Origin of the sequence: Pseudoxanthomonas sp. OG2 (assembly GCF_014192765.1) — a bacterium.
GTDB lineage: Bacteria > Pseudomonadota > Gammaproteobacteria > Xanthomonadales > Xanthomonadaceae > Pseudoxanthomonas_A > Pseudoxanthomonas_A beigongshangi.
Genome location: NZ_JACHYM010000001.1, coordinates 57672 through 113999, shown reverse-complemented (window position 1 = coordinate 113999; position 56328 = coordinate 57672). Strand labels below are relative to the sequence as shown.

Annotated in this window: 52 protein-coding genes and 1 pseudogene (2 of these 53 running past the window's edge); 26 read left to right on the top strand and 27 right to left on the bottom strand. The window is 63.2% G+C overall.

Features of this window, described 5'->3' with window-relative positions; all coding sequences use genetic code 11:
- Both FHW78_RS00485 and FHW78_RS00480 read right to left on the bottom strand, forming a co-directional pair.
- Window positions 1–100, bottom strand: partial view of a VOC family protein gene (locus tag FHW78_RS00485; protein WP_218533726.1) — the 5' end (the start) only. The gene continues 428 nt to the left of window position 1, outside the view; the window shows 100 of its 528 coding nt (coding positions 1–100); it begins with the start codon at window positions 98–100; the stop codon falls past the left edge of the window.
- 74 nt (window positions 101–174) lie between these two features.
- Window positions 175–1407, bottom strand: coding sequence for a glycosyltransferase (locus tag FHW78_RS00480; protein ID WP_183636334.1), 1233 nt, complete (start codon window positions 1405–1407; stop codon window positions 175–177).
- Between the two features lie 100 nt (window positions 1408–1507).
- Between FHW78_RS00480 and FHW78_RS20115 the strand changes: the two genes are divergently transcribed.
- The gene (locus tag FHW78_RS20115; RefSeq protein WP_183636331.1) at window positions 1508–2119 is read left to right on the top strand and encodes a TetR/AcrR family transcriptional regulator; all 612 of its coding nucleotides are present in this window, start codon (window positions 1508–1510) and stop codon (window positions 2117–2119) included.
- Window positions 2120–2140: 21 nt separating this feature from the next.
- Here the strand turns inward: FHW78_RS20115 and FHW78_RS00470 are convergent, their stop codons facing one another.
- A complete protein-coding gene (locus tag FHW78_RS00470) occupies window positions 2141–4027 on the bottom strand; it encodes a sigma-54-dependent Fis family transcriptional regulator (RefSeq protein ID WP_183636328.1) in 1887 nt (628 codons plus the stop codon).
- A gap of 236 nt (window positions 4028–4263) precedes the next feature.
- On the opposite strand from FHW78_RS00470, the gene adh reads away from it, so the two are divergent.
- From adh to FHW78_RS00445, 5 genes are all read left to right on the top strand, one after another.
- Window positions 4264–5793 (top strand): aldehyde dehydrogenase, encoded by a 1530-nt coding sequence (adh, locus tag FHW78_RS00465; RefSeq protein ID WP_183636326.1) that lies wholly within the window; start codon window positions 4264–4266, stop codon window positions 5791–5793.
- Window positions 5794–5914: 121 nt separating this feature from the next.
- Entirely contained in the window at window positions 5915–6943 is a 1029-nt protein-coding gene (adhP, locus tag FHW78_RS00460; RefSeq protein WP_183636324.1) for an alcohol dehydrogenase AdhP, read from the top strand.
- Window positions 6944–7012: 69 nt separating this feature from the next.
- A complete protein-coding gene (locus FHW78_RS00455) occupies window positions 7013–7366 on the top strand; it encodes a DUF779 domain-containing protein (RefSeq protein ID WP_183641027.1) in 354 nt (117 codons plus the stop codon).
- 140 nt (window positions 7367–7506) lie between these two features.
- Window positions 7507–7788: a hypothetical protein gene (locus tag FHW78_RS00450; protein ID WP_255443121.1), complete on the top strand. Its 282-nt coding sequence runs from the start codon at window positions 7507–7509 to the stop codon at window positions 7786–7788.
- A gap of 160 nt (window positions 7789–7948) precedes the next feature.
- Entirely contained in the window at window positions 7949–9256 is a 1308-nt protein-coding gene (locus tag FHW78_RS00445; RefSeq protein ID WP_221188906.1) for a hypothetical protein, read from the top strand.
- Between the two features lie 15 nt (window positions 9257–9271).
- Here FHW78_RS00445 and arsH read toward each other — a convergent pair whose 3' ends face one another.
- Window positions 9272–9988 carry an arsenical resistance protein ArsH gene (gene arsH, locus FHW78_RS00440; RefSeq protein WP_183636322.1) on the bottom strand — a complete coding sequence of 239 codons (717 nt, stop codon included), beginning with the start codon at window positions 9986–9988 and terminating at the stop codon, window positions 9272–9274.
- Between the two features lie 23 nt (window positions 9989–10011).
- Between arsH and FHW78_RS00435 the strand changes: the two genes are divergently transcribed.
- From FHW78_RS00435 to arsN2, 4 genes are read left to right on the top strand one after another with little or no spacing between them, the layout of a single operon-like run.
- Window positions 10012–10338, top strand: coding sequence for a metalloregulator ArsR/SmtB family transcription factor (locus tag FHW78_RS00435; RefSeq protein WP_141452838.1), 327 nt, complete (start codon window positions 10012–10014; stop codon window positions 10336–10338).
- Window positions 10339–10351: 13 nt separating this feature from the next.
- Window positions 10352–10870, top strand: coding sequence for an arsenate reductase ArsC (locus tag FHW78_RS00430; protein ID WP_183636320.1), 519 nt, complete (start codon window positions 10352–10354; stop codon window positions 10868–10870).
- Entirely contained in the window at window positions 10863–11930 is a 1068-nt protein-coding gene (gene arsB, locus FHW78_RS00425; protein WP_218533719.1) for an ACR3 family arsenite efflux transporter, read from the top strand. The genes FHW78_RS00430 and arsB overlap by 8 nt, the downstream gene beginning before the upstream one ends.
- A 1-nt stretch (window position 11931) precedes the next feature.
- Window positions 11932–12369, top strand: coding sequence for an arsenic resistance N-acetyltransferase ArsN2 (gene arsN2 / locus FHW78_RS00420; protein ID WP_183636318.1), 438 nt, complete (start codon window positions 11932–11934; stop codon window positions 12367–12369).
- A 24-nt stretch (window positions 12370–12393) separates the two neighbouring features.
- Here arsN2 and FHW78_RS00415 read toward each other — a convergent pair whose 3' ends face one another.
- Window positions 12394–13065, bottom strand: coding sequence for a DUF2306 domain-containing protein (locus FHW78_RS00415; protein WP_218533716.1), 672 nt, complete (start codon window positions 13063–13065; stop codon window positions 12394–12396).
- A 262-nt stretch (window positions 13066–13327) separates the two neighbouring features.
- Between FHW78_RS00415 and FHW78_RS00410 the strand changes: the two genes are divergently transcribed.
- Window positions 13328–13528: a hypothetical protein gene (locus FHW78_RS00410; protein ID WP_183636316.1), complete on the top strand. Its 201-nt coding sequence runs from the start codon at window positions 13328–13330 to the stop codon at window positions 13526–13528.
- Between the two features lie 75 nt (window positions 13529–13603).
- A complete protein-coding gene (locus FHW78_RS00405) occupies window positions 13604–14020 on the top strand; it encodes a hypothetical protein (RefSeq protein WP_255443120.1) in 417 nt (138 codons plus the stop codon).
- Window positions 14021–14536: 516 nt separating this feature from the next.
- Here the strand turns inward: FHW78_RS00405 and FHW78_RS00400 are convergent.
- From FHW78_RS00400 to FHW78_RS00385, 4 genes are all read right to left on the bottom strand, one after another.
- A complete protein-coding gene (locus tag FHW78_RS00400; RefSeq protein ID WP_183636314.1) occupies window positions 14537–15286 on the bottom strand; it encodes an ATP-binding protein in 750 nt (249 codons plus the stop codon).
- 102 nt (window positions 15287–15388) lie between these two features.
- The gene (locus FHW78_RS00395; RefSeq protein ID WP_183636312.1) at window positions 15389–15946 is read right to left on the bottom strand and encodes a hypothetical protein; all 558 of its coding nucleotides are present in this window, start codon (window positions 15944–15946) and stop codon (window positions 15389–15391) included.
- The gene (locus FHW78_RS00390) at window positions 15921–16379 is read right to left on the bottom strand and encodes a helix-turn-helix transcriptional regulator (protein ID WP_218533715.1); all 459 of its coding nucleotides are present in this window, start codon (window positions 16377–16379) and stop codon (window positions 15921–15923) included. Before FHW78_RS00390 ends, FHW78_RS00395 begins: the two co-directional genes overlap by 26 nt.
- Before the next feature lie 14 nt (window positions 16380–16393).
- Entirely contained in the window at window positions 16394–16810 is a 417-nt protein-coding gene (locus FHW78_RS00385; protein ID WP_183636310.1) for a type II toxin-antitoxin system RelE/ParE family toxin, read from the bottom strand.
- 626 nt (window positions 16811–17436) lie between these two features.
- Here FHW78_RS00385 and FHW78_RS00380 point away from each other — a divergent pair.
- A pseudogene (locus tag FHW78_RS00380) lies at window positions 17437–18174 on the top strand (site-specific integrase); the annotation flags it as partial.
- A gap of 73 nt (window positions 18175–18247) precedes the next feature.
- On the opposite strand, the gene avs1c reads toward FHW78_RS00380, so the two are convergent.
- The 12 genes from avs1c to FHW78_RS00320 all read right to left on the bottom strand — a co-directional run bounded on the left by avs1c (window position 18248) and on the right by FHW78_RS00320 (window position 37794).
- Window positions 18248–18505, bottom strand: coding sequence for an AVAST type 1 anti-phage system protein Avs1c (gene avs1c, locus FHW78_RS00375; protein WP_183636308.1), 258 nt, complete (start codon window positions 18503–18505; stop codon window positions 18248–18250).
- Between the two features lie 38 nt (window positions 18506–18543).
- Window positions 18544–24393 carry an AVAST type 1 anti-phage system protease Avs1b gene (gene avs1b, locus FHW78_RS00370; RefSeq protein ID WP_183636306.1) on the bottom strand — a complete coding sequence of 1950 codons (5850 nt, stop codon included), beginning with the start codon at window positions 24391–24393 and terminating at the stop codon, window positions 18544–18546.
- Window positions 24390–25553, bottom strand: a complete 1164-nt coding sequence (gene avs1a, locus FHW78_RS00365) for an AVAST type 1 anti-phage system MBL fold metallo-hydrolase Avs1a (RefSeq protein WP_183636304.1) — start codon at window positions 25551–25553, stop codon at window positions 24390–24392. Before avs1a ends, avs1b begins: the two co-directional genes overlap by 4 nt.
- A 611-nt stretch (window positions 25554–26164) precedes the next feature.
- The gene (locus tag FHW78_RS00360; protein ID WP_183636303.1) at window positions 26165–26569 is read right to left on the bottom strand and encodes a hypothetical protein; all 405 of its coding nucleotides are present in this window, start codon (window positions 26567–26569) and stop codon (window positions 26165–26167) included.
- A 680-nt stretch (window positions 26570–27249) separates the two neighbouring features.
- Window positions 27250–27678 carry a hypothetical protein gene (locus tag FHW78_RS00355; RefSeq protein ID WP_183636301.1) on the bottom strand — a complete coding sequence of 143 codons (429 nt, stop codon included), beginning with the start codon at window positions 27676–27678 and terminating at the stop codon, window positions 27250–27252.
- Window positions 27675–32210, bottom strand: a complete 4536-nt coding sequence (locus FHW78_RS00350; RefSeq protein WP_183636299.1) for an RHS repeat protein — start codon at window positions 32208–32210, stop codon at window positions 27675–27677. Before FHW78_RS00350 ends, FHW78_RS00355 begins: the two co-directional genes overlap by 4 nt.
- Window positions 32211–32583: 373 nt before the next feature.
- On the bottom strand, window positions 32584–34989 hold the full coding sequence (locus FHW78_RS00345; RefSeq protein WP_183636297.1) for a TonB-dependent receptor: 2406 nt from the start codon (window positions 34987–34989) through the stop codon (window positions 32584–32586).
- On the bottom strand, window positions 34904–35332 hold the full coding sequence (locus tag FHW78_RS00340; RefSeq protein WP_183636295.1) for a TonB-dependent receptor plug domain-containing protein: 429 nt from the start codon (window positions 35330–35332) through the stop codon (window positions 34904–34906). Before FHW78_RS00340 ends, FHW78_RS00345 begins: the two co-directional genes overlap by 86 nt.
- Window positions 35333–35693: 361 nt before the next feature.
- A complete protein-coding gene (locus tag FHW78_RS00335) occupies window positions 35694–35999 on the bottom strand; it encodes a hypothetical protein (RefSeq protein WP_141452850.1) in 306 nt (101 codons plus the stop codon).
- Between the two features lie 373 nt (window positions 36000–36372).
- The gene (locus tag FHW78_RS00330; protein ID WP_183636293.1) at window positions 36373–36534 is read right to left on the bottom strand and encodes a hypothetical protein; all 162 of its coding nucleotides are present in this window, start codon (window positions 36532–36534) and stop codon (window positions 36373–36375) included.
- A gap of 213 nt (window positions 36535–36747) precedes the next feature.
- Window positions 36748–36903 (bottom strand): hypothetical protein, encoded by a 156-nt coding sequence (locus tag FHW78_RS00325; RefSeq protein ID WP_183636291.1) that lies wholly within the window; start codon window positions 36901–36903, stop codon window positions 36748–36750.
- Window positions 36904–37443: 540 nt separating this feature from the next.
- Window positions 37444–37794: a hypothetical protein gene (locus FHW78_RS00320; RefSeq protein ID WP_183636289.1), complete on the bottom strand. Its 351-nt coding sequence runs from the start codon at window positions 37792–37794 to the stop codon at window positions 37444–37446.
- A 591-nt stretch (window positions 37795–38385) separates the two neighbouring features.
- Between FHW78_RS00320 and FHW78_RS00315 the strand changes: the two genes are divergently transcribed.
- The gene (locus FHW78_RS00315) at window positions 38386–38838 is read left to right on the top strand and encodes a fasciclin domain-containing protein (protein WP_183636288.1); all 453 of its coding nucleotides are present in this window, start codon (window positions 38386–38388) and stop codon (window positions 38836–38838) included.
- A 1012-nt stretch (window positions 38839–39850) separates the two neighbouring features.
- Entirely contained in the window at window positions 39851–40234 is a 384-nt protein-coding gene (locus tag FHW78_RS00310) for a nuclear transport factor 2 family protein (protein ID WP_183636287.1), read from the top strand.
- 334 nt (window positions 40235–40568) lie between these two features.
- On the opposite strand, the gene FHW78_RS00305 is transcribed toward FHW78_RS00310, so the two are convergent.
- From FHW78_RS00305 to FHW78_RS00295, 3 genes are all read right to left on the bottom strand, one after another.
- The gene (locus FHW78_RS00305) at window positions 40569–41108 is read right to left on the bottom strand and encodes an SMI1/KNR4 family protein (protein WP_183636286.1); all 540 of its coding nucleotides are present in this window, start codon (window positions 41106–41108) and stop codon (window positions 40569–40571) included.
- Window positions 41109–41201: 93 nt separating this feature from the next.
- Complete coding sequence (locus FHW78_RS00300; protein ID WP_183636285.1) at window positions 41202–41735, bottom strand: Gar/GrdA family gentamicin resistance ATP-binding protein; 534 nt, start codon at window positions 41733–41735, stop codon at window positions 41202–41204.
- A gap of 25 nt (window positions 41736–41760) precedes the next feature.
- Complete coding sequence (locus FHW78_RS00295; protein ID WP_183636284.1) at window positions 41761–42690, bottom strand: S41 family peptidase; 930 nt, start codon at window positions 42688–42690, stop codon at window positions 41761–41763.
- Between the two features lie 93 nt (window positions 42691–42783).
- Here FHW78_RS00295 and FHW78_RS00290 point away from each other — a divergent pair, with 93 nt between their 5' ends.
- Genes FHW78_RS00290 through FHW78_RS00280 form a run of 3 tightly spaced genes read left to right on the top strand, consistent with a single transcriptional unit; the run spans window position 42784 to window position 44901 of the window.
- Window positions 42784–43224 carry a MarR family transcriptional regulator gene (locus FHW78_RS00290; protein WP_343205520.1) on the top strand — a complete coding sequence of 147 codons (441 nt, stop codon included), beginning with the start codon at window positions 42784–42786 and terminating at the stop codon, window positions 43222–43224.
- 48 nt (window positions 43225–43272) lie between these two features.
- Entirely contained in the window at window positions 43273–44151 is an 879-nt protein-coding gene (locus FHW78_RS00285) for an alpha/beta hydrolase (protein WP_183636280.1), read from the top strand.
- Window positions 44152–44178: 27 nt separating this feature from the next.
- Window positions 44179–44901, top strand: a complete 723-nt coding sequence (locus FHW78_RS00280; RefSeq protein WP_183636279.1) for a glutathione S-transferase N-terminal domain-containing protein — start codon at window positions 44179–44181, stop codon at window positions 44899–44901.
- A gap of 76 nt (window positions 44902–44977) precedes the next feature.
- Here FHW78_RS00280 and FHW78_RS00275 read toward each other — a convergent pair whose 3' ends face one another.
- Both FHW78_RS00275 and FHW78_RS00270 read right to left on the bottom strand, forming a co-directional pair.
- Window positions 44978–45265 carry an EF-hand domain-containing protein gene (locus tag FHW78_RS00275; RefSeq protein WP_183636277.1) on the bottom strand — a complete coding sequence of 96 codons (288 nt, stop codon included), beginning with the start codon at window positions 45263–45265 and terminating at the stop codon, window positions 44978–44980.
- Window positions 45266–45311: 46 nt separating this feature from the next.
- Window positions 45312–45737 carry a hypothetical protein gene (locus FHW78_RS00270; protein ID WP_183636275.1) on the bottom strand — a complete coding sequence of 142 codons (426 nt, stop codon included), beginning with the start codon at window positions 45735–45737 and terminating at the stop codon, window positions 45312–45314.
- Between the two features lie 276 nt (window positions 45738–46013).
- Here FHW78_RS00270 and ompR point away from each other — a divergent pair, with 276 nt between their 5' ends.
- Genes ompR through FHW78_RS00250 form a run of 4 tightly spaced genes read left to right on the top strand, consistent with a single transcriptional unit; the run spans window position 46014 to window position 50229 of the window.
- Complete coding sequence (gene ompR / locus FHW78_RS00265) at window positions 46014–46736, top strand: two-component system response regulator OmpR (RefSeq protein WP_183636272.1); 723 nt, start codon at window positions 46014–46016, stop codon at window positions 46734–46736.
- On the top strand, window positions 46733–48037 hold the full coding sequence (locus tag FHW78_RS00260) for an ATP-binding protein (protein WP_183636264.1): 1305 nt from the start codon (window positions 46733–46735) through the stop codon (window positions 48035–48037). The genes ompR and FHW78_RS00260 overlap by 4 nt, the downstream gene beginning before the upstream one ends.
- A 2-nt stretch (window positions 48038–48039) precedes the next feature.
- Window positions 48040–48903: an alpha/beta hydrolase gene (locus FHW78_RS00255; RefSeq protein WP_183636262.1), complete on the top strand. Its 864-nt coding sequence runs from the start codon at window positions 48040–48042 to the stop codon at window positions 48901–48903.
- A gap of 60 nt (window positions 48904–48963) precedes the next feature.
- Window positions 48964–50229 (top strand): PQQ-binding-like beta-propeller repeat protein, encoded by a 1266-nt coding sequence (locus FHW78_RS00250; RefSeq protein ID WP_225562424.1) that lies wholly within the window; start codon window positions 48964–48966, stop codon window positions 50227–50229.
- A 110-nt stretch (window positions 50230–50339) separates the two neighbouring features.
- Here the strand turns inward: FHW78_RS00250 and FHW78_RS00245 are convergent, their stop codons facing one another.
- Window positions 50340–52265: a glycoside hydrolase family 9 protein gene (locus FHW78_RS00245; RefSeq protein WP_183636258.1), complete on the bottom strand. Its 1926-nt coding sequence runs from the start codon at window positions 52263–52265 to the stop codon at window positions 50340–50342.
- Between the two features lie 133 nt (window positions 52266–52398).
- Here FHW78_RS00245 and FHW78_RS00240 point away from each other — a divergent pair, with 133 nt between their 5' ends.
- The 4 genes from FHW78_RS00240 to FHW78_RS00225 all read left to right on the top strand — a co-directional run.
- Window positions 52399–53649 (top strand): ROK family transcriptional regulator, encoded by a 1251-nt coding sequence (locus FHW78_RS00240; RefSeq protein ID WP_183636256.1) that lies wholly within the window; start codon window positions 52399–52401, stop codon window positions 53647–53649.
- A gap of 61 nt (window positions 53650–53710) precedes the next feature.
- Window positions 53711–54658: a carbohydrate kinase family protein gene (locus FHW78_RS00235; RefSeq protein ID WP_183636254.1), complete on the top strand. Its 948-nt coding sequence runs from the start codon at window positions 53711–53713 to the stop codon at window positions 54656–54658.
- Between the two features lie 16 nt (window positions 54659–54674).
- Window positions 54675–55892: an MFS transporter gene (locus tag FHW78_RS00230; RefSeq protein ID WP_183636252.1), complete on the top strand. Its 1218-nt coding sequence runs from the start codon at window positions 54675–54677 to the stop codon at window positions 55890–55892.
- Window positions 55893–55959: 67 nt separating this feature from the next.
- Window positions 55960–56328: the 5' end (the start) of a TonB-dependent receptor gene (locus FHW78_RS00225; protein ID WP_183636250.1), read on the top strand. The gene runs 2301 nt beyond the window's last position; only the first 369 of its 2670 coding nucleotides appear in the window; its start codon is at window positions 55960–55962; its stop codon lies beyond the right edge, outside the window.

The window sequence follows — 56328 nt, the reverse complement described above, 5'->3', positions numbered from 1 at the left end:
GCACCGTGGAAGGCGGGGTGTCCGGTGGCTCGGGCGCCGTCGCGGCGCCTGGCAGCGGAAGCGCGCCGGCCAGCAGCAGGATGGGAAGGACTCGGGACATTGGCATCGGGCGTTCCTCGGTGGAAGGGAAGAAAGCCGACGCGTTCCGTCGCCGGCTCCGCCACGATGCACGGCTCAGATTGACAGCAGTTGCTCGATTGCGCGCACCGCGACCCGCGCGCCATCCTCCGCCCGCATGCGCTGGCCGAGTTCGGCCGCGCGCGCACGGGTATCCGTCCGGTCGGCGAACGCGATCACCCGCGCCAGCGCGGAGGCCTCCAGTCGTTTTCCGTTCACCGCCGGACCGGCCACGCCCAGGCGGCGCAGCCGATCCGCCCAGAACGGCTGATCGCCGGCGAACGGCACCACCACCGAAGGCACGCCGGCGCGGGTGGCCGAATGACTGGTGCCCGAGCCACCGTGATGGACCACCAGCGAGGTGCGCGGGAACAACCAGTCGTGCGGCGTCTCGTCGACGATGAAGAAGTTGTCCGGCAGCGCGTCGCGCGCCACGCCGCTCCAGCCCGGATGGAACAACGCGCGCCGGCCCGCGACGGCGTCGACCATCGCCCGGACCAGCCGGGGGCGGTCGAAACCGGCCATGCTGCCGAAGCCCAGGTAGATCGGCGGTTCGCCCGCGTCGAGCCAGCGCTCCAGCGCGGGCGGTGGTGTCCACGCCGGCGCCGGCAGCGTCCATTGGCCACAGACCCGCGCATTGTCCGGCCAATCCGCCGGTTGCGGCAGCAGGGTGGGGGACACGCCATACAGCATGGGATGTTCGGTCCACAGCCGCTTTCTCGCCGGCAACGCCAACACACGCGCGCGCGCCTCGTTGGTGCTGCTGCGGAAAGCGCGCCAGAGCAGGCCGTTGACGAATCGATGGCTGAACGCGTTCAACGCGTGCGGAACGGGAGCGGATGCCAGGAAAGGCGAGACGAAATCGCGGGTGGGCGTGATCGGAATCAGGCCCGCACCGATGGCCGGAATGTCCAGCGCCTCGGCAACCGAAAGCCCGGCGAACGCCGCCAGCCCGGAGACGATCAGCGCATCGCATCCCGTCGCCGCATCCCGGATCTCGCCCATCCAGCGCATGACGTTGGCGTTGGCGATATCGGCCAGCGCCCGGGCGGTGCGGTTGAAGCCGCCCTTGCGGTCGACCGCCGTCGCCAGCGCCTGTCCGGGCGAAAGCGCGCCGCGGATGTCGCCGGACAACGGGGTTGCCGCCAGGCCGGCGGCATGGGCGGAGCCGAGCGTGGCCGCGTCGGCGAGCAGCCGGGTGTCGTGGCCGGCGGCATTCAGCGCCAGGCACAGCGCGGCCAGGGGACGGGTATCGCCTTCGGTACCATAGGTTGCAACCGCGAACTTCATGGGAGTCTCCGGACGCCGGACGACCCGGCGGATGGACAGAAATAAATGTGCACGACGTATACTAATTTACATCGTATACCCGATGTAAGAGGCAGGCCCCATGGATGAAACCGCGGAACCCGGGCGCCGGGCGCGCAAGCGCGCGCGGATGCTGGACCTGTTGACCGGCACCGCCGCCCGCCTGTTCGAGCAACAGGGCTACGAGGCGGTGACCATGGAACAGATCGCGGCCGAAGCCGACGTCGCCAAGCGCACGCTGTACAACCACTTCCCGACCAAGGAAGCGCTGCTGGCGCGCTGGCTGGATACCGAACTGGAGAAGGATCTGGCGCACCTGGCCGACAGCATCGCCCGCCGCCGGAGCTTCGCCTCGCGGGCGGCCTGCATCCTCGACGCCTCAGCGGCGTGGTGCAGCGCGCATCCGGAACACCTGATGGCCTATCTGCGCTACCGCTTCACCAGCCTCGGCAACGAGGCGGAGCAGGCGGACATCGGCGATGGCGGCATCGTCGCGCTGTGGCAGCGCCTGATCGCCGCGGCGCAGGAGAGCGGCGAACTGGGCGACAGGTTCCCGCCCGCGCAACTGGCGACCTGGTTCCACCACCTGTACCTGGCCGCGCTGCTGCGCTGGCTGACCGTGCCGGGACTTTCGCTGCAACGCGAGTTTGCCGACGCCGCGCGCCTGTTCGTGGACGGCGCGGCGGCACGCTGAACGGCGCGCCGCCCGTGCGCGTCAGTGCCGCTGGCGCGGATCCCGGCCCAATTGGCGATACAGGGTGCTGCGGCTGATGCCCAGTTGGCGCGCCGCGCGGGCGACGTTGCCGTCGCAGGCTTCCACCGCCGCGCGCATGGCCGCGCGGGTCATCGAATCCAGCGGCGCGGATGCGGGCGGCGCGACAACGGCGGGCGTATCCATGCGCGCCTGCAGGTAGGCGGGCAGGGCATCGGCGCCGATCAGGCTGCCGGGTTCGCTCAGGGCGGCGAGGGTGCGCAGGCTCGCCACCAGTTGGCGCAGGTTGCCGGGCCAGGCATAGCGCGCGAGCCGTTCGACCGCCTCGTCGGAAAGCCGGCGCCCCTGGCCGATGCGCTGCCACAGTGAATGCACCAGCCCTTCGCGTCCGGGCTGTTCGCGCAGCGGCGCCAGTTCGACCAGATGATGGGAAATGCGGTAGTAGAGATCGGCCCGGAAGCGGCCTTCGGCCACCGCGTCTTCCAGTCGCCGGTGGGTCGCGCAGACCAGGGCGAAATCCAGTTTGACCGGCTTGCCGCCGCCCAGCGGCGACAGTTCGCGATCCTGCAGGACGCGCAGCAGGCGCGGTTGCAACGCCAGCGGCATGTCGCCGATTTCGTCCAGGAACAGGATCCCGCCGTCGGCCTGCCGCAGCAGGCCGATGCTGCCGTCCTTGCGCGCGCCGGTGAAGGCACCGCTCTCGTAGCCGAACAGTTCGGCCTCGATCAGCCCCTCCGGCAGCGCGGCGCAATTGACCGCCACGAAGGGTTTGCCGGCGCGGGCGCTGCGCCGGTGCAGTTCGCGCGAGAACACTTCCTTGCCGGTGCCGGTCTCGCCCAGCACCAGCACCGGAATGCCGGCATCGAGCACGCGGCAGGCGCGTCCCAGTTCGGCTTCCAGTTTCGCGTCGAACAGCGGTGCGCCGGCTTCGGTTCCCGAACCGGACGCCGACACCGTGATTGGCGATGCCGCGCGGGCGCGCCGCGAGTGGGTCGGCCCATCGACGTGTCCGTGCAGCAGGCGGCCGCTGCGGTCCTGTAGGACGCCGTCGTCGCGCAGGCGTGACAGCGCGCCGTCGAACATCGCCTCGTAGGAGGCGCGCCCGAGATCGGCCCGCTCCAGTCCGAACAGCGCCAGCCCGGCCCGGTTGGCCGCCACCAGCCGCCCGTTGCGGAACGCCAGCAGACCCTCGCGCGCACTGCCCAGCAGCGCCGGGTTGGCATGCACGCGCAGCAGGTCGGCGTCGGTGATGCCTTCGTCGAAGTAGCGGTGTTCGATGTTGGCGACCGCCAACTGCGCCAGACCGAGTGCGTGCATGGGCGCGACCATCGCGTCGCCGGAGATGTCCAGCACGCCGACCATGCGCCCAAACGGATCGAACACCGGCGCGGCCGAGCAGTTGAGGATGCGGTGCGGCGCCGCGTAGTGCTCGGCGCCGCGCACTTCGACCGCGCGGGCGTCGGCGATCGCGGTGCCGATCGCGTTCGTGCCCACCCGCGCTTCGTTCCAGCACGCGCCCGGCATCAGTGCGACCCGGCCGGCCTTGTCGAGGAATTCGGCGTTGCCCTCGGCGTCGAGGATCCAGCCTTCGGCATCGGTGAGGATGACGATGCTGCCAGTATTGGCGGCGTCGGCGGCGAGCATTTCGACCTCGGCGCGCGCCAGTCGCCAGAGCTGTTCGTGCTGCTCGCGCAGGGTACGCAGGCGGGGCGCGTCGATCGGTTCGATCGCCGGGCGCGCATTCGCCGCCAGTCCCAGGCCCAGGCAGCGCCGCCACGATTGCAGGATGGCCGGCGGTACCTGGCCCACCGGCGTGCGCCCGGCCTCGAAGAAGGCGCGCCGGGCCTGCGCGATGCGTTGCTCGTCGGGTGGAGCGGATGGTCGGGACATGCCGGAAGTCCTCGCCGGGCGATGTGTCGCATTTTGCGACAGGAAAACCGCCCGCTGTCCCGATACACAGCACACCCGCGGACACTCCGCAAGCGACACGCTTGTTGCGTTGCCGCAGCGGCGACGCGGTTTCCTTGCGGAATGGCGGCGTAGCGGCGTGGCGCGGCGCAGCAACAAAAGCTGGCACGCGGCCTGCGTTGGACGGGAACCCCAACCGAACAAGCCAGGAGATTCCGATGAACGCAGTCGCCGCCCCCCGTCCACAGGCCGTGGACCCGTCCGCCATCTTCAAGCAGCGCTACGCCAACTTCATCGGCGGGCGCTGGGTGGAACCTCGTTCGGGGCAGTATTTCGACAACACCAGTCCGGTCAACGGCAAGGTGTTCACCCAGGTGCCGCGTTCCAACGCCGACGACATCGAGGCCGCGCTGGACGCCGCGCACGCCGCGCGCGAGGCGTGGGGCAAGGCTTCGGTGACCGAGCGTGCGAACGTGCTGCTGCGGATTGCCGATCGCATCGAGCAGAACCTGGAACTGCTGGCGCACGCCGAGACCTGGGACAACGGCAAGCCGATCCGGGAAACCCTCAATGCCGACATTCCGCTGTGCGCGGATCATTTCCGCTACTTCGCCGGCGCCATCCGCGCGCAGGAAGGCGGCATCAGCGAAATCGATCACGACACCATCGCCTATCACTTCCACGAGCCGCTGGGGGTGGTGGGGCAGATCATCCCCTGGAACTTCCCGCTGCTGATGGCCTGCTGGAAGCTCGCGCCCGCGCTGGCCGCCGGCAACTGCGTGGTGCTCAAGCCGGCCGAACAGACCCCGGCCAGCATCCTGGTGCTGATGGAGATCATCGGCGATCTGCTGCCGGCGGGCGTGCTCAACGTGATCAATGGCTTCGGCCTGGAAGCCGGCAAGCCGCTGGCCAGCAGCCCGCGCATCGCCAAGATCGCCTTCACCGGCGAGACCACGACCGGCCGGCTGATCATGCAGTACGCCAGCCAGAACCTGATCCCGGTGACCCTGGAACTGGGCGGCAAGTCGCCCAACATTTTCTTCGCCGACGTCATGGCCGAGGACGACGATTTCCTGGACAAGGCGATCGAGGGCTTCGTGCTGTTCGCCTTCAACCAGGGCGAGGTCTGTACCTGTCCGTCGCGGGCGCTGATCCAGGAATCGATCTACGAAAAGTTCATGGAGCGCGCGCTCAAGCGCGTCGCCGCGATCAAGCAGGGCAATCCGCTGGATCCCAACACGATGGTCGGCGCGCAGGCGTCCAGCGAACAATTGGAGAAGATCCTGTCGTACATCGACATCGGCCGGCAGGAAGGCGCCGAAGTGTTGATCGGCGGTGCCCGCAACGAGCAGGGCGGTGATCTGGCCGGCGGCTATTACGTGCAGCCGACGGTGTTCAAGGGCCATAACCGGATGCGCATCTTCCAGGAAGAGATCTTCGGCCCGGTGGTCTCGGTCACCACCTTCAAGGACGAGGCCGAAGCGCTGGCGATCGCCAACGACACCCTGTACGGGCTGGGCGCCGGCGTCTGGAGCCGCGACGCGGCGCGGTTGTACCGGATGGGCCGTGGCATCCAGGCCGGACGGGTGTGGACCAACTGCTACCACGCCTATCCCGCGCACGCGGCCTTCGGCGGCTACAAGCAATCCGGCATCGGCCGCGAGAACCACCGGATGATGCTGGACCACTACCAGCAAACCAAGAACCTGCTGGTCAGCTATTCGCCCAAGGCACTGGGTTTCTTCTGAGCCGTCGCGCGGGCGCCTTCCGACCGACGGCGCCCGCGCGTGTTTCCCGATTGATTGGAATCAACGAGCCGGGGAGGCCACCGCGCTACGGTGGTCCCGGCGCAACCAACAGGAGAAATGCGTGGACAAGACAATGAAAGCCGCCGTGGTTCGCGAGTTCGGCAAGCCGCTGGTCATCGAAGAGGTGACCGTGCCACGTCCCGCCGCCGGCGACTTGCTGGTGAAGATCGAAGCCTGCGGCGTCTGCCATACCGATCTGCACGCGGCCGAAGGCGACTGGCCGGTCAAGCCGAACCCACCATTCATTCCGGGCCACGAGGGCGTGGGCCACGTGGTGGCCGTGGGTGCCGGCGTCACCCATGTGAAGGAGGGCGATCGGGTCGGCATTCCCTGGCTGTATTCGGCCTGCGGGCATTGCGAACACTGCCTGGGCGGCTGGGAAACCCTGTGCGAGCAGCAACAGAACACCGGCTATTCGGTCAACGGCGGATTCGCCGAATACGCGCTGGCCAACGCCGATTATGTGGGGCATGTGCCGAAGGGGATCGGTTTCGTCGAGATCGCGCCGGTGCTGTGCGCGGGCGTGACCGTCTACAAGGGACTCAAGGTGACTGATACCCGTCCCGGCAATTGGGTAGTGATCTCCGGCATCGGCGGTTTGGGGCACATGGCGGTGCAGTACGCGCGGGCAATGGGCTTGAACGTCGCCGCCGTGGACGTGGACGACGCCAAACTCGATCTCGCCAGGCGCCTCGGCGCCACCGTCACCGTCAACGCCAGGACCACCGATCCGGTGGCCTACCTGAAAAAGGAAATCGGTGGCGCGCACGGCGCGCTGGTCACCGCGGTCTCGCCCAAGGCGTTCGAGCAGGCGATCGGCATGGTCCGGCGCGGCGGCACGGTGTCGCTCAACGGATTGCCGCCAGGCCAGTTCCCGCTCGATATCTTCGGCATGGTGCTCAACGGGGTGACCGTGCGCGGCTCCATCGTCGGCACCCGTCTGGATCTGCAGGAGTCGCTGGACTTCGCCGCGCTCGGCAAGGTCAAGGCGACGGTCTCCACCGATCGGCTGGAGAACATCAACCAGGTGTTCCAGCGCATGCACCAGGGCCAGATCGAGGGCCGGGTGGTGCTGGATCTGGCCGCCTGAGTTTGCCGTTCAAAGGCACCGCCCGTGACCGAGGCCTCGTCCACCGCAAATCCCCCTCCCTTGCAGGTGATGGCGACGCTGCCGGCGTTGCAGCTGATCCAGACGCTGCGCGCCCGGCACGGGCCGGTGCTGTTCCATCAGTCCGGTGGTTGCTGCGACGGTTCCTCGCCGATGTGTTTCCCGGTCGGCGACTTCATCGTCGGCGACCGCGACGTGCAACTGGGCGAGATCGGCGGCGCGCCGTTCTACATCAGCCCTTCCCAGTTCGAGTACTGGAAGCACACCCAGTTGATCATCGATGTCGTGCCGGGGCGCGGTGGCATGTTCTCGCTGGAGAACGGGGAGGGCGTGCGCTTCCTCGTCCGTTCCCGCCTGTTCACCGACGAGGAGTACCTCGCGCTGGAGCGGGCAGGGCGGGTCTGATTTCGTGACGCGCCTCGCCGCTCGAACCCGGGCGGCCGCCTTTCTTCTTTTCGACGCAGCCATCCCAGATAACCAAAGATCATTTGCTTTACGTGACGCGTCACATAAAATAACCATCACCCAAGCAATGGAGCCACGTGATGCGTGACGCAAACGATCCCGGCACCCTGGAAATGGTGTTTCCCCGGCGTCGCGGCCGTCCGCCGCAGCATGGCGTGGCGATGACCGCCGCCGAGCGCGCGCGCAACTACCGCGCCAATCGCAAGCATCGCCGCCAGACCGGCAGCCGCCTCCTGCATGTGCAGAGCGACACCACGTTGCTGGACAAGATCCGTGACGCGATCAGCAGCGGCCGCTCGCCAACGGCGATAGGCCGGCTGGTGGCGGAACTGGCTTCCCGCTATCCGGTCGCGGCCGACTGACCCGTCCGCAGCGCGACAGAACAAGGCACCTCGCTCCCGCCTCTCCGATAGGGGAGGGGTCTCGCGTCGCACGGAGTACACCGGTTCGGCCAACCAATGGCACTGCGAGCCGGCCGGTTCCGTGATATCCAATGACGGAAACCGCTCGGGAGGGAGCGCCATGAGACACCGGATTCGCTGGATGGGGACGTTCCTGCTGTGCGCGGCGATGCCGGCGCTGGCCCAGGACGCCGCGATTCCCCTCGCAGACGCGCGCGCCGTCTTCAGCCAGGCCCGCACGCAGTGCGAAGCCGATGGCGGTCGCCTGTGGGGCGCATCGCTGTGCGGGCCGATCATGCTGGTCGATCCGCGGACCCGCCGCATCGTCGCGTCGCAGGCCGACGCAAAGGGCGCGCTGCGCGAACAGGACGGCGTGTTCGTCGGCGAGCTGCCGAAGGAGACCAACGTCGCCAACACCGCGGTCGAGTGGTCCGGCACGCGCTGGACCCAGATGCTGTGGCCCTTGCCGGAAGACGAAGGCAAGCGTGGCACGCTGATCGCGCACGAAATGTTCCATCGCCTGCAACCGGACCTGCCGATTGCCGATGCCAGGGGCGGCGAGAACCCGCATCTGGATACGCTGGAGGGACGCTACAGCCTGCAACTGGAATGGCGGGCGCTGGCCAGCGCACTGCAGGCCGATGGCGACGCCGCCCGGCGTGCCGCGGTCGCCGATGCGCTGGCATTCCGCGCCGACCGGCATCGGCGTTTCCCGGAGGCCCGCGCGGACGAGACGGCGCTGGAACTCAACGAAGGCCTGGCCGAGTACACCGGCGTGATGCTCGGAAACGCGACGCCACAGGCTCGCCTTCAGGCGGCGCTCCACGATCTCCAGTCGCATGTCGCCGATCCCAGCTTCGTGCGCTCCTTCGCGTACGCGACCGGTCCGGCCTACGGCCTGCTGCTCGACCAATTCGCGCCGGGCTGGCGCAAGCGTCTTGGAGACCCCGCCATGGATCTCGGCACCCGCCTGCGCGAGGCGGGCGGCTTCGAAGTGGCGACAGGCGATGCGGCGCTGGCCGCGGCGGCCGCGCGCCATGGCGGCACAGCGCTGCGCGAAACGGAAACCGCGCGCGAGCGGGAACGCCTGGCGCAACTCGAACGCAACCGCGCGCGCTTCGTGCGGGGACCGGTGCTGACCCTGGCGCTGAAGCACATGAGCGTCCAGTTCAATCCGAGCAACCTGCAACCGCTCGACGGCGTGGGTACCGTCTATCCCACCATGCGCGTCACCGACGACTGGGGCACGCTGGAAGTGGAGGAGGGCGCGGTGATGAGAAGCGACTGGAAAGCGGTGATCCTCGCCGCCCCCGATGCGAGCGGCGACGCGCCGCGTGGCCCCGGCTGGAAGCTGGCGCTGAAGCCCGGCTGGACGCTGGTGCCAGGCACCCGACCAGGGGACTACGTGCTGAAGGGCCCCGAGTCCTGATCGCGGCGAAACCGGCTACATCCTCCGGTTGATTTCCTGCACCTTGGCTACCGCACCCTTGCGCTCGCTGTAGCGGTCGGTCAGATAGTCACTGCGATCCCGGACCATCAGCGTGAACTTCATGAGTTCCTCCATGACGTCCACCACGCGGTCATGGAACGGCGACGGCTTCATCCGGCCGTCGTCGTCGAATTCCTGCCATGCCTTGGCGACCGACGACTGGTTGGGGATGGTCACCATGCGCATCCAGCGCCCCAGGATGCGAAGCGTGTTGACCACGTTGAAGGACTGCGATCCTCCGCAGACCTGCATGACCGCCAGCGTCTTGCCCTGGGTGGGGCGCACGCTGCCATCCTCCAGCGGCAACCAGTCGATCTGGTTCTTGAACACGCCGGTGATCGTGCCGTGGCGTTCGGGCGACACCCACACCTGTCCTTCCGACCACTGCGACCACTCCCGCAACTGCCGGACCTTCGGATGCTCTCGGGGCACGCTGTCGAGCAGGGGCAGGTCGTGCGGATCGAATACCCGTGTCTCCGCGCCCAGGTGGCGCAGGATGCGCTCGGCTTCCAGCGCCAGCTTGTGGCTGAAGGATTGCGGACGCAGCGAACCGTAGAGCAGCAGGATGCGCGGGGCGTGGCTTCCCGCCGCTCCCAGCGATTCGTGGTGGGGCAGGGGCAGCAGCTCCGTGCTGACGTGGGGAATGTCCGCGGTCGAGGATTGTTTTGTCATATTCTTTCGATTATTCTGGAAATATGGAAACGAAACAAGCCATCGCCGCATTGACCGCCCTGGGCCACGCCACCCGCCTGGCCGCCTATCGCCTGCTGGTCGAGGCCGGCCCCGCCGGACGCATGGCGGGCGAGATCGCCGAAGCGCTCGCCATTCCCAACGCCACGCTTTCCTTCCACCTGAAGGAACTGGTCCAGGCCGGCCTGGCGGAAAGCGAGAACCGCGGTCGCAACGTCTGCTATCGGGCCAACTTCGAGGCCATGAACGGCCTGGTGGCCTATCTCACCCACAACTGCTGCGCCGGCTCGCCCGTCGAGTCGTGCGCGCCCGCCTCTTCCTGTGAATGCTGAGCCGAGGGATCCCATGAAGCGTCGCGTCCTGTTCCTGTGCACCGGCAATTCCGCCCGCAGCGTGCTGGCCGAAGCCACGCTCCGGGCATGGGCCGGCAACCGGTTCGAAGTATTCAGCGCCGGCAGCAAGCCGGCCGGGCAGGTCAATCCACATGCACTCGCCCAGCTGGCGGCCGAAGGTATTTCGACCGCCGGCCTGCGAAGCAAGTCGTGGGACGAATTCGCGACCGCGGATGCCGCGCCGATGGACCTGGTGGTGACGGTCTGCGATTCGGCGGCCTCGGAAACCTGCCCGGTGGTGTTCGGCGACTTCCTGCGCGTGCATTGGGGCCTGCCGGATCCGGCGGCGGTCTCCGGCACCGACGAAGAGAAGGCCGCAGCCTTCCGCCAGGCGCATCGCGTCATCAAGGCGCGGCTGCTGGCCTTCCTGGCGCTGCCGGCCGAGGCCTGGAACGATCGGCAGGCGATCAAGACACAACTGGATCGGATCGGTTTCGTGGAGCCGGAGGACGAGGCGCTTTCCCATGGCTGAGGCCACGCCCCGCATCGGTTTTTTCGAGCGCTACCTGACCGTCTGGGTCGGCCTGTGCATCCTGGTCGGAACCGGCCTTGGCCACCTGTTTCCCGCAGCCTTCGTCCGCCTGGGCGGGATGGAAGTCGCCAGGGTCAACCTGCCGGTCGCGGTGCTGATCTGGCTGATGATCATCCCGATGCTGCTGAAGGTCGATTTCGGCGCGATGAAGGAAGTCGGGCGGCATTGGCGCGGTATCGGCGTCACGCTGTTCATCAACTGGGCGGTCAAGCCGTTCTCGATGGCGCTGCTGGGCTGGTTCTTCCTGCGACATGTGTTCGCTGATTCGCTGCCGGCCGATCAGATTGACTCGTACATGGCCGGACTCATCCTGCTGGCCGCCGCGCCTTGCACGGCGATGGTCTTCGTATGGAGCAATCTCTGCCGGGGCGACGCCAATTTCACCCTGAGCCAGGTGGCGCTCAACGACGCCATCATGGTGGTGGCGTTCGCACCACTGGTGGCGCTGCTATTGGGCCTGTCCGCCATCACCGTGCCGTGGGACACGCTGCTCATCTCGGTCGGCCTCTACATCATCGTGCCGGTCGCCATTGCGGTCGTGATGCGCCGCTGGCTGATGAAACGGGCAGGGGAGCAGGGGCTGGAAAAGGTGTTGCACAGGTTGGGGCCATACTCGCTGGCCGCGCTGCTGCTGACGCTGGTGCTGCTGTTCGGCTTCCAGGGCCGCCAGATCATCGAACAGCCGATGGTGATCGCCATCCTGGCCGTTCCCATCCTGATCCAGGTCTACTTCAATTCCGGTCTGGCCTATCTGTTGAACCGGCGCCTGGGCGTGGCCCACAGCGTGGCCGGTCCTTCGGCGCTGATTGGCGCCAGCAACTTCTTCGAACTGGCGGTGGCCACCGCGGTCAGCCTGTTCGGCGTCCATTCCGGCGCGGCCCTGGCGACCGTGGTCGGCGTACTGATCGAGGTGCCGGTGATGCTGTCGGTCGTCGCCATCGTCAACCGCACGCAGGGCTGGTATTGCGTGGGTGTCCAGCGCGCCATCGGAGCCAGATGAAATGCATTCCATCCGTCCCATCGATTTCGACGCCGCTGTCATCCACCTGCTGTCCGAAAGCGGCCTTCCCACGACCGATCTCCAGAACGGCGCGCCCGTCGAATTCATCGGTGCGCACCGGAACGACCTGCTCGACGGATGCGTGGCGCTGGAACATTGCGGCGAACAGGCGCTGCTGAGATCCCTGGCGGTTTCCCGGCAATCCCGTGGTTCCGGCCTCGGTGCGAGGCTGGTCGAGCGTGCCGAGAACCTCGCGCGGGAACGCGGATACCGTGCAATCTATCTGTTGACCACGGATGCATCCGGCTATTTCGCCGCGCGGGGCTACCAGTGGGTCGACCGCGAGCAGGCACCCGCCAGTGTCCGCGCCACCTCCCAGTTCTCGGCGCTGTGCCCGGCGTCTTCCCTCCTGATGTTCAAGCCGCTCGCCAACGAATGACGCGCGAGCGGGGCAGGGCATCGACTAGGCGCGGCTGCCGACCCGTTGCGCGCGCCAATCGCCGGCGCCGGCGAACCGCAGGTAGGCCTCGGCGACCAGCAGGTTGGGCATCCAGCAAAGCCATGCGATCGCCGAATAAGCCACGGGGAACGCAATACCCGCGATCTGGCTGACAGGCAGGTAGATGCGCAACGTGACCGCCGCGAACGTCAGCGCGAAACTGCGGATCATCCAGCGCCGGTGTTCCGCGATGTTGCCGGCCCGGACATGGCGATAGGCCATGAACGTGCAGCCAAGCCAGCACACCGCCAGCAGCGCGAATCCGGCCTGGGTGATGGTCCCGCCCGACGACTGGACCGCAAGCACGAAACCGGAAATGCCGCCGGCCAGCACGCCCGCCACGTAGAGCCGGCCCAGCCAGCGATGTCCGCCGCCAAAGCGGCTGCGAAGCCAACTGTTGAGCTGGAACGTGCCGATGGCGAGCGCCAATGCGCTCCCGGCGAAATGCGCGATAGCGGCGACCGGACGCTCGGCGATCAACGTCCGGACCAGCGAAGGGCGAAATTCAGGCAACGCCAGCAGCGCCACTGCATAGCAGGCGACCGCGAGCGCCAGAAACGTCATGACGATCCATCCCAAGATCCGCGCCATTTCCGAGCATTCCCTTTGCCGCCCGGAACGGGCTTCGACGTCCATGCTCCTTTGTCCGGACCGTCCAAAGCAGTGCCGTTTGTCGGGGTGCCGTTAGTCAGCGTTCGTGTGGGGCAGGTGGCTCCCTGGCGACGGTGCCTGTCCGGCCGAACTGGCATCCGGACGTTAACAAAACCCTACCTCGGCGAGTCCATGGTGCGGTGGAACCCACACCAGGCGAAGGCAAGTGACGGGCTATGGTGGCCTCAGCCGCCAGCAGCGGCGATTGCTGGTTGAACTCTGCGGCGCGTCGTCGGACAACCGGGTCATGACGATAGCCGAAGGCATCACCGTAGCCGACGCCTGGCGCGAAGCCGCATCGGAACTGGCACAGCGGGGACTCGTGGAAATGCAGGCTGACACCGCCTCCAGCACATGCTGGCTGACCTCGCTCGGCTGGACCCTGTGCCACGACCTGGCCGTGCATGATGCCTACAACCAGCAGGCGAAGCCGGGCTGGCGGTACTAGCGCCGAAACACGTCCACTTGCGCGGGTCGCGCGGACCGGCTCAGGTACCCTGCATCCCGTAAAGGGGGAGACTGCATGAAAAGGACATTCCTGGCGGTCATGCTGGCTGTCTATTCGGTCGCCGCGCTTGGACAGGTCCAAAGCGCGCGGGGCAAGGGAACACCTCGGGTGACGTCGACCCCGAAGGCGGCCCACAACTCGATGGCCAACGGCACGACGCCGTTCAAATGCGACCAGTACCGCAACCACCCGCATCCGGGCATGCATGGCTTCTGCCAGAGCATGGAGAACACGATTCTTGCCAATGAGGCGCGCCAGGCCGGCAGGCCAGGACCCTCCGAAAGCATCGTCGAGCTTCCCGCGCTCGGCTCCGCGGAAGCCAAACAGCTTGGCTACGCCTGTATCGGCGGACAGGCGTTCAAGCGCCTGGCAAACGGATGGGAACAGGTCCATGCCCGCGAAGGTGGCTGGCAGCGTTGTCGGGGCGGCTGAAAAAGCCGCTTCGGCCCGGCCCCGAACGATGTTGCTGACAAACTGCAGACCTCACATGCGGTGACGCCATGGAACCTGACCCGCGCAACCAGACATTTGAACCAGCCTTCAAATGGACGCATTACGTCTTCGGCAACAACATGATCGCCGGCACGCTGCAGACGATCACTCTCGTAGCCGTCGCGTCCTTGGCGTTCGGGCTGGTGCGATCCTGCTGGGGGACATAGTGGCGGTGCCCGGGCGGCAAGACAGCCGCGGCCGATTCGGTCGGCCAGGGCAAGGGCGCTTACAGCTGTTGCCGGCATCGGGACTGGGTCAGCTGCCTATCTACGATTTTACATAATATGCATTATGCGAAATAAAATACGAAGACGTCTGGCGCGGATCTGGCGGTATTTGCCGGTTGAGCAATTGCTCTTGCGGGCCTTCCACGCTTCGTGGAACTCATGACGGCGCGAACGCTGCCAACGCGAGCTTGAGATTTTGCCACTGAGTCCTCTCTTGTTTGAACGCGCCTTACAACCCCAGCAATCGCCAGATGGCTTGCTTTTTCGCTTGGTAGGCGTCCTCGACGAATTCTTTGTGGTCGTCCGACTGGGTGTCGTCGAAGCGACTTTGTTCGTCGCGCATGAACCGGCTCATCCAGCTGTCGTTTGCTTCCCGATTCTCATCCAGAGCGCGCAACTGGGCCAGATGCTTGTCCAGGTCGAGACTAGGCTGGTTGGAATAGCCCGACTCGATGCGGCGATTTAACACCACTTGCAGCTGCACATGGCCGGCTTCAGTGGACGTCGTGCCATCTCGCACGTAGACCACGCTTGTACGCAGCCCCTCCCCTTCCTTCAGGGCCAGGAACGGTAGGAGTTTGGGTTTGTCTTCCACCAGCAAGACTTGGAACGACTTGCCCACCAAGGCCTCGTACTCGGACGCGCCAAAGGCAAAGTCGAGAACTTGGTACTCCAGCGGCTTGGGCAGGTAACCGCTGAGCGGCGGGATCAGTTGTGCCTTGTCCTTGATGCTCGGCAAGCCGCTCGGGACGAGACTTCCGTCGGCCTGTTGCGACACACCCACGACGAGCGCGCCACCGCCAGAATTCGCGAAGGCTAGGATATGACGGGCGAGTTTGGGTAGCGCGGGCCAATCGGCTTTGAAGTCCAGGTAGTCGGTCTCGCCGATGTTGCGGCGAAGCAGCTCTCGTAGCGTCTCTCGGGTCGGCGCTGTAAAGAACTGGGCAAACGTTTCGTGTTGTTCTTTGAGAATCGTCATCCAAGGAAAACTCGATGCTAACTCCTAACGCTGGTGCCAATTCCGGACTTGCTCAAATTCAGACCGGAGCCGCTGCCTAGTTTGCTCAGGATGCAAGACGGCCTACCGGCCTGCCTGGGGCTTATCTGCAGCAGCTTGCTTTTGCTTCTTCTTGGCACCAACTGACGCGGAAAGCACTGAAAGCTCTTCTTCCGTTGCACCAAAAAGCTGACGGATTATCTCGGCTGGCGATGCATCCGACTTTATCTTCACATCAGTCGGCTCCAGAAGAATCGAGTCCAATATTGCCGACTGATATGGCGCGCGAGCTGTAAAAGTGGCCAACAAATCACGAGCACCCGCATACAAAATCCGGCACACATTCACTGCGATGATCGGGGGTAACACCCCTACATGCTTTGGCTTGTAGTTCTCTCGGGCGCGTTCTAGATCAAACGAAAACTGCGCCATCGCAAAGATTGAGAATTTGTACGGAGACTTCTTCTCTGGATCATTCGCAATCGTCACGTACGCAACGTGTGCCCCATCGAGGTCGTATTCTACCGATGCTTCCACAGTGGCGGCTATCGGTTCCGACGGCTCACCATCAAAAGCATCATCCGATTCAAACGAGGCGGATGGATACGTGACCCACTTAAGCTGCAATGGACTGGGCTTCATTGGCTTCTTGAGCTTCTTGGGCTTCCTGGAGGTCGTTAGCAGACATCGTCCACGCATGATCTGCCCAAGCACATCGGGCACGCTCACGCGCATTGACATGAGGGCTCTGTCGGCCCTTCGACATCGCAACTTTGGCCATTTCAAACACCTGCGCAGACGCATTCTCACGAACGATGCGCAGCAGTAGTTTTCCACTGAGAGCCATTGAGGCTTTCACCATTGTCTCGATGGTGACATTAGCGTCACCTCGCAGGAGCTTACTCACCAGAGGACGACTAACGCCCAAGGTCTCAGCCAGGCGCGCGCTATTGCAGCCAGCACGGTCCATAGCGCGCTTCAGCTCCATGGCAAATTCGATCTTAGCCGCCTCAAGCTGAAACACGTCAGTTTCATTTAGCTTCAGAAATCCATTGTCTTTAGCACCCTGCGACATGACGTCCCTCCTCGTCATTCATCATCCTCAACAATCTCAACACCACCATTTACCAACGCTCTTTCGTATTCTTTCTTCAGCTTCACTGCCCGCTCAACTTCCTTCTTCGGAGTTTTCTGTGTGCCCTTTGGCATAACATGCGAGCACACTATTAACCGCCCACCGGCCTCGAAACAGAGCACGCGGTGTGCCCGCTTACAAAACTCGTAGATTTCGTTCTTCGCATCAACACGGTGATAGACGGCATCGGATAACTGTCTAGGGCCTTCAGCGGGGATCTGCTCCCACCAAACCCGAAAGCCAGCAGCGGTCGCCTCTGTCTGCTTGTTTGCCGCGAGCGCGTTCAACGCCTCCAAGACCTCGCATCGGTCGCGGTCATCAATCAACGCAGCAACCTGCCACTGGCCGCTGGTAAGGAGCCGCAGCCTCATGATGTTAACTTCAAGGTTAACTTATGGTCAAACCAACGTCGACAAAAGGTCAATCTGGCCAATCCAGTGGCTCCCATGTCACGGGCGTTCATGTTGGCCCGGTCCCCTGCCCCGAGTGTACCGAGCCGAGCATCCGCTGCAAGTGGCCACAACCACTTGGGTCAGTGAAGCTGCTCTTCCCAAGATGTTGCATGGGAACCCTGTCGTGAGCCACCAACCAAAGGTAAGGCTACCTTGCCTCCCAGCCCGATAGTGCCCCCTGCGGGGACCTAGCGGCTCTGTTTCCCATAGCCATTCACCTATACCGAGCAGACTGGGTCTAAGCCGCCTCCCCCTATCCATCCAGGCCTTACAAGGGAAACCGTCCCTAGCCTGATACCTCCGGAACGATGTTGCTCCTTTCCACTCGCGGTTGGCCAGTTCCGAAGTCTCAACCTAACCCAGGTCTACTGGTTCATCGGGTCTGCGGTTGCGCCAAGCCTTACGGCCATCGGACACTTTGACCGGCTGCCTGGGAAGGCGGATGGGTGAAAAAAGATGAGCTACGGAAGTTGGGCGTTGGCTGTAGCCCTGATGTTTGTGAGCATGACGGCCGGGGCACAGCAGAGCCTCGGCGAGAAAACAGACTCGTTGCCCGCCTGAAAGCCAAGCCTGGCGCTTGGACGCTGTCCACCGTCCGCCATCGGGTTGCCCGGCGCATCGGCTCAAGCAGCAGCCCAATCCCAGCCATCCGCACCGTGCTCAGCCGCGTCGCCCGCGCGGCGGTCAAGCGTGGCGAGCGCCCGCGCAAGAAGACCGCGATCACCTTGGCCGAGCTGGAAGCGATGCTGGCCACCTGCGACGACAGCTTGGAAGGCCTGCGCGACCGCGCCCTGCTCTCCTTCGGGTTTGCCAGTGGCGAACGTCGGCGGAGCGAGATTGCCGCCGCGGACCTGCGTGACCTGCGCCGGATCGGGCCGCAGGGCTTCATCTATCGGCTGGAATACAGCAAGACCTAGCAGCCCGGTGTCACGGCGTCCTCGACTCCCGACAAACCCGTGCTCGATCGGGCTGCCCTCGCGCTCGAGGATTGGTTGGAGGCATCTGGGGTCACCGAGGGTCCGATCTTCCGGCGGCTGTGGAAGCAGCGCATTGGCCCTGCCCTTTCCCCGGCCGCGGTTGGGGAGATCGTGCGGCGGCGGGTGCGCTTGGCGGGCCTAGAGGGGGATTTCAGCGGTTACAGCTTGCGCTCGGAGTTTGTGACCGAGGCCAGCCCGGCGATAATGCAGCTGACCGAGCACCGGTCGATGTCGAGCGTCGTGGGGTATTTTCAGGCAGGATGCGCGTCAGCTAATCCAGCAGCCCGTCTACTTGAAAATGCATGAGACGAATGGCTAGAAGCGAGTGAATGTCGGTTCAGGTCGCGGTCGCAGCTGATAGCTATTCAAACTGGTTCCATTAGTCCGCCGCAGGATCATCGGCGCCAACTAGCTCATCGAACTTGGCACCAAAGCCGCCGGTCATCATCTGGTGCATCGTGTTCGCCTGGAGACGGGCAGTCTCATCGACGCTGAGGAGGTCGATTCGGCCATTCGGCAATTTACGCACCTGTAACAGCGAATCCGGCCCGCGCAGGCCGTGCGCAAAGTGCATCTTGCCCAAGCGCAGTTGTTCGCGAAGAACGTTCATACGTTCTTCAAAATCGACACGCGTCATGGGAGGGGACATGGGGCTGATGTTGCGAGGCATAGCTTTCAGTACCTAGTCAATGTAGTTTGATGTCTTCCGCTGACGCGTAAGCTCCACGCCAGGCTCCAACCCGATGGCAGATTGAGCGCCGTGCGCCGCACAGCGAGCAACGTATGCTCGAAAACGCGGCTCTGGATTCGCTGTATCACAGTCGCTGTACTGCCGTCGCGCCAATGGTGTCGCACGCATGCCGACGGGTCTGCGCCGATCAACGTCAGGAACTGTGACGTCGCAATCGCCGGCGTCAGCGAACCAAACGTGGCGGGAACCGGATGGACCCTGCCGCAGACATCCGTCGCCTCGCTCTCTGGAAAGACCGGCAGCTCCGTGGAATGGAATACCGGGCCGGGGATGGGACTGGGACGCCGCGATCCTGGTGCAACCAGCTGGGGGATCAACTCGACATGGACCAGCTTCTCATCGATCTCCGCCATACATTGCATGTGCAGGTATACAAGGTCGCGCTCCGATGGCTGGTAGGCGTCTGCCTTCCCCGCAATTAGCGCATCGATCAAGCGCGACGTGGGCCGCAGGTCGGCAGGCGGCTCCACCAGTGACTCCGGGTTGCAGGTTCTCAGAATGAGGTCGGCAGCCCGCAATCCATCGAGCGACAGATTGGGGAATATGGCCACGCACAATGCATGACGCACCTTGCATTCCCAGCGGTCCAGGAAGTCCATCCGCTCGCGGAAGCCTTGGGAGACGCATCGTTCCAGCACATGACAGTCTTCGATGCTCAGCGGCAAGCAGGCGGTTGCAAGCGCTGCGGTGAATCGCTCGACCGTTGCAGCGTCCAGTAGGCCGAGTTCGCTCAATTCCTCCCAGACATCGCCTAGATGTTCGGGAAAATAGGCCGGTGGGGTTGGCGAAGCCTGCGTAGAACGCGGTGTCCGCGAGTCGCACAACCTGGTTTCCAGGGAGCGCGCCAGTGTGGCTGCGCTCTCCTCTCCCTGCTTTCCTGCCCGATCCGCCAGGCGGAGGAGCGTCGCGTACCGACCTACGTGGCGGACCTGATCCGGCAGGGCGCCTAGCTCCAGATGCGGGACGATTCGCGACCACAGTCCCAGCGGATTTTCTCTGGACAAGACATCCAGCGCGCCGGCCGCCACATCGGCTCGGTACCGGGGATCGCGCGAGACCATGAGCCGCACGACTGGCTGGAACCACCTGTCTTCCGTCCGCAGCAGCCAGAGCAGCATGGATGCGGCCGTGTCGCGTCGCTCCCAGTTGGGATGGTCCAACGTCCAGAGCAGGAGTTCCAGCGCCGGCGGCGTATCCTCGTCCCACGCGCCGTTGCCGAGGTAGGCAAAGGACGTGGTCGATGCTTCACCGACCATCGAACCGACGTGGTCGATCGCCACGCCCAGCATGTCGGCTTGCGCTTGCGCAGTCAATCCTGGGCTGGTTAGGTGGATCAGGCGAGAGGCCACTTGCCAGCGCTGTGTGTGCCGTTCCTCGATGGCAAGATCGCCATAGGCCCGCGCCAGCGCATCGCCGTCCGGAATGAGGCTTTTCAGGGTTTGATCCGCTTCGATGGCCGAGTGCAGGTGATTCCACACCGACCACTCCCCTTGCTGCAACGCCTTCAGCGCATCAAGGCTGCACGCGATCGCCTCGGCGGAGTTGCGTCGCTTGAGATGGGTTTGCGATGCTTCCAGCGCCCTCGCCGCGTTCTGGAGCGCGGACCGCCGCCCGAAGGTACCCGGCATCAACATGCCATCCTCATCATCGGCTTCATCATCGGATCCAGGCTCCCCGGCGGTAACAGCGGGCTTCGCGGGCTCCGCAACCGGCATGTCGACACTCCGTCGCGCGCGAGTGCCACGACGCCCCTGGACGCCAAAGTTCGACTTGATACGATCGATCTGCTCTTCGGAAAATTCACCCTCGATCTCGTCGATCAGGGAGCCCAACGCCGACAACGCCGCTGGCTCCATGACTGACACCAGGGCTTGCAGCAGGAGCCATGCCCTTTCGCGATTCATCGACAACGCCAGCCTCTTGATTCTGCTGCATGCCGATGTCAGCTCCGACGGACGATCCACCAGCCGATTGATGATGTCGGCGTAGGCCCGCCCCCAATTGTCCAGGTGGCGATCGTCGCCGTGCAGGTAGCTCTCCAGCAGCGCCCACCGGATCCGCCAGCCAAGAGAATCGTCGATGTGCTTGACGAATTGCAGCATCGCCGCCTGCTCTTCCAGCGCTCCGCCCGGGAACCGCATGCCCACGAAGGACGATACGCGGTCCAGGTCGCCCTCCGCGACTTGGTCGAACAACTGCTGGTTCGTCCCGCACGACTGGTGCTGGAAGTACCTGACGGCATCGGCATTCAGTCCCCGCCGGCACAATTCGCCGATGAACGTCCCCTTGTCGGCACGCACGTAACGTTGAAACGTCATCTCGCCGGTCGCACGCTCAAGATAGCCCGCGATCTGCGCGAGCGATGCTGGATCGACCGCCGTACCGGCGGGCAGCGCTGCGAGCGCTTCCGACATCAGCGAAAGCTGGTCTTCCTTATACCACCCGGGGCCCATCGAAACCGCAAGCACGGAACGATACGTGCGTAACGCTTCTTCGGAAGCCCCTGTTCGAGCCAGCAGCGATACTATCTTGAGCAACTCCGGGACCAGTTCGTGCCGGTTCTCGACGTTCTTCAACGTGTAGTCGCGCCATGCGACCAGCGCGTCGAACACCGTGTCTGCCAAATCGCCCAAACCTTTGGCCCGGGTGAACGGCTCGATCATGTTCTCCAGCGCGCGACGGAACCCTTCGTTGTAGAGCCCGAGCTGTTCACCAAATCCCTTTTTAAGCAATGTGAACAAGGCATCAGCGCGCCCACCGAAGCAATCGATGTACAGCCGCGCCATATACTTGTACAGCCAAGGCACCACATGTTCGGGCATGAAGTAGCTGTCTTCCCACCCGATACGTGACTTCAGCGTGAACTCGAACACAGGAAGCAGATTGGCTTCGATATCCTTCCGGATTGCATCGACCGCATCGGCATCGTTGAGCGCTTTTGCACGGCGCGCGAGGCCGTCTTGGCAGGCCACCGAACGTGCCAGGGTTCTGATGCGAGCCTCCCAGTTGACCCGGTCCGGGAGCTGGGCAACTGGCCGCACCAGCTGCTGGGCAAGGAAATAGCTGGCACGCTGTCGTCGATAAGCATCCTCGAACGCCATCTCGTCGGCGAGCGCCTTGTTCTTGGTGAACAAGGGAATGTCGGTCGCACCGATGGGCATCCCGCCTGCGTATCGCGTGACGAGCTCCAGCTCCGCGCCGACTTCGATTAGCGTGTCAACCACAAAGAAGGTCCGGCTATCGACTGGCAATGTGTCGTCAAGCTTTTCTTCTATGTCGGAGAGCAGCAGTTTCACCGGCGCCGCCAGAAGCTCGACGCCGTACGTCATGCTATACAGCCTCGCATGCACTAGAATGGCGATGAGCGACGTCGCCAGCGCACGGGATAGTACACCCTCGGGAATTTGAATATTGGCGATGGGCTTGTAGGCGCCTCTCAGGCACAACTTAGCGCCGAGCATATCGCCAACGATGGCTTGCATGATCTCTTGTCGCTGGTCTTCAGGCAGGCCACTTCCCTGACGCAGGACCATTTTTCTGGCGAGCTCAAGAAGCTTGATCATGGGAGGATCTCCTCCCGCTTCCTCGGCCAGCACATAGAGATGGATTCTCAGCTTCATGAGATAAGTGAACTGGTTCCAGGTCATCCCTTCCGGTGTGAAGGAATCCATCAATACCCGCTCCACGGTCTCCAGGATTTTCCCCGCATCGTCGTGTTGGCCGGCAGCAATCAGGCTATGGGCGACGGAAAAGGCTTCCAGCGGTTCCACTATCAACGTGCGATAACGGAGGATGTGCCGCAGGGCCTGCTTAGTCTTTCCCATAGAGATGAGGGCCTGGGCCACCAACTCAGCGGACTGCGCAAACAATGTGTTGTAGCGAAACCTCAATCGCTGCGACAGCAAAAGCAGTCGAACGATGTCGATGGCCGTGCCCTCGGCCGTCGCTGCGGCCAGCGCGTCATCGATGTCCGTCAGCAGCACGTCGGGCTCGGCTTCCAACAGCACCGCGTGGTCGACCCATGCCTGATCGCAGACCTTGACCGCTTCGCTCCTGGCTTCCCGATCCCCGAGCAAACCGTGGTAAATCCGGTTCAGCGCTCCGTATTCGCCGCTTGCTGCACTGGCGCAGAACTCCGCTAGCCGTCCGTGCACCCAGTGGCCGGAGACTGTTGTCTTATGGACGACGAATTCGGAGAAGGAGGGATGGTAGATCTCCGTCCCATCGGGTCGAGACAACAAATGCCGGATTCTCGCCAGCGTCGACACATAGACGGTACGCTCGCCCACGTTTAACAAGGCCATCAGAGCATCTGTTGGTACACCCCAGCGCAATCGCGCGATGATGGCAAGCAGGTTGATCACATCGATATCTGGAATGAGCTTGGCCCAGATCGTTTCGTAGTAGTCCTCGATGGCACCGCTGAACGCAGGCATCGTCCGGAGCTCTTCGTCGCTGGTGCCGCCGTTCACCAGGTCGATCAGGTAGCGCAGATACAGCGGGTGCCCCAATGCCCTTTCGCATAGCAGGTCGACCAGCGCCGGCGTGACCCGGTCGCTTTCGAGCATTGACATGCAAATCTCGGTTTGCACTTGGCGGTCAAATGCAGGCAGCGTCAGACGCGGCGCGCCGCGCGCAAGGTCACCAAGCTTACCGGACAACGTGTCCAGCCCGACGCCCGTGACAACAACATTCAACCCTGGCGGCAACACTTGGGGAAGCAAGCCAATGAATCGTTGCAGGGCTTCAACGCCCAGTTGGTCAGCTTCATTGAGGCCATCGATGAACAGTACTCCTCGCGTGCCGGATTGGACGCAGCCCGATGCAAGCTCCTGTAGCGCACGTGCCGTATGCTCGATGAGCTGCGAGTAGGACAATTCCGTGAGTCGCGCAGGACGCCCTGAGGATCTTGTCGAACGCAATGAGTTGAGCCAATCGAAGAAGATCTCGGGCTGCGCTTGGTGCGCGGGCGTCGAGCCACGGGCTCTGTCCGTGAACGCATAGATGCCCAGAACCTCTATGCCTTTATCGCTGGGTTCGAATGTATGACAATAGGTCGATTTTCCGATTCCGTGTGCGCCATCCAAGAGCACATAGCCTGATTCGCCCTCGCGCAGGCTATTAGTGAACTTGTCATCGAATTGGGGACGATTCCCTGTCACAGGTAGATCTACATTCGGCGCATCGAGCACAGTTGCTGGGAGTACGTCGTGACGCTTCAGGAATCCTCTGAGCCGGGCAGTTCCCACCGCTCCGAGCGTGTTATCCACTCGGATCCGGATGATTCCGTGGCAGACATCGTCGACGATGAGCGCAGCGCCTGACAGCCCCCCATACTGAGACAGAACCGTCTCCGGATCGATGGTCAAGTCCAGGTCGATGCCATGGACGGGGGCTGCGAGCACCTGCTGCACGGTGCCTTGCACGCGATGCCCCACGTCGAGTTTCACGACCGGATAGCCGAAGGCATGCCAGCGCACGCCCGGTCGTACCGGCCCGGTCGCAAAGGCGACCGGGCGATGGCAAAGGGCTTCCGGCAATCGAAGCAGGCACACGTCGAGGTCCTCGTCGATCGAGTGCACCACCACTTCGAAAGCCTGCGTGGCTTCACCGTCACGGAAGCGCACCGTGGCGTGTTCGCACCGCCCTCCCTCCGCATCCTCGATGGTGTGCAACGCCGTCAGCACATGGTCGGGCGAGATCAGCCAACCGGTGCCGGATTTCTCGCCGGCAAGCACCTGGCAGGTTGCATCCTTGATTTCTTCCTCGATCACAATTCTCTCCCCCCGATGTCGATCCAGTCGCGATGTCCGATATGCACGCTGAACGGGGCGCCGGATCTTGATGTATGTCGTGCCAGTCGCCTTGCGACTGGCGTGTCGTAATTGAAATGAATGTGGCGCGTGAGTTTTGCCGGGCGGTCGACGATTTCGGCGAGGACCTCGAAATCCGGATGCCCGTGACGCGAGCCGTCCGAAGACACTAGGAAACACGGTGCATCGACGCGCTGCAGCAGGTCGACGTTCGAATTGTGCCGGCTGCCGTGGTGCGAGACCTTGATGGCATCGAATGTGACCCGATCGCCCCCTTCCTCGGGCAAGCCGGCGATAACGTCGTCCGCCCACGCATCTCCCAGAAACAGCAGCCGCGTCCCTTCGCCCTGCAAGACGACGGCGATCGAGCTACCGTTGGTCAGTGATGTGTCGGCAATGTACACGTCCTTTAACCTGCCAAGGAGACCGGCCGCGACCGGCATGACTTCCTCACTGGCTGGCGCCTCGGATGCCAACAACATTTCATACGCGTCCTCGGCCAGAGCGCTGACCTGGCCGCTGCCCTTGTAGCTAAGGCGCCGCAGTTCGGACAGCCACCATCGGCGCAAGGCATGAAGCCGTTCAATCGGGGGACCGATGACGTGAAGCTCCACGCCGCCGGACTGCACCGCTGGCATGGGCTGCGCCTGCACACATTGCAGGCCGTTACCGCCGTTCCATCGATACCCGTGCTGCGTCAACAGCCGGGCCAGCGAGCTTCCCTGATGAGCGCTGATGGGCTGTGCGGCTGGCGGCGACGCCGCCCGGGCCTGAAAACCACGACGCTGGATCGCTTCTAGCAATTGCTGGTCCGCATCGCTATCTGATACGCCTGCGGCCGTAGGCAACGATCGCAGGCTGTTGTGCCAGACCTCGTCGATCTCGATGATCCGTCGAGCGCCGGGGGTACCGTTGGACGCAATGAACTCGAGCATCCCGCCGATATGGTCGGCATCGACATGGGTGCAGACGGCAAGGCTGAGGTGTTTTCCGTCGTGGTGCAAGGTAGACAGGTCAGGCGCGATCTCGTCGTGAAAGGTGGAGGCATACCCAGCATCGATGAGTATGTATTGCCCGGCGACCTCGATGAGGAACGCGTCGCCATTCTTGGCGGGATACATCTTCAATCTCGGCATAGGTACTGCGCGCAGGAATGTGACTTTGCATGACTATAGCTCAGAGAGCGTCAGACTGGGTGCAATGCGAACTAACGAAAACAACCTCGGGGGGGAGCCCCCGCCGGTTTGCGCCGCCGTACGCTGCATCGCACCGATGGCGCCGAAAAGGACCAGGATTATTTCGTTGTCGAACAATCGAGAAGCCGTCATCGCGAGCTAATACCTGAATCTAGCCGGTCCGAGAAGCGGATTAGGCTTGAATGAATTGTTCTATTGCTTACCCGCAAAGCTGGTTACTCGTGGTGGTACATGCGTTGGAGGCCGAACTGGGCCAAGTGCTCTTGGGTCGTCCAGAACCTGGCAGCCCCTATCCAAGCGTAAGAGATCTCTACTTGGTGTTCTGTCTCACGCTCGACCCGTGCATCTTCGACACCAGGAATTGCGGAAATAGCGGCCAGCCCATCGGCGCCTATCGCACCCGTTGCAAGGTGGCCCAAGCCGCTGCGCTCCAAAACAACGGTGTTTCTCGTCATGACAGGTCCTCCGATGGTGATTAAGGAATCTAACGCCGGAAATAAACCACGCCGCGAAGCGGCTTCGGCTTGAATGAATTGTTAGCCTTCTGGCCGGGGGCTGTGTGTGCTGCCACCCATCGCAGCATTGAACCCCATACGCTGTCTCTCAAGCACAATTGTTTCGTGGTGCTTAAGTATCGATTCGATAAGAGCACGATTCTTGTCAGAATCTTCCGCAGCCAGCGTTTGAACAGTAGCCGCCATTGCCAAAGCGAAGTCTAGCCCCGCCTTCGCCTCAGAGAGCGCGGCCTGTTTTGCAATCATCTCTGGGCGTGAACTGAGCAGGTCTATGCTCGCTTTGTTCAACTCATTTTGCCAGCCGATGATCTGCGTCTTAATGTCCTGCAATGTCCTGCTGGCAGCGTCAGACTGTTGTTTGGCGTTCCACCAGAAGAAGATAGAAAGAGCTAGGCTGAGAAGCGAAAGAATTAATCCGGCGTCCATTGATCCCTCTCCTGAAGGCTAACTACCCAATAGCCGGATCCCTGAGTCCGGTTATACGACTTACCAACCGCACATCGTATGGTGCGCCAGCCCCCTGATACGGTTCGTTTTTAGGGTGGCCGGGCCCGGCTAACAAGCCGACGTATCACCGGACCCACAGGTGACGCGGACTAAGGGTACGCGCCCTCGTTTGACTTCACTAAAGCCGCCCTCATGAGGTCTGCTGCTTGCCGCTACCGCATCTAGCCCGCGAACCGAACAGGCAATACGCTAGGTTGCGAAACACCGGCGGGGCGATATCGACAAACTGTTGCGTCCATAAGCTGAATCCATGGCCGGAAGCGGCCCTCCCCTACCCCTGATAAACATCCCTAATCCGCTATGCCGTCTGAACATTAGGTGCGAATCCTAGAGCACTCAGCTAGGAAGCAGCCTTCAGAGGGATCAGCGGCATTCCAAGAGCGTCTCGTTCGGTTCCCTGAGTGAGGGACGCTACTGAAGTGATGGTGCGTAGGCCAATGGTCCATTTCTCCACCCCACCTATTTACTTTACGTGGGACAGAACCAAATCCCACTAAAGGAAGTCCGCTAGGGCGCGGCGGACAGGTTCCATTTCATCCCTTGCCCCACTCCTCGTGTGGCAAAAACTTCGGATCCACCATTTCGTAGGCACCGTCCATTTAGAGAGCATCAGGACAAGCGTCATCGATACGGAAAAAAATGCTGGCTAGTGAACCTTTCTCGTCTTCCGATACGGGCAACAACGCCACGCAACCTTTGTACATCCCACGCCTCAGTACCTTGCTTGAATCGTTTTGCCAATGAAGCACTGTTAGCACCCCCGCCTTCTCTTCCCAACGCCCTTCGTTGACTTTGGAGCTATCGCACACATCGCACTCTACAAACGCTCGATATGTCCCATCTTTCGAGAGTTCAAGAACCTGCGTGTATCCGCGCCCAGCAGTCCATACTTCGACTGCAATATCGTTCTCCTTCTCGCCGGGAAGTGAATCTCTCGCACATGAAGTTAAAAGGATACCCAGAATACACCCCCAAAATGTAACGAGCACCGAAAGCTTCATGGCCACCTTCTTTGCCTGGAAACTCATCGGCCTCTCCCGTAGTGTCCGTAAAGGATGTTGACAATGTTTTGAGATCGATCCCGGATGGCGCGAAGGATAGTTTCCTTGCATGCTTCGTCACAAGGGTACTGCTTAAGCTTCTCAGTCAAGCAACGCAGCTCTACTGCATGCGCACTAAGCTCTGTTGCTGCAGTAGAGGAGGAATCTCGCAAATGCCTGACTCTCCAATATGCTGGCTCCCAAAAGCGCTCCTGACATGTGCTTGGGCTTGTCTTTGCCAAGTACACAACATGTGATCGTTCATGAGCAAGCACGCACTCCGTAATTGGAGCAGAGCACTTCCCATAGAGTCGCTCAATCACGTGATTACTTGTAACAGGATTCACACTACCCTTATGACAGGACACCCACCCCATCACATTGCGACCTGAAGGAGGTCCATCTGTGAAGTACGGCGCGAGCCCAAAAAAGTCCCAAGAGACTAGAGGAGTCGAATCAACATAAGCATAGGTTGCCAATCCTCCGTTCAACCCCATAGGGTCACTTTGTGTGTAGCGACCGACTCCCGCCTCATAGCTGCGGAAGTAGTTGTAGTTGAGCGCTGAGGCCGCGTCATACCGCTGCCCCGGGAACCGCATGTCCAGCACGAAGGGGATGCCATCCCCATCCGGGTCCTGTTGCGGGGCGGTGCTGCCGAAGGCTTCGCCCTTCAGGTCCCAGGTCCACACCGGTACGTTGCGCGCCGCTTCAATCACCACGCGCGGGCTGCCCAGGTGGTCGGGCTGGAGGTAGTGAAGCTGGTTGCCGTTGGCCAGCAGGCCCACCGGCAGGTCGTCCATCCACAGGGCCTGCTGGACGGGCGCGCCGCTGTCGTCATAGTCGCCCAGCCAGTGGCCGGCTTCGTCATAGACGGTGTAGGTGTTGGTGGCGCCCAGGTAACGCCGCACCTGTTCGCCGCGGCCGTTGTAGGCGTACTGCCGGGTGGTCACGCCGGACTGCTGCACGAGGCTCATCCGGTTGGCGTCGTTGTAGGCGAAGCCACGGTTGGCGTCGATGGCGGTGGTGTTGCCGACCGCGTCGTAGGTCCGGGGGACACCGGCCACGTCCGTGAGGCGATGGCTGGTCGTGGGGTACGTGTAGGCCGCCGTGCCCGCCGCCGTGGTGTGGGCGGTGCGGTTGCCGGTGGCGTCGTAGGCATAGACGTCGATGGCGGCCTGGGTCGGGCCGTCCTCGGTCCGGGTCAGTCGACCCAGGGCGTCGTAGCCGAAGCGGATGGCCGGGGTCGCCATGCCTTGCGCCGTGCCCAGCGTCGTCAGGTTGCCCACCGCGTCATAACCAAAGCCCAGTGACAGGCCCCCGGTATTGGGGTCTTCGATGGTGAGCGGCCGGTAGTCCTGGTCCAGCGTCCGGCTCAGGCTGCGGCCGTTGCCGTAGGTCCAGCCGGCCACCGGGCCGAAGGGGTGGTAGCTGGCCTGGTGCAGCAGCACCTGCCGGGGCTGGCCGCTGCGGGTGACGCCGACCTCGGTCACCTGCCCCTGCGCGTTACGGCCGTAGTCCACCGTGGTGCCGTCCGGGTAGACCATCGCCTGCAGGTTGCCGGCCAGTGTGTAGGCGTAGCGGACCACGAAGCTCACCCCGTTCGTGGTCTGCACCTTGCGCACCAGATGACCGAAGCGGTTGTAGCAGTAGCGGGTGCTGCCGCTGGCATCGTCCATCCCGCTCAGCCGGCCCACGCCGAAGGTCTCGCCGGCTTCGCAGACCGTGGGAGCGCTGTCATAGGTGTAGCTGACGTTGAGGGCGGTGTCCGGGTAGTTCACCGCCGTCAGCCGGTTCAGGGCGTCATAGGCGTAGGTCGTGGTGACCCCGCGCGCGTCGGTCTGGCTGGCGCGGTTGCCGGCGCTGTCGTAGGTGTAGGTGGTGGTCCCGGTGTCCGGGCTCTGCAACTGGGTCAGGTCGCCCAGCCCGTTGTAGGTGTAGCTGGTATTCAGCCCCTTAGGGTCGGTGACCTTGGTCAGGTTATCCAGCGCGTCGTACTGGAACTTGGTCTCGGCGGCGATGCCGCCCACATCCTGCAAGGTGCGCGCCAGCCGGTTGAGCGGGTCGTGGTCGTGGTCGGTCACCCGGCCCAGGGCGTCAGTGACCGTGTTGGCGTTGCCGTTGGCGTCGTAGCTGAAGTCGGTCGGGTTGGCCTGCGAGTCGGCCTGGGTCGCCAGTTGGCCCAACTGGTTATAGATGCGGCTCAGCGTTCGCTTGAGGGCACCGCCCGCGTCCTTGGTCTCCTCGGCGAGGCGGTTGCCGGCATTGTCCAGGACGTAGTGAATCGTGTTGCCGGCGTTGTCGCTGATGTCGGTCAGGCGATGGGCCGCGTCGTAGGTGTAAAGCGTGAAGGCGCCACCGGGCTGGGTCACCTGCTTCACCAGCCCAGTCGGCCAATACGCCACGCGGGTAATGGCGTCATCGGTCTCGACCGTGTTGTCCGGCCCCCGCACCTTGCTGGCCGTCAGCCAGCCACGCGGGTGGTACTCGTAGTCGGTGATGACACCGTTGGGGTCCTTGACCGACAACGGACGGCCGGCGCCGTCGTACTTCACATACTCAACCACCTGGCCCTTGGCGTTGGTGACTTTCCAGAGGTCACCCTTGCGGTAGGCGCAGGTGGTCGTGGAAACCGCACAGCTTGCTTCTTCTGCTGGAAAGTAGGTGTAGCTGGTGCTGTCGCTGGCATCGGTGCGGGGCCCATCCACGGAGGTCAGTAGTCCAACCAAGGGGCACATACCTGCAGCCACATCCACCTGTTCGCAATACGTGGATGTCGTGACCCGTGTAGTCGCCGACAGCGGTTCGGTCCGCGTCATGGTCAATGCTTGACCACGGGCGTTGTAGGCCCAGTTGGTGCGCGACATCAAGGCATTGGCGGCGTTGTATGTCCTACGCTCCGAGGGAACATCCAGAGCGTCCACCCAATCGGTCTGGATAGTATGTTTCTCGGTCACAACATTCGCAGCAACTACCCTCCGAGTCTCGAAACCCCGCGCATTGAAGTCGTAGTCCGTCATGGTTCCATTGCTCGTAACCACGTCCATGAAGCCGTGCCTGTCGTACGTATAAGCCACGTTCTGGCCGACACAGCCAGAACAGGTGGTAGTCGAAGAGATCGGAAGCACAAGGCCGTTGACGGCTTTAAACGCGATCGTGCGAGAAGCCCCCAATGGAAGGTCAGCATTCGCCTGAGCGTTGTACGCCTGATTGGACGTCGGCTGATAGATGGCCGAGATTCCTCCCACGCCAACAGCTAATTGGACTGCAAGGGCCTTGGATGAATCATAGGTGGTCGTGGAATACCGGCCTCCATTCTCGTCCACAACACCCGTCAGCAGTCCTTCCGCGGCCCCTAGAGCGACAAGCCCCGCTTCGCTGTAGGCAAATACCCTGCTGGACCCATCAGGATACTCGGTACGAACCAGGTAACCGCTCGCATCGTAGTCATACTTTAGTTGGCCTCCCCCAGGCAGATCGATGGTATCGACCCATCCATTGGCATTGTAGGCGTAGGCCAGTTCACGTCCAGCCTGATCCACCACTTTCTCGACCCGTCCCGATGCATCGTAGTGAAGGACATTTCGGCCTCCCTGCCGGTTGGTGACTTCGTCCAGGCGACCTTCCGCCGAGAACTTGTACGTCTTTCCGTCACCGTCGTTCAACGTCCAGCCACTGACATCGCCACTCGCGGCGTAAGAAGCCGCAAGTTTCAGTTTCGTTCCCGCAAAACCTATCCAGTTCTGCCCCTTCCTACGAAAGCCGGATACCTTGCCATCTGCGTGAGTGAAGTAGGCTACTTCAATGCTGTCGGTGGCGGTCACTCGATGAATTGACTGGATGCCATGAGCGACTCGCTTCTTTCCAAAGATCCTCAGGGAAGGTCCGACTGGATTGGTTGCTTCGGCGGAGTTGTATGTCCAGGCGACACCAAGTGGAAGAGAACCAGACCCGACATAATCGAACGCTGCCTCGAACCTGTTTCCATTGCCTGCATTGACCGAACCACTGAAGCAGCCGTCCTCGCAAGGAGGCGCTCCCAAGTTCTTGTCGGCATTGGGCTCGCCGCACTGGCGCGTTTGCTCGTCCCAGGATTGCCCGCTGGCACAGGGTGCTGCGTACCAATGGCTGGATTCCACAGTGTTGTCATAAAGACCACAATTCATCGAGAACTTGTTGGATGACTGTCCCACGTAGTGGCCGTAAACCATGCAGGTATAGAACCCCCTGCCATCCGGTCCTTGCAATTGCCCAAGCCCATGCTCGCAGTAGTAGCCTTGCTTGACCATCGTGTGATGGACTTTTGCAGCAGCGCCATTCGTCTGGCACCCGGCGTTGGCTTCCGGGGCGGTGTCATAGTAAATGGTGGCATTTGCATTATCGCCAAGCCCCAGAAAGAGCATTGCAGCCAGCAACAAAAGCGAGATGCATCTAAATTTGATTAGCGAAATACGTGGAGTCGACACACCGCTTCTCGCTTCGCGAACAACCATCCCCGACAACAAATCACGCACGATCCGCATGCGCTCTCCTTCCCTTTCAGTCCTGTTGGTCACATCTGATTCTTGTAGCGGCGCGTTGACGCGACACCCCGCTCACCGCCCCGCTTCAATAAGCTTGGAAGGTGCCCGGTGTCAAGAAGATTTCCACGCACATCAGCATCTTTCGCTTGGTGCCGCTGCCGGCTTCGGTCGGTGCTCCGAAAGCAGTCAACGTTGTTGCCATACAGGTGCTTTCCCAGCGCGATCAACTTCGCGCCTTCGCGCGCTGTCCGGTTTGGCGTTGGAAATATGGAATCAGAGCATCGAAAATACACTCACAGCCCTGTTGTAGTTTGATGCAAAAAAACCCGGCTAACGCCGGGTCCAAGGTGACTGCGAAGATCGCTTCAGCAAATCAGAACGTATACCGATAGTTGGCAAACACCTGCCGCCCCAGCGGGCTGTAAGCACGCCAGAAATAGGGATAGCTAATGAAGCTGTCATCCCGGGGATGCAGGTTGTTGAACACGTTGACGACGCTGAAACCGACGGTGGCTTTGGGCGTGATCTTCTTCTGGACGTCCAGGTTCCACAGGAAGAACGGAGCGACGCGCGTGGATTCATCCCAGCTGGGCACCGAGCCGAAGCGGTAGCCGTACACGTTAGTGCGCCAGTCGTTCTTTTCCCAGCCTACCGTCCAGTTGGCCCGGCTGCGGAAGTTGTAGTAGCGGCGGTTGTCGCGGATGTTTTCCACTTCATCCTGGGCGAAGCGCTGCAGGTCCAGTTTGGTGGCGTGGGTGTAGTTGATCTGGAAGTTGAACTTGCCCCGACGGTCGGTGTCCAGCACGTACTTCCAGGTGGCGTCGAAGCCGTCGGATCGGATCATCGACTGGTTGACGGGATAGGCGGAGTACCGGCTTACCTTGCCGTTGCCCAGCGACGAGGTATCGCGGGTGATGAGGCCCAGGAAGTGGACGCAGGACGGGGAACCGGCGTCCACCGGGTTGCCCTTGACGTCCGCGCCCAGGCGGCAGTCGGCGTAGGTGCGCATCAGGTAGTCCGAATCGATCTCGCCGACCTGGTTCTCCAGCTTGATGCGGTAGTAGTCGAGGCTGAAGGACATCTGGCTCATCACGTCCCAGACGACGCCCATGGTACTGGAGCGGCCTTCTTCCTCCACCAGATCCTTCCTGCCGTCGTAGGTGCGGAACACCTGGTAGTTGTAGTCGTTGCCGGAGCAGCCTGCGGAGGTGGGATCGATGCCCTTCACCCGGCAGAGGTAAGCATCGGTGATGTACATGTAGCCGCCCGAGTGCCCCGCGTAGACGTAATGCATGTCCGGTGCCCGGAAGCTGGTCGCATGGGTGCCACGCAGCAGCAGGAAACTTACCGGCCGCCATTCCAGGCCGGTCTGCCAGGTAAATGCGCCGTCGACATCGGTCTGATCGTCGTAGCGGTCGTAGCGGCCGGCCAGGTTGGCCTTCAGGTTGTGCAGCAGCGGTACGCTGAACTCGACGCCGAGCGCATAGCGGTCGCGAGCTCCCCCGCCCCGCGTGTTGGTCAGCAGGTAGATGCTGTCCTTGCCGGCATAGCCGGGGGTACTGCGCGCGTCCGGGGAAAGCAGGTATTTCTGGCGCGCGCCTTCCAGCACGAAGGCCATGCCGAGTGGTCCGGCCGGCAGGTCCAGCAGATCGCCGGTCAGGGTGAACTGGCCCTGGCTGGACTCGGATTCCGCCCGGTCATGGACGGTCGTGATCAGCGAGCGGTACACCGACGGCGCCATCGGACTGAACAGACGATCCACGCGCACGTGGTAGCTCGGGTACTTGTTCGTCCCGACATGCCCCAGCAGGTCGCCAAAGAAGTAATCGTTGACCTTGTCCGTGGTGAAGTACGGCCTCTTGACGTCCATCTCATAGCGGGAATGGGACAGGCCCGCGTCCCAATCGAAGCGGCCGTCCCGCCAGGTGCCCCGCACTCCCAGATTCAGGCTCAACGAATCTTCCTGGAACACCGACTTCTGCGACCCTCCGGTCTCGGATGGCGTGAAGATGCGCTGCGCCTGCACATAGCCAAGGGTCGGATCATGAACCCAGCCGGCCGTCTGCCAGAACCTGGTCGCGCTCGCGCCGGTGTTCTTCGAATGGGTGTACAGCAACTGGCCATAGGCCTGCGTCTCCCGGCCCAGCTCCAACGTGCCGTACAGATAGGCCGATGCCTTGTCGAAACTGTTCTGGATGGATTGCGTGGCCGGATAGCCGAAGTAGCCGCATCGGTTCTCATGGGCGGCTGTACGCGCGGACCGGTAGGGCTGGAAGTCCGGCGAGGTCGCGGCGCAGGCCGAGTGCAATGCATCCACCGAACCGGAGAGCTTGCCGTCCGCATCCGGCCACACGTAGCCCGGGCCGTTCTGGTAGAGATACACGCCACTGACGGCGGTCGCGTTATGCGGATCGTTCCGATATCGGGGATTGTCATGGTAGGAGTCCATGAAGTCGCGCTGCGACGCGAGGATGGATTCCCGATTCAAGTATTCCAGGGCATAAATCAGGTTCCAGCGGTCGCCGGTCTTGCCTCCGGTCCACTGGAACAGGCCGGTATCGCCACCGCCGCGCGTGGTCGTGCCTCCCCGAACGTACAGCGAGTCGCCGTCGAAATTGGACTTGGTGATGATGTTGACTACGCCCGCCACGGCATCGGAGCCATAGATGGCGGACGCGCCGCCGGTCATCACCTCAATGCGCTCCACCGCCGCTGCCGGAATGCTGCTCAGGCTGACCGCGTTGGACTGGCTGTTGTAGGGCATCGGATAGTCGGCCATCCGCTTGCCGTAGCTGATAGCCCGGGCCGAGGCTGCGCAGGTTGACGAACTGCGCGTTCGGCGTGAAGCCGCTCTGGTTGATTTCGTTCTGCACGCTGCCAGTGAACTGGCTGAGCGTGGAAAGGGCCTCGTAGACGGTCGAGAAGCCCTCCTTCTGGATATCGTCCGCCGTGATGACGGTCACCGGCGACGGGCCTTCGATATCGACCCGCTTGATGCGCGAGCCGGTGACCGTGACCTTGTCCAGGTTGGTGGCGGACGGCTTGTCGGCGCGGCTTTCTTTGTCCTTGTCTTCCTGCGCCAGCGTCGGCCCATTGAACGAGAGCGACACAACAGCGAACACGACGGCCGCGCCTATAGGGCAACGGCCTGATACGGCGTGATGGACTTGCATGACTTCCCCTTGGTCGATTGCAGGGAGTTAGCCTCTCTGCACACGAACCCCACTGGTTCGCGATTCGAACATAGGAAGACGACTGCCCATATGCAAGCTTTTGATTTCAAAGTATTTAATGTCACATTCTCGGTGCGCCCGCTGTTCATTGACATGGTGCACGCAGCACAAGAACAACGTGCAGTCTTCGGAAGTGACGGAAGCCACGTTCGGCGTCTGCATCGTACGCAGTGCAATACCGAGAACCTATCGTCGCTGGCACTGCATGCCGGGGAGGAAGACGCCACCCCGACATGATGCGTATGCTGCGTCAGCGCATCGCGCGCTTGCGTTTCAGCAGCTTTCGCTTGGGACCGTCGCCGGGTTGGGCCGGGGTGACCGAGATCCATTCGGACTGGTTCATGATGCGGTCGACCTGCCGCTCCATGTTCTCGAAGCTGGCGTACCAGCGGTGGATGGCCATGGTGGGTTCGTTGTGTTCGTCGCCACCGCAGGCGGCGCTGAGGCAGCCCATCAGGTTGAGTTGGTTGCGCAGTTGTTTCAGTTCGTAGATGGCCGCTTCGGAAAAGAAATAGCCGGTGCGCGGCATGGCGGGCGTAGGGGAATCTGAACTCATTGGCGGTACTCCGGTCCGTGGGGAAAGATCCCCGTTGCCGGATGGCAAACGGGGATGTCGGGAGGCCAAAAAACCGCATTTCGTCGGCGGGCGTATTCCCTCAGATGAGGTCTTGTATTAGCCGCCCTCCCGACGCAGAACGTCTTGCGTCGGTCGTACCCGTGACAGGTACAAAAGACCCACCAGATTGTCGGAGGTGGGCACCGCGAAATGTGGAGTTTTTGGACTCCGGCGACGAGTCTGCCTTCGCCATCGAACGCGTTCAATGCTTTGGCGTTCAATGTTAGGCAAATAACCTGGTGATAGTTCGAAGCGACCTACCCTGTCATCCTCAACTACCGACGTTCGGACAAGTCCCGGCACATGGTTGTTGCTACCGAACAAGCTGAACATTGAGTTTTGCGATGGGCCGGAAGATGTCGTCGGTGTAGTCGAGGCTTCCCAGCGGCCCAAAAATTCCAACAAGGGTCACCCATGAGCCGCCCTTCCCTTTCAGCAAGGCGACCTGCCCCGTGAGCAGGATGGAGTCAGCCATGCTGAAGTTGTCGGAGAACTCTTTGCTTGTGATGCAGGATGACCATCTCCAGGCGGATTAATGTCATCAGGTGATTCCAGCAAGGTTCGCAAGAACAAAAAACTGGCTTGCCTATTGCCAGAATCGACTTGAAGCTCCGTCCACCACTCGCTTCAGCAGATGCCAGGAGGCTGCCGAGCCTTCTCCCACGTCAAACTTCGACAAGAAGAAGGCTTAGGGCTTCTTGGATTTGAAATAGCCGGCGTCATACAAATAGCCTAGTGCTGCGCCAATGGCGATACCGATGGCGATTCGGTCGATGAATGCCCCCAGCGCCAAGCCAAAGACCATGCCGAGCAGCAGCCCCTTGTACGAAGTTGCAGGGTTCATGTCCTATCAGTCCCAACTGACGTTCAGCAGGATACAGGCTAACGCGATTTGGCTTTCGATGCAGACCAACACGGCCACTGCAAGCCTGGAGAATGTCCACTAACATGGCAGGCTCAACAAGCAGCCACTACATGGCACGGACAATGATCAGGCACACCCCGGTTGCCACCGCACAACCTGCCCGGCTACCGCGGATGCAAAGTGGCCCATATCCGCCCCCCAAAGCTCCTTCGGGCTAAGATACGGTCTAGAGGGTCATGTCGGCGAGTCCGAACAAGTATCCCTTTGACTCCAACAAACTCCTCAGTCGCTTTTCAACAGCGTCCTTGTCATGAAGGCGCCAAGCCCACAGCTCGTAATAGGGCTGTTTTGCCTGATCGTAGGCCGAAGTCCGCCGGCTGACGCTTACATCGGACGATTGCGCCGCCTCCTGCCACATGGACTGGAGTTCGGCAGGGCCAATCGACTGGCGATTTCCGACGTGAAGTGTGAATGTAAGTTCGTGCTTATGCCGCACAACCATCTCCCTAGTTTGGAGCCTCAAACAACATCAGATATGCCGAGACGGAACCAGATAACTTTGACCACTCGCTCGGCATAGAGCCAATCGAGCCTCTTTCTCGGATCGATTTGCCTGTCATAGGAGCACTTCAAAACGCTCTCCAGCTCGACCAGCGCCTCCCCTTTCCAGGCCAGGTAAGCATCGCAGGAGAACTTCAGTGTAGGACGTAATTGATGGAAGCTTTGCTCCAGGCCGGGAAACCCATTTGCCGAGATTATCTGCTCCCAAAAATCCAGTTCGGCCTCAATGTTGATGACCGTCCTCTCCGCGATATTTGACAGGTCCACAGGCCAACCCCGGCAGTCCCCGGACATGGTTGCATCACGCATCGCCTTGGACGCGTTGCCCTAGAGGCACGCCTTTTGCCTGCGCTCGGGAAATCCCGTCCAGAATCTGAATTCGCTGCGAAAATGGCACGCAATGTGTTTGGCTACGTGCCGCACAGCGCTCGCCTTGGCAATGGATGGCCGTGATTCCACGGCGGAGGGCGGTATCGGCCAGCCTTCGTTCTCGGCCCTTTCCACAGCGCCTGATATCTGCATGGCAGCAATGCCTTCACCGAATTTGGCACTCACGACACGGTGCCCCTTGCATCTGTTCATGACGTCCTCGCTTTCGTGCAGGCCGGCACGAGACGGACGTTGGAGATAGGCGGGGTTCGCATTCCAGCAGCGGCTCACCATAGCACTTCCGTGACGCAAGCGCCGATGCCTGTCCCCCGCTCAGACCGACGGCAACGCTCACGGCACAGTAACAACCATGGGGCTATGGTCATGAGGTTGCTGCGCAATGCCGCAACGGCTCCTCAAGCCGCGCCGCACTTCCACCCACTCTCCGCATTGAGTTCTCGCCCCGGCAATCGGGGCTTTGGCTTCGGCCATCTTCGATTTGCAATCCGCAAATCACACCAAGGCTCACCCATGAACACGACCCAAGAAAACAAGTCCCAGGAGAAGAACCTCCTGGATACCGCTGCTGCCAACGGTTCCTTCAAGACCTTCGCTCGCGCCGTGAACCAATCAGGCTTGAAAGACACCCTGGCTGGACCAGGCCCCTTCACGGTCTTCGCTCCTACCGATGAAGCGTTCGCCAAACTGCCTCCGGGCAAGCTGGAGGAATGGTTCAAGCCCGAGAACAAGGCGGAGCTCACTTCGGTGCTGAATTATCACCTCGTCAATGGTCGCCGCAGCAAGGCGGACATCGGCAAGTGGGAGGCTGCGCGGACAGTGAACGGCCAGCCGGCCCCCATTCAACTGGCAGGCGACAGGCTCAGCATCGATGGCGCCGAGGTTACCCAGGCGGATATCGCCTCGACCAATGGCGTTCTCCATGGCATCGACAAAGTCAACATCCCGGCATCGACCAAGCACTAACGGGTGACATGCAATGGATTGCGAACGGCAGGAAGGAATTCCTGCCGTTTTCTTGTTCCCCCTGGTCAAAATCCTCCTGCGGATGTCGCCTGTCATGCGCCTTCGCACACCGGCTCCAGGAGCGAATTGACGTCAAGCCTGAACCGTACGCAAGGGGCTACAGATGACTTACCTCAAAGAACGCACCAACAAAAACCTGGCCAAGCCACGCCCGCCCTTTTCACTCAAACAACCCGCCCTTCCAATCAGGCGGAAGAAGAGCGTCCGACGACCTCGCCCCCATTGAAAATCACTACCCGCGAGGATAAACGATGAGTATCTCCGACCAAGCCACCGCATTGATGGTCAAGATTGTCTATCAGCTTAGGCCGCCTGCCACCACGACGATGGCTCCATGCCTTCGTTGCAGCAGCCCGAGTCCCGGAGGACAAGTCTGCGCCGCGTGTTTGGACGATGACCTGGGTGGCCTGATCAAGAACAGAGGTGCCGCCGTACGCTGGCTTAACTCGGTGAAGCAGGCCGCTCAGGACGAGCGAACGGTCATTTCATATGCGCAGAAGATGGACGAGGCGAGAACCAGATAGAACGGCCGAACCGCCTTTCGCGACCAGCCCCGGAAACTGACGGCCCCGCAGTTTGCAATGAAACATCAGCATCATGCCTTTGCCCTCCCAAGGCATCCATCGTTCCCCATCCAATTGCAGTACCGGGCCTACCAGAAACCAAAGAACGACAAGGATTATCGCCACTGAGACGGCGACAGCCACTGCAATCCAAATCTCGCCAGATGTCAGCTTCACTACCGCGCCCTCCGCAGGGTATCGAGGTTGCGCGCTGAACAGTGAAAGGGGAATGATGGCTGCAGATGACCTGGCCTCCCCTGGCGCATAAAGACACCCAAAGTTGTCTAGCGCTCCTGGCCTGACCGCGTCATCCCGCCCTCACAACACGATGACGTTGCGTACACGTCGTGTGTGAAAAATCCAGGTTTCCTTCAATACCGAGCCTCGACATGACTACCCAGAAGGACATCATGGAGCTGGAACGGCAGTTCTGGCAGGCGATAGTCGATACGGACGTCGATACTGCAATCTCGCTGCTTGATGGAGAATCGGTTTCCGTCTCCGGATGGGGAATCCATCACTTCAGCCCCTCCGAATACAGGAAAATGGCTTCGTCCGGCGATGCGCGGGTCACGGCCTTCAAGTTCTCCGAGGAACGGGTAATTTTCCCCGCGCCTGATGTCGCCATTGCGACCTACAAAGCGGACCAGTCCATTACCGTCAGCGGGAAGAGCCAGGACATGGTGGTTTACGACACCACGACATGGGTCCGCAAGGATGGGGCCTGGGTGGCCTCAGCCCACACCGAAACCGTCCGCCAGACCAACTCCTAGCCGGACTTCGCACCACATACGGTTAGCGCGCGCCGGCAATAGGAGGAATGTCAGTCGCTGTCCTGTCGCTGCCAGGCTCCATGCACCAGTAAACGCCGTATGCAATGGCGACCAGCGCCACCGCAATGAGGGCGCCGAGTGCGATCCTTCGTTGGGTCCTGAGCTTCATACCCGGACCGTAGCACCCTCCCGTTACCGTGGCGCCCGGAAAGGGTTGCCATTACGTATCGATGTGAACTGCGTGCCTATTCCGTCCAGAGTTAGTCCGACACCAGTAGGGCGCTCCAGGGGTGTTCGAGCCATTTCCGGTGACGGGATAGCCCTCTCGGACCGGTTAATCGCCCTTGAACTCGTCAGCAAGCCTGTTGAGCACGCACTCCAGCATCGACTCGAAATTCTCCCACTGCTCCAGTGGCTCCGTCGAAGTCTCCAGACGACGGTAGACGCGCGCGCCCCAACCGCGGAAGTAAAGCACGGACCCGTCCTCATCGAGACCGCCAATGTAGAAGTCTTCGGGATTCGAGTTTGCCGGGCGGAGCAGACCATTCTGATCGATCAGGTCGAATGGCTGGCGACGCTCCGGATCGCGGCTGACTTCGGCGCGAAGGCCGAAGATCGAAAGGCCTCCCTGATAGAAATGCGCGCCGTTGAAGGATGCCAGGTATGCCAGCACGCGCGGGGGAAACGTGGTCGGCGACCTTCGCTGGCGACGCTCCACCTCGTCCTCGGACAAGGGCGCGAACACTTCGTGCCGAAAGGCAGCCGGCCCGACCTCCGGCATTGCTCCAATGCCCGTCCAGCCGAATCCGGCATGGTTCGGCTCTCCTGCATTGCTGTGGATCACTGAATCGAGAATGGTCTGCAAGGTATTCATTTTCCACGGCCCGCCTTTCCGGCCCGGGTACGCATTCCGGAGCCACTTCCAAGACATTTCACCATAGGGTTCGTCCCTCGCCTGGTTTGATACTTACCCGACCTGGACACCACCCGACGGGTAACGATGCCGGATTTCACGCAACAAGGCATCGGCAAGCTGCTCGGGCGGCGCGGCCGCGTCCCATGGCTCGCCAAGTTCGCGGCCGACCGCGCCGCTCAGCACGGCATATTCGCGGTGGAATGTTTCCTTATCGTAGTCGAGTTCGTCGATCGCTCTGGCGCTGGCACGATGATCTATCCGGGCCAGATTCGATTCAGGATCCAGCGTCATGCGGAAGCAGAAGATCCGATCGTCCAACCGGGCCAGCCGGCAGCGAAGGTCCTCCAGGTCGGCTGCGGTTTCCCAGAGATGGTTGATCACGAAATGGCGGTAGCCGAATCGTCGATGGTGACGCAGCAGCAACAGGATTCCCCGGTGAAGGTGCTCGACCGGATCCGCAGGCAGCGGATTGACCGCGACCAGGCTGTCGCCGTCCAGCATGGCGCAACGGTCGATTCTCTCCGACAGGGCTTCGGAGAGCGTCGATTTGCCTATGCCCAGCGGGCCGTTGATCACGATGATCATGAAAGTCCGCGCTTCCGGAGCCCGGTCATCGGGTTGCTTCGCCGACTTCCAGATCGCCGGCCAGGACGCGGCGCGCGACATGGAGCGGATCATCTCCACCGTTCACATCCGGCGCCACGCCTTCGCGGTCCCAGTTGCCGCCGGTCCGGACGTTGAGCGGCCGGGCATCCGGAATGAAAATCTGGAAGCCATGCGGCAATGGCTTGGGGTCACCCAGCAGGTTGGCCGCACCCGCGCTGCGCGAACCGATCACCACCGCCCTGCTGGCGGCCTGCAGCGAATAGGCGACGTACTCCGATGCGGACGCGGAACGGCGGTCCAGCAGGACCACCAGCCCGCCGTGGTATTCCGGCAGATCACGCTTGGGCAGCGGCTCGGTCCGGCGCGCCGAGCGCGCCTGGATGTCCTGCACCGAAGCCACCTCGTCGCCCAGGAATGCACGCACCAGCTGGCCTGCGGTATCCGCGTCGCCGCCGCCATTCTGCCTGAGGTCCAGCACCAGTCCCTGCGTGTCCTTGAGCAGTTCCATTGCATTGCGAAGCTTGGGGCCCGCCATGTCCCAAGGATAGAAGGACGCCAGGCGCAGGTAACCGATGTTGCCTTCCAGCACCTTCACTTCCCGCACGCCCATGTTGGCGGGCTTGCCGGCCGCCCGCCAGGCCATCAGCCAATCGTCATCGGCGCCCGCCTTCTCTTCGATCACCCGCTCGATCAGGAAGTGTCCGTCGTAGGCATCCAGATCCCGGTTGAGTCGCTTGGAGAAGGAAAGCCAGTCGCCACATGCATCGGCATAGCGTCCCTTGTCCGACCAGTCGCGGACGCTTTCGGCAATCTGCCGGGCTTCCCCGGCAATCACGTAGTCCTTCTCGATGGCCTTCGCCATCTGTTCGAGCACGGCTTCCTGCTGCGGACAACCGCCCGCCAGCATCGCCGCCAACCATAGTGCCTGGCTCATGACCCTTCTCCTCCCATGCCATTATTGACAATATATAAGTGCTAACATATATTCCTGGGCATGACAACACCACATGCAACTTTGGGCACGCTGTTGCGTACCCTCATCGATCAGTTGGATTCGGCGGTCGCGGATGCGTACGCCGAGTCCGGACTCGACTACAAACCGCGCTTCACACCGATCATCCGCGCGCTCTCCCAACACGGCCCCTCGCGGATCAAGGACATCGCCGACGGGATGGGCGTGAGCCATTCGGCGGTCAGCCAGACCCTGAGCGCGCTGGTGCGCGCCAAGTGGGTCAAGCTCCTGCCCGGCGAGGACAGTCGCGAGCGCATCGTGCACCTGACCCCCTACGCGAAGGCCCGCCTGCCCCTCCTCGAACAGCACTGGGCGACCACCGCGAAGGCGGCGGCCAGCCTCAACGAGGACCTGGGAATTTCGCTTGAAGACGTGCTTCGCAACGCGCTGAAGGCGTTGCAGGACCAGTCGTTCGGGGAGCGTATACGGAAAGCGGGTAAAGTCCGTTCCGCCTGACCCGGGCGTCCATCCTTCCCGCCACATCGCACCCACCGGAGAGTCCAGATGCGTGGTCTTCGCCTTTTCGCGTTCACCCTGTCGCTGCTGCCGTGGCTGGCCTGCGCCGCGACGCTCCCCTCCCCCACTTCCCTTCCCATCACCGCCGAGATAACGGGCACCGGCACGACGGATCTGGTGCTTGTTCCCGGCCTGTCCGGTGGCGATGTTTCCTGGCAGGAAACCGCGGTGCGATTGTCGGACCGGTATCGCGTGCACAGGCTCCGGATAGCCGGACTCGAAGGGCCCGTTGGCGATGCTCCCGCACCAAGCAGTATCGGCGCGGTCGCCGAAGCGCTGACGAGCTATATCCAGCGGAATTCGTCTCGTCCCGTCATGCTTGTCGGGCATTCGGCCGGCGGCGTGGCGGCGCTGATGGCCACGCTTCGGCAGCCCGATCTGGTGGCGCGCGTCATCATCGTGGACGCGCTGCCCTTCATGTCCGCCAATCGCGGCAGCACAAGCGTGGACGAGGAACTGCGCGGCAAGGTCGGCGCGGAGGTCCGGGACATGCGCGCGGAAGACGCGGCGGCCTTCGAAAAGCGGATGCAGGCGCAGGCTTCGTCCGCGGTGGGCGATCCGGACACCGCCGCCCGAATCGCGCAGGGCGGCGCACGCAGCCATCGAGACACCTACGCCGCGTTGTACGAAAGTCTTTCGACCACGGACCTGAGAGCCGAAGTCGCCGGCCTGCGTCCGTCGTTGACCGTCATCTTCGCCGACCAATCGCCACTTGGCGCGCCCGCCGGATACATGGCCCGCCGCTACCGGGAGCAGTATGCGAGCAGCCGGGCCACGCTGGTGGAAGTCACCGATGCCCGTCATTACCTGATGCTCGACCAGCCGCGCGAGTTTGCCGAGGCGCTGGATGCGGCATTGATGGATTGAACCGAGCCGGCATAGCGTGAGGTTGGCATGGCACTGCTGATCGGCGAGGTGTTCTCGCCCTGGACGCGCAAGGCGCGATGGGCGCTGGACTACTGCGACATGGCCTATCGCTACCAGGAGTACGTCCCGTTCCTCAGCGAACCCGGGCTCAGGCTCAGGTTGCGGCAATGGCATGGCAAGGTGTCGGTTCCCGTGCTGTTGGCGGACACGGGGCCGGTACGTGGCTCGTTCGAAATCGCCCGGTACGCCGCGCTGGCTTCGGGTGACGATCGGCTGGGCGATTTCGACCGGATCCGGTTCTGGGATGACATCAGCGAGGTGGGCCTGGCTGCCGCCAGGACCCGTGTGGTCAGGACCATCGCGGAGCATCCGGATGCGCTCGACGAATCCCTTCCCCACCTACCTTCGCGACTCAGGCCCCTGCTCCGCCCCATCACCCGCCGCGTGGTGAACGCACTGGACCGGAAGTACGCGCACTTGTACGGGGCCGGCAACCACCGGAACGCACTGTTTGCATTGCGCCGCGGTTTGCGCGAATCCGGAACGGGATTCGTGCTGGACACTTTCAGCTACGCCGACATCACCCTGTGCGCCCTGCTGGACGCGGTGGTCCCCGAGACCGATGCCGTGTTTCCCGGCGAAGCGCAGCGGCGCTGCTGGCAGGACGACGGTCTGGCCGATGAGTTCGCCGACCTGCTTGTCTGGCGGGAACAGCTGCGCCCGTATCGCGCTTCCCCGCCTGTCGTCTGAATGCGGTGCGTACCGCCACCTGCTTCCCTGCTGGCCACCCGTGAGGGGAACGCCCGTTCCCCCCCACGGGTACAGGCTAGCGTTGACCGCCGCGTCGTCTTCCGGCCAGTTCGCTGGCCGCCGCGCGGAGTTCCTCGCGTGAAATCCTGTCGTCGCGATCCGCATCGATGCGATTGAAATGCTCGGCCAGCTTAGGCAGGGAAGCGTCGGCCTCGGCACGACTGATGTAGCCGTCCTGATCCGTATCGGCGGATTGCAGGCGTTCCTGGAGCGCCTGCTTGCGCGCGCCGCGACCTTGCTGCGCATCCGCGGCGAACGAAGCCAGCAACAAGCTCGCCAGCAGGGTGAAATGAATGCTTTTCATGGATGGGATCCTGTCTATGGGAATTCAACGTTCCGGGTTGTCGCAATCAGCGCTGGCGGCAGGGCGCGGGATCGCCATTGGCATCGTGGCAACTCCCGGAGTAGCTGACCTTTCCGTCGGAGAATGCGAGCGAGCCGTCGTAGTGGCCGCCATCGCGCGTGGTGAGCGTGGTGGCGCGGGTGCCGGAGACGCTGCCGTCCGCGCTCCGGCTGATGCTGCCGGAACGGTCGACGCCCGCACCGCCGGGACCATGGAGCGAGATATCGCGCTGACGACTCGCATTCCCGGCGTGATCGCGCTGGCTGGAAGTTTGATAGCCGGCGGTCCCGCCCCGATGACCCTGTGCCGAGCCCTGCCGATTGAGCGAGGCGTTTCCATGCCCGTCCGCCTGCCAATGGCGGCTCCGCCGGGACTCGAAACGGGCATTCGAACGGGCCGCTTCGACCTCGCCGGCATGCGGGCTCCGTTCCACATGGCGGAAACGCTCGCGTCCGACAGTCCACGGGCAACTGGCCAGTGCTATCGCGAAAACAAACATTCGGGTCCAAACAGGGACTGTGTTCATGGTGGTTCCTTCGGGTAGGGGTTGGCCGGGAATTCCGACGCATCCACGCTAATCGCGCTCCGCTCCCTCCATCGCACGCAGATGTAAACCGCCGTTTCTCCCGGGCGTTCCAGAAACATCCGCTTACAAATCGGCACCGGTTCCCCGCTGCCGGCGACCGGCATTGCCGACATAGTGACCGCCATGAACGAATCCACGCCGTCCCGCATCCTGATCGTCGATGACGACGCCCGCCTTCGCGAGCTGCTGTGCCGTTATCTGCGCGAATCGGGCCTGCATGCCAAAGGCGTGGCCGACGGCAGGGACATGGATGTCGCCCTGGGCCGTGATCACTACGACCTCGTCGTGCTCGACCTCATGCTGCCGGGCGAGGACGGGCTGGCCCTGTGCCGCCGGCTGCGCTCGCAGGACGACGCCGTTGCCGTGGTCATGCTCACCGCCAAGGGCGATGACGTGGACCGCATCGTCGGGCTGGAGATGGGCGCCGACGACTACATTCCCAAGCCGGTCAATCCGCGCGAACTGGTGGCGCGGATACGCAGCGTATTGCGACGTTCCCACCGCGTTCCCGGCGCCCCTTCGCCCGAGGCCGGATGCCTGCGATTCGGCGCGTTCACCCTGGACATGGCGGCCAGGACGCTGCATCGCCATGGACGCCCCCTGCGGATGACCGGAGGCGAATTCGCCGTGCTCTCGGTGCTCGCGCGCCATCCCCATACCACCCTGAGCCGCGACCGCCTGATGAGTCTGGCGCGCGGCCGCGGCCTGGAGGTAATGGGCAGGAGCATCGACATCACCATCGTCCGCCTGCGCAAGCTGGTCGAGGAAGACCCGCGCCGGCCACGCCTGATCCAGACGGTATGGGGTGCCGGCTATGTGTTCGTCCCGCCGGCGGAGGAAGCATGATTCCGCGCATGATTTCGCGCATGACCCCGCGCATCAACCGGCCATCGACGGTATTCGGACAACTGGTGGCGGTCATCTCGCTGTGCCTGCTGGGCGCGTTCGTGCTGACCTTCCTGCTGGTCAGGGAACTGTGGGTGCGTCCGGCGGCGGAACAGTCCTATCGCGTGATGGATGGCTTTGCCAGGACCGTGGAGACGCTTGCCCGCAAGGAACCGATCGACACCACGGTGAGCCGCCTGCAGGCCGCCGGCCTGCGTTTCCAGACCGCTCCGCCCGTGGACACGCGGCCCCGGATCGCGCCCTACCTGCGTGAACTGGCGTCGCTTTCGGGGGCCGGGGATGTGGCGCCGCGCGAGGTCCGGATTGCGGACGGCCCCGGCGGGCGACCGGTCCTCTGGCTCAGGCTGCGGACGGAGCCTTCATTGTGGATTTCATTCGCGCGCGAACGGGTGCAGGGCGAGGTGCGCTGGCTGCCGCTGCTGATCCTGCTGGCGTGCGCGCTCGCGGTGCTGGTGGCGGCGGGATGTTTCGCCCGCAGGCTGGTCATCCCCCTGCGCAGCCTGGCGCAGCACGCACCGGACGTGGTGCGCGGCGAATGGCCGCGCCTGCCGTTGCCCCAGGCTTCGCGGGAGGTGGCGGAACTGGCGCAGGCGCTTGGCCGGGCGGGCGATGACCTTCGCGCGATGATGGACGATCGCAACCTGATGCTCGCCGGCATATCGCACGATCTGCGCACGCCGATGATGCGGTTGCAGTACGCGGTGGAGTTGCTGCCGGGAACCGATCCGGAACTGCGCGCGGGCATGCATCGGGATATCGAGGAGATGGACGACATCCTCGGACAGTTCATCGCCTATGCCCGCGATGGCAGGGATGAAAACAATCGCACCCTCGATCTGGCGGCCATCTGCCGGCAGGTCGTCGCCGTCTCCGGCGTGGATTGGCAACTGCAGGTTCCCGACCAGGCGTGGCTGCGCGGGCGACCGATGGCCCTGCTCCGGGCGCTGGAGAACCTGGTGACCAACGCGCTTCGGCACGGTGCCCCGCCCTATGAACTGCGGCTCCGGCGGGAGGGCGATGCGTGGTGCGTCGACGTCATCGACCACGGTTCGGGCATGCCGCCCGGTCATTCGCGCGAGGCCCGCAAGCCTTTCGTCCATGACGCCACGCGCGGTGGCAGCGGCCTGGGCCTGGCCATCGTCGAGCGGATCGCGGCCCAGCACGCGGGCGATCTCCAACTCGGTTCCCACCTGCCGCACGGGCTGCGGGCCACGCTGCGGCTGAAATCCAACCTGGAGTGACCATGCGCCTTTCGACATTGCGTCCATGCCTGCTGGCGGCCCTCCTCGCCTTCATCGCCTTCCTGCCACCCGCGAGCGACGCGGCCGAAACCGATCTCCCCGCGGGTACGCGCGTGCTTGCCGACGTCGCCTACGGGAACGACGCCAGGCAAAGGTTCGATGTCTACCTTCCCGCGGAAACCAGGAACGCGCCGGTGCTCTTCATCGTCCATGGCGGTGCGTGGCGCAATGGCTGGAAGGACCATCGCGGCCTGATTGCGAACAAGGCCGCTTACTGGATTCCCAAGGGCTACGTGATCGTCTCGACCGACTATCGCCTGCTCCCCGAGGCGGATCCACGGGGCCAGGCCGAGGATGTCGCCCGCGCCATCGCGAAGGCACAGGAACTGGCACCGGCCTGGGGTGGAGATCCGGCTCGTTTCATCCTGATGGGCCATTCGGCGGGTGCGCACCTGGCACTGTTGCTGGCGGCGGATCCCGCACGACTGGCGAAGCACGGGGCACGCCCGCCACGGGGTGTCATTTCACTGGACAGCGGCGCGGTGGATGTCGTCGGAATCATGCGGACCGTTCCGCATCCCGCCCTGTACGACGCGGCATTCGGTGACTCTCTGTCGTACTGGCAGGCGGTATCGCCGCATCATCTCCTGGACCCTGGAGCGCCGCCGATGCTGCTGGTGTGCTCTTCGCGTCGCCGAGGCGCATGTCCGCCTTCCTGGCGGTTCTCGCGCAAGGCGACATCGCTGGGCGTCCGCGTGGAGGTGATGGAACAGGATCTGTCCCACATGGCGATCAATCGGGAACTCGGCCTGCCGGGCGCCTTTACGGAGCAGGTGGATGCCTTCATTGAACGCGTCGACAGATGAACGGCCCGTACAAACCGCGCAGCACACGTCCGAGCCATTTCTTTCGAGGAGTTTGACGTGATGGAGCTGTCGGCCCTTGCGCTGGGATTTGTCCTGGCCGCACCCATTGTCGTTCCGGAACGGAATCCGGTGTATGCGCCTGGCTGGTCGGCCACCCATGCCGATGCATCGAACAGCGACTACAGCCCGGTGCCGGGATCCGCGCGCATCGTCCACGCGTGGTCCCGTTCCTTCGAGGGCATGATCAACCTGGGACCGACCAGTGATGGTCACGGGCAACTGTATGTCACCACCAGCGGACCGGGCTGCCGGCTGCACGCGCTGGATCGGGCGACCGGCCGGACGCTCTGGTGCTCCGATGCGCTGGACCGCCTCGCGGTGGCTTCCTCGCCGCTGCTGGACGCGGATCGCAATCTGTACCTTGCCGATGGCGCGTCGATGCATTCGTTCCGGCACGACGGCGGCAAGCGCTGGGAAACACCCCTCCTCGGATTCCCGTTGTCGGCGCAGTTCGCTGCCGATGGCGATCTGGTTTTCATCACCCATGTGGGTGTCATTTACCGCCTGGACCGCAGGACCGGGAAAACCGTCATCGATCCCATTGAACTGATCCCGGATCCCGTCTTCGACCCCTCCAGGGATGCGCTTGCCTGCATGCGTGGCACCCGGGCATGTCCGAGCGCCAACACGCCCGCGCTGGATCGGCACGCTGGCAGGTTCATCTTCACGTTCTGGGCTCCGGAGTCACCCGCGGCCGGTATCCGTTCGATGAAGATCCTGGCCGGCGCGGACGCCAAGGGCATCACCGCCGACTGGACCCATGACACGCTCCCGGGCGGGAGTGCGGCCAGTCCGAGTCTGTCGGCGGATGGCAGCCGGGTCTACCTGACCGACAACAACCAGCGCTTGCTGGCACTCGATGCGCGTACCGGCGAGCGCGTGTGGAGCATCGACATCGGCTACTCCGCGGGCGGCAGTCCCTCGGTCTCGCCCGACGGCATCATCCTGCCCGCCGGTGGTGGCGATGCTCCCCTCATGGCCATTCGCGACCAAGGAAACCAGCCGCGTCTTCTATGGCGCAGGGACGACCTGCAAAACCGGGGCATCGCGACCCAGACCGCAGGTCACCTCGCCTATGCAACGGTGGCCAATGGAGATGGCACCCTGGATCTGGTGGTCGTCGACGTCCAGACCGGCAAGGTTCATGACCGGGAACATTTGCCTGGAAGACCGATGTTCACCGTCGGAACAACCGTGGATTCGGATGGCACTGTTTATGTCCCGACCATACGTGGTGGGCTTCACGCCTATGTGCCTGTCCGGTAGCGGCCGTCTACCGCGATGACGCGATAGACAAGCGCCAGGCTCGGCATGCGGACTGCACCCGGACGCGGAAAGCGATCAAGCCTGCCTGGACGAACTCCCTGCCGCGCCAATCAATGCGCGGTACTCCTGGTATCGGATGCCGGGCTGTCCATGGCAGACGCCGGGATTGCCGGACGGGAATCCTCGCTCATCGCCATCACCGCGAACAGCATCCAGGTGGTATGCGGAATCCATTGCTCCACCCAGCGCCATTGTTCCGAGTCCGGACCCGGTGCGAAGGTGATGCCGGCGCCGGTGTCGCTGCCCACCGCCCCGGTGATGCCGTTGGAGATGCCGCCCACGAACATTTCGCCGGCGCTCTCAAGGACCGTGGGCGGGTTCTTCTGGCCAAAGCCATACAGCATGGACATGCCGTACGGATTGCGGCCCAGCGTCCAGTCGAGCTGCGCCTGCGCATAGCCGGCCTGCTCGCCAGACAGGCCGTATCCGGCCTTGCCATCGGCGGCCAGCTTGCGTCCGCCGATGACCATGGCCGCGCTGAGCGATGCCAGGCGGGCGCTTTCGCCCTGCCACCAGTAGCCGGTTTCATTGCGGTGCGGAATGAAGAATCCTTCCAGCACCTCGCCCGCGGCCTTGCCGTCCTGCGTGAGCTGGAAGCGCTGGCGGGCATAGCCGTACGGATTGGACACCGCCTGGGTAATGGCCAGTTCGTGTTTCAGCGCTGAAGCGATGGCGTCCAGTGCGCGCTGGCGGCGCGCCTGTTCCGGTTCGATATCGGCATAGGCGGACAGACTGATCACCGGCAGGCCGGCTTCGGCCGCATGGTAGTAAGGACGGCTGCCGCCATCGCTGATGAAACCACCATCGGCCTGCTGGCGCGCCATCAGGCGGGCGGCGCGCTCGCGCGCATCGTCGAGATAGCGCGGCTGGCTGGTGGCGTTGTGCAGTTCCACCAGCGCCATCAGCGCGGTGTAGTCGTCGATGATGTTTTCCTTGCCGTCGGCGCAGTACTGCGGGTTGAACTCGCGCAGATGCGCATAGGCGCGCTCCGCGTCGGCCAGATAGGTCGCGCCGTCGAATTCGCCGTGACGTCCGGCCTGTTTGGCCAGCATCGAGGCGCGCGCGAGCGCCGCGATCGCCATGCCGCCGCCGGCGCGGAACGCCGAGCGATACAGGGTGGTATAGGTTCCCGCGGCGCCCTCGTAGCCGGTGACCATGCGCTTTGCGCCGGGTGTGCCCCACTGGTCGAACACCGTGGTGTAGAAGTAGCCCTCCGCGTCCAGTATGCGGTGCAGGTAATCGGCGCCCCAGAACGCCTCGTCCTCGACCTGCTTCTGCAGGCCGTGGGCGGCGAACAGTGCCTTGCGTGTATCCGCGCCATAGGCCAGCACCCAGACCGCCATCGACGCCTGCTGCGGATTGAAGTGATTGGCATAGCCGAGATGGGACAGGTACTTGCCCTTGTCGCCGCCGGCATCCTGCCAGCCGCCCCACACGTTCACCCGGCGCGAGGTCTGGAAGATGGGCAGATCCCGATCCGCGTCGTCGGTATGCCGGCTGCGCTGGAAGTAGCCCAGCAATTGCGCGCCCGTGGTGGCGAAGACGGCGTTGTCGCGTACCGCCACCGGCGCCGACAGCGCATGCTGCCCGCCGATGCGCACGTCCACCTGGTACCGGCCGCTTTGCTCGGCATCCGAAAAATCGACGCTGAAATAGCGCTTGCCCGAGCCCCATTCTGTGAAGGGTTGCAGCGGGCGCAGGTCGCCGTTCCGCACCGGCTTGCCATCGACCAGCACCGTGTAGCTGCCCTTCGTGGCCTCGCCCGTGTATTCGACGATGGCCTGCTTCGGCCCTCGCCGCTCCAGCGCCACCTGGTTGATCTGCACCAGCAGCGGTTCGCTGGGAAGGCTCACCGACACCGTGGTCGCCGGCTTCTGCTCCGAGGCGGGCGCTGCGTAGGCCTGGGTGGACAGCGCCGTCGCCAGCGCGGCCACCAGGAGAACACCGGTCTTGCAGGAAGGCGGCAATCGGGTCATTGGCACGGTTCCGGATAGACTAGCGTCGCAACTTAGCCACGGATTCGGCTGCCGTCAATAAATATTTCACATGGATGTATAAATATAAGGGTATGCACCTCCCCTCCCCTACGCTCAACCGGTTTCAACGCCTATGAACATTGGCCGCGGCGCCACCCAGCAGTCCAGCGCCCCCTACAACCGCCGCCTCGTGCTGGATTTCATCCGCCAGCATGGCGCGGCCTCGCGCAAGGACATCCAGGAAAAGGTCTCGCTCAGCCCGCAGACGGTGGCCAACATCACCAATGAGCTGGAGTCCATCGGCCTGATCGTCTCGCGCCGGCAGAAGGACCTCAAAACCCGCGGGCAGCCGCCGATCGCCTTCGAAATCAATCCCGACGCCGGCCAGTCCATCGGCATCAGCCTGGAACCGGGCCGTGCCTCGGGTGCGCTGGTCAATCTGGTCGGCCGGATCGACGCCCGTTTCGAAGTGCAGTTGCAGGGCTGCGACCGCCCGCAGCTGCTGGCCGGGCTGCTGGAACTGGTGGCCAACCTGCGCCGGCAGGCCAATGCCCGGGTCTGGGGCATCGGCGTGGCCCTGCCCGGCCCGCTCGGCGATACCGAACTGAGTTTCGTCGGCCCCACCGCGCTGGAGGGCTGGAAGGATCTGTCCATCCTCGACCAGTTGCAGGAAGCCACCGGCCTGCCGCTGTTCCACAGCGTCGACAGCGTGGCCGGCGCGCTCGGCGAGACCCTGTACGGCGTCGCCCGGCACCTGGACAACTTCTTCTACCTGCACCTGAGCATGGGCCTGGGCGGCTCGCTGATCGTTGGCCGCAACCACTACCGCGGCGCCGACGGCAATGCCACCGAGATCGGCCACGTGCCGGTCGTGCCCGGCGGGACACCCTGTTACTGCGGCAACCAGGGTTGTCTGGAGCGCTACCTGTCGCTGCACTCGCTGGCCGAAGCGCTGGGCATGGACGACGGCCAGATCCGCACATCGGACCTGCTGGATCGGCTGGACGACGCCAATGACCAGCCCTTGCAGCAGTGGTGCCAGCAGGCCGCCCAGCGCCTGCGCGACGCCATCTGCATGATCGAGAACCTGCTCGACCCGCAGACCATCGTCATCGGCGGCTCCGCGCCGCAAAAGCTGGTCCGGCGCCTGGTCGAACTGGCCCAGCCGCTGCACCGTTCGGTGCGCGGCCGCCCCGCGCCGCAACTGCCGCGGGTGATGATTTCCCAGCGCGAGGAAGACTGCTCGCTGCTGGGCGCCGCCGTGCTGCCCATCCATGAGCTGCTCTCGCCGCGCCTGCAGGGCGTGCAGAAGGACGATCCGGGCGACACGCAGGCCGCGGAACTGCTGGGCCACCGCCCAGCCAATGGGGGGCGCCGAATTTAATTAAACTTCCACTGGATATTTTTATTGACAGGGAAGAATCGGGCTGCCTATAGTCGGCCCCATGAAGCACGATCAGCCCCAATTCAGCATCATCGGCGATGTCAGCGTGGACCTGGTCTTGGGCACGCTGAACAGCTGGCCCAAGATTGGCACCGAACAGTTGCTGCCGCGCAGCGAGCTGCGTGCCGGTGGCTCGGCGGCCAACTCCGCCCTGGCGGCGCGCCACCTTGGCCTGAGTCCCCGCCTGATCGGCGCCATCGGTAACGATGACCTGGCCCAGTGGCTGCTGCTGCAATTGGCCGGCATTCCGGTCGAACTGCAAACCTGCGCCAGCGACACCACCATGTCGGTCGGATTGATGCACGCCGATGGCGAACGCACTTTCTTCACCAGTTGCGGGCACCTGCAGCACCTGACCCCGGCCTTCGTACTCGAACACCTGCCGCCGGCGCCGGCCGGCAGCATCGCCCTGTTCACCGCCCCTTTCCTGCTGCCGGGCCTGCGTGACGACTACAGCCAATTGCTGGCGCAGGCATCGGCCAGGGGCTACCAGGTGGCGCTGGATCCGGGCTGGCCACCGGAAGGCTGGACGCCCCGGGTGCACGAGGAAGTCGAAGGCTGGCTGGTCCATTGCGACCATCTGCTGATCAACGAACTGGAGGCGATGAGCATCGCCGGCACCCAGGACCTGACGATCGCGGTGCAGCGCGTCGCCCGCCTGCTCAAGCCCGGCGCCCATCTGATCATCAAGCTGGGTGCGGCCGGCGCGCTCGGGCATGTCGACGGACAGAGCACCCACTACGCGATCGAAGTGGCCCACGGGATTTTCGACACGGTGGGGGCCGGCGACAGTTTCAACACCGGCTACCTGGCGGCGCGGTTGAACCAGGCCGGTCTGCACGATGCGCTCGGTGCCGGCTGCCGGACCGCCGCGGCGATCCTGCCGCGCTTCCCGCGCAAGACCATCGCCGCGGGTGAACTCTCGCATTGTCTGCACCCGTCTCCCTGATCCCGGAGCCACGACCATGAAGCACCGGCCGCTGATCATCAGCTACATCCTCCTGATCTGGTTCGCGATCTCCTTCATCACCAACCTGATCGGGCCGTTGATGCCCATCGCCATCCAGGATTTCAAGCTGAGCCTGACCATGGCCGGCTTCATGCCGTTCTCCTTTTTCCTCGCCTACGGCCTGGTCTCGATTCCGGGCGGCATGCTGATCGAGACCCGTGGCACCCGCTACACCCTGTTCGCCGCCTTCACGCTGAATTTCCTTGGCGCGCTGGCCATCGCCCTGCTTCCCGGCTATGTCTCGGTGGTCGCCGGGTTGTTCGTCATCGGCCTCGGCATGGCCCTGCTGCAGGTGGTGATCAATCCGCTGATGCGCACCGCCGGCGGCGAGGAGCACTTCGCGTTCTTCTCGGTCATGGCGCAGCTGGTATTCGGCCTGGCGTCCTTCCTCAGCCCATTGGTCTTCAGGCTGTACATGCAGCGTCCCGGCGTGGAGGGTCAGCCGCTGGCCTGGCTGACGTTCTACTGGTACTTCAGCGCCGCCTTCGTGCTGCTCGCCCTGCTCAACTACAAGCTGCCGTTGCCGGCGGTGGAACTGAAGGAAGACGAACGCGCCGGCAGCCGCGAAGCCTACCGCAGCCTGCTGCGACGTCGCGACGTGCGCCTGTTCTTCCTGGCCATCGTCGCCTATGTCGGCACCGAGCAATCCATCGCCAACTGGATGTCGCAGTTCCTGCACAGTTATCACGGCCTGTCGGCCACCGAACACGGCGCCGTCGCCGTCAGCCGCTTCTGGGGGCTGATGTCGCTGGGCTGCCTGGCCGGACTGGGGCTGCTGAAACTGCTGGATTCGAAGCTGGTGCTGGCGGTTTTCTCACTCCTGGCCATCGCCTGCCTCGCGCTCGCCCTTTTCGGTTCCGCAGCCGTCTCTCCACTGGCGTTTCCCGCTGCGGGCTTTTTCTTGTCGGTGATGTTCTCGGTGATCTTCTCGCTGGGACTGAACTCGGTGCGCCAGCACCACGGCGCGTTCTCGGGAATCCTGTGCAGCGGCATCCTCGGTGGCGCCATCGTGCCGCTGCTGATCGGCGTCGTCGCCGATCACTGGGGCCTGCGCGTGGGCCTGTCGCTGGTCTTCATCCCCCTGCTCTACATCCTCAGCGTCAGTGCCTGGGCCAGGCCGCTGGTGCGCAACCAGACGCTGTATTCCGCGAAAAACACCCCCGCCTCGCCCTGATGGGCAACCACACCAGCCACTGCGCGGGCCCGATCGCCCCGAGTTGCCGTACAACCAGGAGCCAACGATGAAAAAGCATCCCAGCGCTGTTCGACCGACCGGCATCGCCGCCGCGGTGGCGGCGGTATTGCTCGGCTGTGCCACCGCCCCGGTCCTGGCCCAGTCCAGCACGGATGGCAAGGACAAGCAGGCCAGCCAGGGCGAACCCACGACCACCCTGCAGACCGTGCGGGTGTCGGCCACGCGCCTGGAATCGGATCTGCTGAAGACTCCGGTGACCGTCACTGCGGTCACCCAGGAAACGCTGACCCGCGAAGGCATCCGCGACGTGCGCGGCCTGTCGGGCAAGATGCCCAACCTGCAGATCGCCGCCGGTCCGGATTCCGGCGTGCAGGTCACCATCCGCGGGATCGGCGCCAACAACTTCACCGAGATC

Excerpts from the sequence above, each read along its gene's own strand:
- FHW78_RS00480 (WP_183636334.1), bottom strand. The coding sequence starts at position 1,407 with ATGAAGTTCGCGGTTGCAACCTATGGTACCGAAGGCGATACCCGTCCC.
- FHW78_RS20115 (WP_183636331.1), top strand. The coding sequence starts at position 1,508 with ATGGATGAAACCGCGGAACCCGGGCGCCGGGCGCGCAAGCGCGCGCGG.
- FHW78_RS00470 (WP_183636328.1), bottom strand. The coding sequence starts at position 4,027 with ATGTCCCGACCATCCGCTCCACCCGACGAGCAACGCATCGCGCAGGCC.
- adh (WP_183636326.1), top strand. The coding sequence starts at position 4,264 with ATGAACGCAGTCGCCGCCCCCCGTCCACAGGCCGTGGACCCGTCCGCC.
- FHW78_RS00455 (WP_183641027.1), top strand. The coding sequence starts at position 7,013 with ATGGCGACGCTGCCGGCGTTGCAGCTGATCCAGACGCTGCGCGCCCGG.
- FHW78_RS00450 (WP_255443121.1), top strand. The coding sequence starts at position 7,507 with ATGCGTGACGCAAACGATCCCGGCACCCTGGAAATGGTGTTTCCCCGG.
- FHW78_RS00445 (WP_221188906.1), top strand. The coding sequence starts at position 7,949 with ATGAGACACCGGATTCGCTGGATGGGGACGTTCCTGCTGTGCGCGGCG.
- arsH (WP_183636322.1), bottom strand. The coding sequence starts at position 9,988 with ATGACAAAACAATCCTCGACCGCGGACATTCCCCACGTCAGCACGGAG.
- FHW78_RS00435 (WP_141452838.1), top strand. The coding sequence starts at position 10,012 with ATGGAAACGAAACAAGCCATCGCCGCATTGACCGCCCTGGGCCACGCC.
- FHW78_RS00430 (WP_183636320.1), top strand. The coding sequence starts at position 10,352 with ATGAAGCGTCGCGTCCTGTTCCTGTGCACCGGCAATTCCGCCCGCAGC.
- arsB (WP_218533719.1), top strand. The coding sequence starts at position 10,863 with ATGGCTGAGGCCACGCCCCGCATCGGTTTTTTCGAGCGCTACCTGACC.
- arsN2 (WP_183636318.1), top strand. The coding sequence starts at position 11,932 with ATGCATTCCATCCGTCCCATCGATTTCGACGCCGCTGTCATCCACCTG.
- FHW78_RS00415 (WP_218533716.1), bottom strand. The coding sequence starts at position 13,065 with ATGGACGTCGAAGCCCGTTCCGGGCGGCAAAGGGAATGCTCGGAAATG.
- FHW78_RS00410 (WP_183636316.1), top strand. The coding sequence starts at position 13,328 with ATGACGATAGCCGAAGGCATCACCGTAGCCGACGCCTGGCGCGAAGCC.
- FHW78_RS00405 (WP_255443120.1), top strand. The coding sequence starts at position 13,604 with ATGAAAAGGACATTCCTGGCGGTCATGCTGGCTGTCTATTCGGTCGCC.
- FHW78_RS00400 (WP_183636314.1), bottom strand. The coding sequence starts at position 15,286 with ATGACGATTCTCAAAGAACAACACGAAACGTTTGCCCAGTTCTTTACA.
- FHW78_RS00395 (WP_183636312.1), bottom strand. The coding sequence starts at position 15,946 with ATGAAGCCCAGTCCATTGCAGCTTAAGTGGGTCACGTATCCATCCGCC.
- FHW78_RS00390 (WP_218533715.1), bottom strand. The coding sequence starts at position 16,379 with ATGTCGCAGGGTGCTAAAGACAATGGATTTCTGAAGCTAAATGAAACT.
- FHW78_RS00385 (WP_183636310.1), bottom strand. The coding sequence starts at position 16,810 with ATGAGGCTGCGGCTCCTTACCAGCGGCCAGTGGCAGGTTGCTGCGTTG.
- avs1c (WP_183636308.1), bottom strand. The coding sequence starts at position 18,505 with ATGACGCGTGTCGATTTTGAAGAACGTATGAACGTTCTTCGCGAACAA.
- avs1a (WP_183636304.1), bottom strand. The coding sequence starts at position 25,553 with ATGTATCCCGCCAAGAATGGCGACGCGTTCCTCATCGAGGTCGCCGGG.
- FHW78_RS00360 (WP_183636303.1), bottom strand. The coding sequence starts at position 26,569 with ATGGACGCCGGATTAATTCTTTCGCTTCTCAGCCTAGCTCTTTCTATC.
- FHW78_RS00355 (WP_183636301.1), bottom strand. The coding sequence starts at position 27,678 with ATGAGTTTCCAGGCAAAGAAGGTGGCCATGAAGCTTTCGGTGCTCGTT.
- FHW78_RS00350 (WP_183636299.1), bottom strand. The coding sequence starts at position 32,210 with ATGCGGATCGTGCGTGATTTGTTGTCGGGGATGGTTGTTCGCGAAGCG.
- FHW78_RS00345 (WP_183636297.1), bottom strand. The coding sequence starts at position 34,989 with ATGGCCGACTATCCGATGCCCTACAACAGCCAGTCCAACGCGGTCAGC.
- FHW78_RS00335 (WP_141452850.1), bottom strand. The coding sequence starts at position 35,999 with ATGAGTTCAGATTCCCCTACGCCCGCCATGCCGCGCACCGGCTATTTC.
- FHW78_RS00330 (WP_183636293.1), bottom strand. The coding sequence starts at position 36,534 with ATGGCTGACTCCATCCTGCTCACGGGGCAGGTCGCCTTGCTGAAAGGG.
- FHW78_RS00325 (WP_183636291.1), bottom strand. The coding sequence starts at position 36,903 with ATGAACCCTGCAACTTCGTACAAGGGGCTGCTGCTCGGCATGGTCTTT.
- FHW78_RS00320 (WP_183636289.1), bottom strand. The coding sequence starts at position 37,794 with ATGCGTGATGCAACCATGTCCGGGGACTGCCGGGGTTGGCCTGTGGAC.
- FHW78_RS00315 (WP_183636288.1), top strand. The coding sequence starts at position 38,386 with ATGAACACGACCCAAGAAAACAAGTCCCAGGAGAAGAACCTCCTGGAT.
- FHW78_RS00310 (WP_183636287.1), top strand. The coding sequence starts at position 39,851 with ATGACTACCCAGAAGGACATCATGGAGCTGGAACGGCAGTTCTGGCAG.
- FHW78_RS00305 (WP_183636286.1), bottom strand. The coding sequence starts at position 41,108 with ATGAATACCTTGCAGACCATTCTCGATTCAGTGATCCACAGCAATGCA.
- FHW78_RS00300 (WP_183636285.1), bottom strand. The coding sequence starts at position 41,735 with ATGATCATCGTGATCAACGGCCCGCTGGGCATAGGCAAATCGACGCTC.
- FHW78_RS00295 (WP_183636284.1), bottom strand. The coding sequence starts at position 42,690 with ATGAGCCAGGCACTATGGTTGGCGGCGATGCTGGCGGGCGGTTGTCCG.
- FHW78_RS00285 (WP_183636280.1), top strand. The coding sequence starts at position 43,273 with ATGCGTGGTCTTCGCCTTTTCGCGTTCACCCTGTCGCTGCTGCCGTGG.
- FHW78_RS00280 (WP_183636279.1), top strand. The coding sequence starts at position 44,179 with ATGGCACTGCTGATCGGCGAGGTGTTCTCGCCCTGGACGCGCAAGGCG.
- FHW78_RS00275 (WP_183636277.1), bottom strand. The coding sequence starts at position 45,265 with ATGAAAAGCATTCATTTCACCCTGCTGGCGAGCTTGTTGCTGGCTTCG.
- ompR (WP_183636272.1), top strand. The coding sequence starts at position 46,014 with ATGAACGAATCCACGCCGTCCCGCATCCTGATCGTCGATGACGACGCC.
- FHW78_RS00260 (WP_183636264.1), top strand. The coding sequence starts at position 46,733 with ATGATTCCGCGCATGATTTCGCGCATGACCCCGCGCATCAACCGGCCA.
- FHW78_RS00255 (WP_183636262.1), top strand. The coding sequence starts at position 48,040 with ATGCGCCTTTCGACATTGCGTCCATGCCTGCTGGCGGCCCTCCTCGCC.
- FHW78_RS00250 (WP_225562424.1), top strand. The coding sequence starts at position 48,964 with ATGGAGCTGTCGGCCCTTGCGCTGGGATTTGTCCTGGCCGCACCCATT.
- FHW78_RS00245 (WP_183636258.1), bottom strand. The coding sequence starts at position 52,265 with ATGACCCGATTGCCGCCTTCCTGCAAGACCGGTGTTCTCCTGGTGGCC.
- FHW78_RS00240 (WP_183636256.1), top strand. The coding sequence starts at position 52,399 with ATGAACATTGGCCGCGGCGCCACCCAGCAGTCCAGCGCCCCCTACAAC.
- FHW78_RS00235 (WP_183636254.1), top strand. The coding sequence starts at position 53,711 with ATGAAGCACGATCAGCCCCAATTCAGCATCATCGGCGATGTCAGCGTG.
- FHW78_RS00230 (WP_183636252.1), top strand. The coding sequence starts at position 54,675 with ATGAAGCACCGGCCGCTGATCATCAGCTACATCCTCCTGATCTGGTTC.